The sequence below is a fragment of the Pedobacter rhodius genome, assembly GCF_027213645.1.
Taxonomy (GTDB): Bacteria; Bacteroidota; Bacteroidia; order Sphingobacteriales; family Sphingobacteriaceae; genus Pedobacter; species Pedobacter rhodius.
Genome location: NZ_JAPWGL010000001.1, coordinates 1211100 through 1268770 on the forward strand (window position 1 = coordinate 1211100; position 57671 = coordinate 1268770).

Annotated in this window: 60 protein-coding genes (2 of these 60 cut by a window edge); 35 read left to right on the forward strand and 25 right to left on the reverse strand. The window is 36.1% G+C overall.

Annotated elements, in window-relative coordinates; genetic code table 11:
* Positions 1 to 218, reverse strand: the beginning of a protein-coding gene (locus tag O0931_RS04980; protein ID WP_269414448.1) for a S9 family peptidase. It extends 2641 nt beyond the left edge of the window; the window shows 218 of its 2859 coding nt (coding positions 1-218); its start codon is at positions 216 to 218; its stop codon lies off the left edge, out of view.
* A gap of 172 nt (positions 219 to 390) precedes the next feature.
* A complete protein-coding gene (locus O0931_RS04985) occupies positions 391 to 2661 on the reverse strand; it encodes a glycosyltransferase (RefSeq protein WP_269414449.1) in 2271 nt (756 codons plus the stop codon).
* Positions 2662 to 2789: 128 nt separating this feature from the next.
* On the opposite strand from O0931_RS04985, the gene ku reads away from it, so the two are divergent.
* Complete coding sequence (gene ku / locus O0931_RS04990; protein WP_269414450.1) at positions 2790 to 3560, forward strand: non-homologous end joining protein Ku; 771 nt, start codon at positions 2790 to 2792, stop codon at positions 3558 to 3560.
* 362 nt (positions 3561 to 3922) lie between these two features.
* On the opposite strand, the gene O0931_RS04995 is transcribed toward ku, so the two are convergent.
* A complete protein-coding gene (locus O0931_RS04995) occupies positions 3923 to 5041 on the reverse strand; it encodes an alpha/beta hydrolase fold domain-containing protein (RefSeq protein ID WP_269414451.1) in 1119 nt (372 codons plus the stop codon).
* A gap of 139 nt (positions 5042 to 5180) precedes the next feature.
* Between O0931_RS04995 and O0931_RS05000 the strand changes: the two genes are divergently transcribed.
* Genes O0931_RS05000 through O0931_RS05010 form a run of 3 tightly spaced genes read left to right on the forward strand, consistent with a single transcriptional unit; the run spans position 5181 to position 6534 of the window.
* A complete protein-coding gene (locus tag O0931_RS05000; protein WP_269414452.1) occupies positions 5181 to 5546 on the forward strand; it encodes a SpoIIAA family protein in 366 nt (121 codons plus the stop codon).
* A 7-nt stretch (positions 5547 to 5553) separates the two neighbouring features.
* Entirely contained in the window at positions 5554 to 5706 is a 153-nt protein-coding gene (locus tag O0931_RS05005) for a hypothetical protein (RefSeq protein ID WP_269414453.1), read from the forward strand.
* Between the two features lie 21 nt (positions 5707 to 5727).
* On the forward strand, positions 5728 to 6534 hold the full coding sequence (locus tag O0931_RS05010; RefSeq protein ID WP_269414454.1) for a mechanosensitive ion channel family protein: 807 nt from the start codon (positions 5728 to 5730) through the stop codon (positions 6532 to 6534).
* Here O0931_RS05010 and O0931_RS05015 read toward each other — a convergent pair.
* Positions 6531 to 6908, reverse strand: coding sequence for a response regulator transcription factor (locus O0931_RS05015; RefSeq protein ID WP_269414455.1), 378 nt, complete (start codon positions 6906 to 6908; stop codon positions 6531 to 6533). The two genes, O0931_RS05010 and O0931_RS05015, sit on opposite strands and share 4 nt — an antisense overlap.
* Positions 6909 to 7041: 133 nt before the next feature.
* Here O0931_RS05015 and O0931_RS05020 point away from each other — a divergent pair, with 133 nt between their 5' ends.
* The 4 genes from O0931_RS05020 to O0931_RS05035 all read left to right on the forward strand — a co-directional run bounded on the left by O0931_RS05020 (position 7042) and on the right by O0931_RS05035 (position 10697).
* Positions 7042 to 9255, forward strand: a complete 2214-nt coding sequence (locus O0931_RS05020; RefSeq protein ID WP_269414456.1) for an ATP-binding protein — start codon at positions 7042 to 7044, stop codon at positions 9253 to 9255.
* A gap of 1 nt (position 9256) precedes the next feature.
* On the forward strand, positions 9257 to 9676 hold the full coding sequence (locus tag O0931_RS05025) for a response regulator (protein ID WP_269414457.1): 420 nt from the start codon (positions 9257 to 9259) through the stop codon (positions 9674 to 9676).
* 75 nt (positions 9677 to 9751) lie between these two features.
* The gene (locus tag O0931_RS05030) at positions 9752 to 10336 is read left to right on the forward strand and encodes a biliverdin-producing heme oxygenase (RefSeq protein ID WP_269414458.1); all 585 of its coding nucleotides are present in this window, start codon (positions 9752 to 9754) and stop codon (positions 10334 to 10336) included.
* Positions 10337 to 10517: 181 nt separating this feature from the next.
* Positions 10518 to 10697 carry a hypothetical protein gene (locus O0931_RS05035; RefSeq protein ID WP_010602585.1) on the forward strand — a complete coding sequence of 60 codons (180 nt, stop codon included), beginning with the start codon at positions 10518 to 10520 and terminating at the stop codon, positions 10695 to 10697.
* A 338-nt stretch (positions 10698 to 11035) separates the two neighbouring features.
* Here the strand turns inward: O0931_RS05035 and O0931_RS05040 are convergent, their stop codons facing one another.
* Positions 11036 to 12046, reverse strand: coding sequence for a LacI family DNA-binding transcriptional regulator (locus tag O0931_RS05040; RefSeq protein WP_269414459.1), 1011 nt, complete (start codon positions 12044 to 12046; stop codon positions 11036 to 11038).
* A gap of 298 nt (positions 12047 to 12344) precedes the next feature.
* Here O0931_RS05040 and O0931_RS05045 point away from each other — a divergent pair, with 298 nt between their 5' ends.
* The 8 genes from O0931_RS05045 (at position 12345) to O0931_RS05080 (ending at position 19007) form a co-directional block, all read left to right on the forward strand.
* Complete coding sequence (locus tag O0931_RS05045) at positions 12345 to 13439, forward strand: MBL fold metallo-hydrolase (protein ID WP_269414460.1); 1095 nt, start codon at positions 12345 to 12347, stop codon at positions 13437 to 13439.
* A 52-nt stretch (positions 13440 to 13491) separates the two neighbouring features.
* A complete protein-coding gene (locus tag O0931_RS05050; RefSeq protein ID WP_269414461.1) occupies positions 13492 to 13854 on the forward strand; it encodes a hypothetical protein in 363 nt (120 codons plus the stop codon).
* Positions 13855 to 13958: 104 nt separating this feature from the next.
* Positions 13959 to 14720, forward strand: coding sequence for a hypothetical protein (locus O0931_RS05055; RefSeq protein ID WP_269414462.1), 762 nt, complete (start codon positions 13959 to 13961; stop codon positions 14718 to 14720).
* 1 nt (position 14721) lies between these two features.
* A complete protein-coding gene (miaA, locus tag O0931_RS05060; protein WP_269414463.1) occupies positions 14722 to 15639 on the forward strand; it encodes a tRNA (adenosine(37)-N6)-dimethylallyltransferase MiaA in 918 nt (305 codons plus the stop codon).
* A gap of 129 nt (positions 15640 to 15768) precedes the next feature.
* Positions 15769 to 16266 (forward strand): hypothetical protein, encoded by a 498-nt coding sequence (locus O0931_RS05065; RefSeq protein WP_269414464.1) that lies wholly within the window; start codon positions 15769 to 15771, stop codon positions 16264 to 16266.
* 150 nt (positions 16267 to 16416) lie between these two features.
* Positions 16417 to 16962: a hypothetical protein gene (locus O0931_RS05070; RefSeq protein ID WP_269414465.1), complete on the forward strand. Its 546-nt coding sequence runs from the start codon at positions 16417 to 16419 to the stop codon at positions 16960 to 16962.
* 96 nt (positions 16963 to 17058) lie between these two features.
* Complete coding sequence (locus tag O0931_RS05075) at positions 17059 to 17586, forward strand: DUF3347 domain-containing protein (RefSeq protein WP_269414466.1); 528 nt, start codon at positions 17059 to 17061, stop codon at positions 17584 to 17586.
* 131 nt (positions 17587 to 17717) lie between these two features.
* Positions 17718 to 19007, forward strand: coding sequence for a citrate synthase (locus O0931_RS05080; RefSeq protein ID WP_269414467.1), 1290 nt, complete (start codon positions 17718 to 17720; stop codon positions 19005 to 19007).
* Between the two features lie 68 nt (positions 19008 to 19075).
* On the opposite strand, the gene O0931_RS05085 is transcribed toward O0931_RS05080, so the two are convergent.
* The 5 genes from O0931_RS05085 to O0931_RS05105 all read right to left on the reverse strand — a co-directional run bounded on the left by O0931_RS05085 (position 19076) and on the right by O0931_RS05105 (position 24223).
* Positions 19076 to 20197: a DUF3667 domain-containing protein gene (locus O0931_RS05085; RefSeq protein ID WP_269414468.1), complete on the reverse strand. Its 1122-nt coding sequence runs from the start codon at positions 20195 to 20197 to the stop codon at positions 19076 to 19078.
* A 6-nt stretch (positions 20198 to 20203) separates the two neighbouring features.
* Positions 20204 to 21583: a nucleoside permease gene (locus O0931_RS05090; protein ID WP_269414469.1), complete on the reverse strand. Its 1380-nt coding sequence runs from the start codon at positions 21581 to 21583 to the stop codon at positions 20204 to 20206.
* A gap of 177 nt (positions 21584 to 21760) precedes the next feature.
* Entirely contained in the window at positions 21761 to 22375 is a 615-nt protein-coding gene (locus tag O0931_RS05095) for a bifunctional nuclease family protein (RefSeq protein ID WP_269414470.1), read from the reverse strand.
* Positions 22376 to 22445: 70 nt separating this feature from the next.
* Positions 22446 to 23417: an electron transfer flavoprotein subunit alpha/FixB family protein gene (locus tag O0931_RS05100; protein ID WP_269414471.1), complete on the reverse strand. Its 972-nt coding sequence runs from the start codon at positions 23415 to 23417 to the stop codon at positions 22446 to 22448.
* Between the two features lie 68 nt (positions 23418 to 23485).
* Complete coding sequence (locus tag O0931_RS05105; protein ID WP_269414472.1) at positions 23486 to 24223, reverse strand: electron transfer flavoprotein subunit beta/FixA family protein; 738 nt, start codon at positions 24221 to 24223, stop codon at positions 23486 to 23488.
* A 61-nt stretch (positions 24224 to 24284) separates the two neighbouring features.
* Here O0931_RS05105 and O0931_RS05110 point away from each other — a divergent pair, with 61 nt between their 5' ends.
* Together O0931_RS05110 and chrA are read left to right on the forward strand one after the other, a co-directional pair.
* Positions 24285 to 24620 (forward strand): tetratricopeptide repeat protein, encoded by a 336-nt coding sequence (locus O0931_RS05110; protein ID WP_269414473.1) that lies wholly within the window; start codon positions 24285 to 24287, stop codon positions 24618 to 24620.
* Positions 24621 to 24722: 102 nt separating this feature from the next.
* Positions 24723 to 25940, forward strand: a complete 1218-nt coding sequence (gene chrA / locus O0931_RS05115) for a chromate efflux transporter (RefSeq protein WP_269414474.1) — start codon at positions 24723 to 24725, stop codon at positions 25938 to 25940.
* Positions 25941 to 26046: 106 nt separating this feature from the next.
* Here the strand turns inward: chrA and dnaB are convergent, their stop codons facing one another.
* A complete protein-coding gene (gene dnaB, locus O0931_RS05120) occupies positions 26047 to 27609 on the reverse strand; it encodes a replicative DNA helicase (protein ID WP_269414475.1) in 1563 nt (520 codons plus the stop codon).
* 197 nt (positions 27610 to 27806) lie between these two features.
* Between dnaB and rlmB the strand changes: the two genes are divergently transcribed.
* The gene (gene rlmB, locus O0931_RS05125; protein WP_269414476.1) at positions 27807 to 28574 is read left to right on the forward strand and encodes a 23S rRNA (guanosine(2251)-2'-O)-methyltransferase RlmB; all 768 of its coding nucleotides are present in this window, start codon (positions 27807 to 27809) and stop codon (positions 28572 to 28574) included.
* Positions 28575 to 28700: 126 nt separating this feature from the next.
* Here rlmB and O0931_RS05130 read toward each other — a convergent pair whose 3' ends face one another.
* Together O0931_RS05130 and O0931_RS05135 are read right to left on the reverse strand one after the other, a co-directional pair.
* Complete coding sequence (locus O0931_RS05130; protein WP_269414477.1) at positions 28701 to 29792, reverse strand: mannose-1-phosphate guanylyltransferase; 1092 nt, start codon at positions 29790 to 29792, stop codon at positions 28701 to 28703.
* A gap of 14 nt (positions 29793 to 29806) precedes the next feature.
* A complete protein-coding gene (locus O0931_RS05135; protein ID WP_269414478.1) occupies positions 29807 to 30775 on the reverse strand; it encodes a KpsF/GutQ family sugar-phosphate isomerase in 969 nt (322 codons plus the stop codon).
* Positions 30776 to 30866: 91 nt separating this feature from the next.
* Between O0931_RS05135 and recQ the strand changes: the two genes are divergently transcribed.
* The 3 genes from recQ to O0931_RS05150 all read left to right on the forward strand — a co-directional run bounded on the left by recQ (position 30867) and on the right by O0931_RS05150 (position 34702).
* Complete coding sequence (gene recQ, locus O0931_RS05140; protein WP_269414561.1) at positions 30867 to 33056, forward strand: DNA helicase RecQ; 2190 nt, start codon at positions 30867 to 30869, stop codon at positions 33054 to 33056.
* A 114-nt stretch (positions 33057 to 33170) separates the two neighbouring features.
* The gene (gene kdsA, locus O0931_RS05145) at positions 33171 to 33983 is read left to right on the forward strand and encodes a 3-deoxy-8-phosphooctulonate synthase (RefSeq protein ID WP_269414479.1); all 813 of its coding nucleotides are present in this window, start codon (positions 33171 to 33173) and stop codon (positions 33981 to 33983) included.
* Positions 33983 to 34702, forward strand: coding sequence for a YqjF family protein (locus O0931_RS05150; RefSeq protein WP_269414480.1), 720 nt, complete (start codon positions 33983 to 33985; stop codon positions 34700 to 34702). Before kdsA ends, O0931_RS05150 begins: the two co-directional genes overlap by 1 nt.
* A gap of 111 nt (positions 34703 to 34813) precedes the next feature.
* On the opposite strand, the gene O0931_RS05155 is transcribed toward O0931_RS05150, so the two are convergent.
* From O0931_RS05155 to O0931_RS05165, 3 genes are read right to left on the reverse strand one after another with little or no spacing between them, the layout of a single operon-like run.
* On the reverse strand, positions 34814 to 35230 hold the full coding sequence (locus O0931_RS05155) for a DUF6526 family protein (RefSeq protein WP_269414481.1): 417 nt from the start codon (positions 35228 to 35230) through the stop codon (positions 34814 to 34816).
* A gap of 1 nt (position 35231) precedes the next feature.
* Positions 35232 to 37118, reverse strand: a complete 1887-nt coding sequence (locus O0931_RS05160; protein ID WP_269414482.1) for an OmpA family protein — start codon at positions 37116 to 37118, stop codon at positions 35232 to 35234.
* Between the two features lie 38 nt (positions 37119 to 37156).
* Positions 37157 to 37780: a 7-carboxy-7-deazaguanine synthase QueE gene (locus O0931_RS05165; RefSeq protein WP_269414483.1), complete on the reverse strand. Its 624-nt coding sequence runs from the start codon at positions 37778 to 37780 to the stop codon at positions 37157 to 37159.
* A gap of 106 nt (positions 37781 to 37886) precedes the next feature.
* Between O0931_RS05165 and O0931_RS05170 the strand changes: the two genes are divergently transcribed.
* On the forward strand, positions 37887 to 38222 hold the full coding sequence (locus O0931_RS05170) for a Rieske (2Fe-2S) protein (protein ID WP_269414484.1): 336 nt from the start codon (positions 37887 to 37889) through the stop codon (positions 38220 to 38222).
* A 97-nt stretch (positions 38223 to 38319) separates the two neighbouring features.
* Here the strand turns inward: O0931_RS05170 and O0931_RS05175 are convergent, their stop codons facing one another.
* The 4 genes from O0931_RS05175 to lepA all read right to left on the reverse strand — a co-directional run bounded on the left by O0931_RS05175 (position 38320) and on the right by lepA (position 41915).
* Positions 38320 to 38748: a PIN domain-containing protein gene (locus O0931_RS05175; protein WP_269414485.1), complete on the reverse strand. Its 429-nt coding sequence runs from the start codon at positions 38746 to 38748 to the stop codon at positions 38320 to 38322.
* A 3-nt stretch (positions 38749 to 38751) separates the two neighbouring features.
* Positions 38752 to 39012, reverse strand: coding sequence for a DUF6364 family protein (locus O0931_RS05180; RefSeq protein ID WP_269414486.1), 261 nt, complete (start codon positions 39010 to 39012; stop codon positions 38752 to 38754).
* 146 nt (positions 39013 to 39158) lie between these two features.
* Entirely contained in the window at positions 39159 to 40040 is an 882-nt protein-coding gene (locus O0931_RS05185) for a bifunctional 5,10-methylenetetrahydrofolate dehydrogenase/5,10-methenyltetrahydrofolate cyclohydrolase (RefSeq protein ID WP_269414487.1), read from the reverse strand.
* Between the two features lie 87 nt (positions 40041 to 40127).
* Positions 40128 to 41915, reverse strand: coding sequence for a translation elongation factor 4 (gene lepA, locus O0931_RS05190; RefSeq protein ID WP_269414488.1), 1788 nt, complete (start codon positions 41913 to 41915; stop codon positions 40128 to 40130).
* Between the two features lie 305 nt (positions 41916 to 42220).
* Here lepA and O0931_RS05195 point away from each other — a divergent pair, with 305 nt between their 5' ends.
* Together O0931_RS05195 and O0931_RS05200 are read left to right on the forward strand one after the other, a co-directional pair.
* A complete protein-coding gene (locus O0931_RS05195; protein WP_269414489.1) occupies positions 42221 to 42847 on the forward strand; it encodes an ATP-binding cassette domain-containing protein in 627 nt (208 codons plus the stop codon).
* Positions 42848 to 43942, forward strand: a complete 1095-nt coding sequence (locus O0931_RS05200; protein WP_269414490.1) for a hypothetical protein — start codon at positions 42848 to 42850, stop codon at positions 43940 to 43942. It begins immediately after the preceding gene.
* Between the two features lie 95 nt (positions 43943 to 44037).
* On the opposite strand, the gene O0931_RS05205 is transcribed toward O0931_RS05200, so the two are convergent.
* Together O0931_RS05205 and O0931_RS05210 are read right to left on the reverse strand one after the other, a co-directional pair.
* Entirely contained in the window at positions 44038 to 45462 is a 1425-nt protein-coding gene (locus O0931_RS05205) for an MATE family efflux transporter (protein ID WP_269414491.1), read from the reverse strand.
* A 347-nt stretch (positions 45463 to 45809) separates the two neighbouring features.
* Positions 45810 to 46229, reverse strand: coding sequence for an acyl-CoA thioesterase (locus O0931_RS05210; RefSeq protein WP_269414492.1), 420 nt, complete (start codon positions 46227 to 46229; stop codon positions 45810 to 45812).
* A 112-nt stretch (positions 46230 to 46341) separates the two neighbouring features.
* On the opposite strand from O0931_RS05210, the gene O0931_RS05215 reads away from it, so the two are divergent.
* The 9 genes from O0931_RS05215 to O0931_RS05255 all read left to right on the forward strand — a co-directional run bounded on the left by O0931_RS05215 (position 46342) and on the right by O0931_RS05255 (position 55807).
* On the forward strand, positions 46342 to 46545 hold the full coding sequence (locus O0931_RS05215; RefSeq protein ID WP_269414493.1) for a hypothetical protein: 204 nt from the start codon (positions 46342 to 46344) through the stop codon (positions 46543 to 46545).
* Positions 46546 to 46552: 7 nt separating this feature from the next.
* The gene (locus O0931_RS05220) at positions 46553 to 46720 is read left to right on the forward strand and encodes a hypothetical protein (RefSeq protein ID WP_269414494.1); all 168 of its coding nucleotides are present in this window, start codon (positions 46553 to 46555) and stop codon (positions 46718 to 46720) included.
* Between the two features lie 80 nt (positions 46721 to 46800).
* Positions 46801 to 47031: a hypothetical protein gene (locus tag O0931_RS05225; protein WP_269414495.1), complete on the forward strand. Its 231-nt coding sequence runs from the start codon at positions 46801 to 46803 to the stop codon at positions 47029 to 47031.
* 329 nt (positions 47032 to 47360) lie between these two features.
* Positions 47361 to 47645, forward strand: a complete 285-nt coding sequence (gene rpsO / locus O0931_RS05230) for a 30S ribosomal protein S15 (RefSeq protein ID WP_025146265.1) — start codon at positions 47361 to 47363, stop codon at positions 47643 to 47645.
* Between the two features lie 176 nt (positions 47646 to 47821).
* On the forward strand, positions 47822 to 49957 hold the full coding sequence (pnp, locus tag O0931_RS05235) for a polyribonucleotide nucleotidyltransferase (protein WP_269414496.1): 2136 nt from the start codon (positions 47822 to 47824) through the stop codon (positions 49955 to 49957).
* A gap of 223 nt (positions 49958 to 50180) precedes the next feature.
* Positions 50181 to 50852 carry a ribulose-phosphate 3-epimerase gene (rpe, locus tag O0931_RS05240; RefSeq protein ID WP_269414497.1) on the forward strand — a complete coding sequence of 224 codons (672 nt, stop codon included), beginning with the start codon at positions 50181 to 50183 and terminating at the stop codon, positions 50850 to 50852.
* Positions 50853 to 50944: 92 nt separating this feature from the next.
* Positions 50945 to 53371: a TonB-dependent receptor gene (locus O0931_RS05245; RefSeq protein ID WP_269414498.1), complete on the forward strand. Its 2427-nt coding sequence runs from the start codon at positions 50945 to 50947 to the stop codon at positions 53369 to 53371.
* 321 nt (positions 53372 to 53692) lie between these two features.
* Complete coding sequence (gene serC / locus O0931_RS05250) at positions 53693 to 54766, forward strand: 3-phosphoserine/phosphohydroxythreonine transaminase (protein ID WP_269414499.1); 1074 nt, start codon at positions 53693 to 53695, stop codon at positions 54764 to 54766.
* 90 nt (positions 54767 to 54856) lie between these two features.
* Positions 54857 to 55807 carry a D-2-hydroxyacid dehydrogenase gene (locus O0931_RS05255; protein ID WP_269414500.1) on the forward strand — a complete coding sequence of 317 codons (951 nt, stop codon included), beginning with the start codon at positions 54857 to 54859 and terminating at the stop codon, positions 55805 to 55807.
* A 68-nt stretch (positions 55808 to 55875) separates the two neighbouring features.
* On the opposite strand, the gene O0931_RS05260 is transcribed toward O0931_RS05255, so the two are convergent.
* The 3 genes from O0931_RS05260 to O0931_RS05270 all read right to left on the reverse strand — a co-directional run bounded on the left by O0931_RS05260 (position 55876) and on the right by O0931_RS05270 (position 57474).
* Positions 55876 to 56022, reverse strand: coding sequence for a hypothetical protein (locus O0931_RS05260; protein ID WP_269414501.1), 147 nt, complete (start codon positions 56020 to 56022; stop codon positions 55876 to 55878).
* Positions 56003 to 56521: a hypothetical protein gene (locus tag O0931_RS05265; RefSeq protein ID WP_269414502.1), complete on the reverse strand. Its 519-nt coding sequence runs from the start codon at positions 56519 to 56521 to the stop codon at positions 56003 to 56005. The genes O0931_RS05260 and O0931_RS05265 overlap by 20 nt, the downstream gene beginning before the upstream one ends.
* A gap of 173 nt (positions 56522 to 56694) precedes the next feature.
* On the reverse strand, positions 56695 to 57474 hold the full coding sequence (locus tag O0931_RS05270; protein ID WP_269414503.1) for an SAM hydrolase/SAM-dependent halogenase family protein: 780 nt from the start codon (positions 57472 to 57474) through the stop codon (positions 56695 to 56697).
* A gap of 103 nt (positions 57475 to 57577) precedes the next feature.
* Between O0931_RS05270 and O0931_RS05275 the strand changes: the two genes are divergently transcribed.
* On the forward strand, positions 57578 to 57671 hold the 5' portion of the coding sequence (locus O0931_RS05275; RefSeq protein ID WP_269414504.1) for a PhoH family protein. 866 nt of this gene lie beyond the right edge of the window; only the first 94 of its 960 coding nucleotides appear in the window; its start codon is at positions 57578 to 57580; its stop codon lies off the right edge, out of view.

The window sequence follows — 57671 nt, forward strand, 5'->3', positions numbered from 1 at the left end:
GGTATGCTAATCTTTGAATTTGTTTTCAGGTTTGTGATGAATAATGTTGCATCACCTTCCTGCTGAAGTACACTATATAAAGCCAACTGACCGTTATTTGATAGTTGTTTGGTACCTATTGCTTCCCAGGAATCATAAACTTTATGATCTAAGGGTTTCTTCTGTGCATAGGCAACGCTGGCTATGAAAAACAGTAAAAATGTTAATCTTTTTTGCATTTTAGGAATGAATTAATTTGTTGGTTGAGATTCAATCCTTAAAAATTGTAAATTTTTAGCTGAATAGAAAGAATGTATGTCAAATATTACAGAATAATAACCTATTCGTTTAGTCTATAAAAAAAAAGGCCCGATTTCAAAAAATCGGGCCTTTAATATCAAAAATTAAAATTTAAGCAAATTTATCTTCCTGTACTAAGGGGGATGAAAGGGATTCGAATTCAATTTCTGCTGTATTTAAAACCGTTAGATGCGATATAAAATAGGCCAGCGTACTTTCAGCGCCCTGATTTCGGTTCACACTGTTAAACTGTAATCCATCTGCACAACCATGGGTTTCAAAATCGTAAAGTGGAATATGCAAACTGTTTTTTCCTAAAAACCATTCATAACTTATTTGCATCAGACTTAAGTACTTATCATCTTTAGTAATTTCAAATGTTTTGGAATATAATAAAACCATGGCCATAGTTTCTAAAGCCTGCTGATCGTAAATCGGGTTTTTACCGTGTTTTTTCATCCAGCCTGCATTTCCAACAGGGTTCAAATAACCATTTTCAAAAGAAAAACTATTTAAAAACTCGATGCTTTCCATTGCAATTCTATAAGATTCTTTATTACCGGTTACCTCATAATGGCATAAAAGGGCTAGCGGAAGAAGTGCATTATCATAAGTTAAAATATCCTCATACCAATGCCAATTGCCATCTTTATTAACCTTGTAAGCATCAGTTAATGATTTTGCAAGCTGATTTATTTCTTTAATTAAAAGTTCATCACCGTGATGCGCACGTAGGTAATGCGCTATACCAATAATTGTGTTAGCCATTGCCCGCAGGTATTTTAACGTTTTAAAATGCGGAACAGCGTTTGAGAAAAGTTCGCGGCCAAATTCCCGATAGGAATTGTTTGGTCCGGTATTAATCAGATAGCCGAGCGACCATATCGTCCTTCCGAAAGAATCTTCAGAACCAACCTCATCCAGATAGTTTCTGTTGAAACTTAAAAAGTTTCTGAAATTTCCGTCCTCGCGTTGCATGTATTGAATAAAACTCAGGTACACCGGCATCAACTTTAAAGCTTTCTGATTTTTATTCTGGTCGTAGGCCATTAAGGACAGAATTAACGCCCTGGCATTATCATCAATACAATAACCTTCTTTTAAATTGGGAATTCCAAATTTTGCATGCTGGATAATTCCGGTATCATCGGTTAAAAGGGCGATATGATTTAGGTTCAGTGCAGGCATGCTGTCTACATCGATAATTGGCGGAATCGTTCTGGCAGGTTTTTTTCCTTTAGCCAGGGCTTCCTGCAACGTAGCCATATAAATGTTGCCAATGGCCGGCCATCTTAAATTTAACCCGTATTGGTATGCATTATTTTTAAGTAGCTGGTATTTAACCTCATCATCAATTAATGTATTGATAATTTGAGCTAATTGTACATCATTCTTAAAATCGAACAATTTACCACGGTTATCTGCTAACAATTCCTGTGCATGCCAATATGGTGTAGATACAACTGCTGCACCGGCACCTACGGCGTAAGATAACGTACCACTCGTAATTTGTGCTTCATTAAGGTATGGTGTAATGTATAAATAACAGGCCGTTAAATATTGATGAAGTTCTTCTTCCGAGACAAATTTATTAACGAATGCAATATTTTGCTCTACGCCTAAATCTTTAGCCAGGGCTTTAAGGCTGTCGCGGTACTCTTCACCATTATGTTTTACAACGCCGGGGTGTGTATTGCCTAGAATAACATAAAGTACTTCAGGATGCTTTTCGACAACATCAGGTAAAGCCTTTATAACAGTTTCAAGCCCTTTATTACGGCTTATAAGCCCAAAGGTGAATAAAACTTTTCTGTTTTTAAATAAATCACTTTTCGAAACCGCATTATTGCTGATGGGTTCTAAATCCGGAACACCATGCTCAATTAGTTTAATCTGAACTGATGGAATCTGATAAATACTCGTTAAAAATAAAACTGCTTTTTTACTCATAACCACTATTTTGGAGGATTTTAAAGCAATTTCCTTAATAATGGTTTGCTGCATAAAATTTGGTTCTTTTAAAACCGTGTGCAATACGGTAATAAAAGGTTTCTGTAACCTGTTCAAAAGTGATAATAAAAAAATACCGCTATTACCACCATAAATGCCAAATTCATGTTCTATAATACAGGTATCTATGTTGCTTTTATTTATAAAGTCTGCGGCATCAATATAATCCTGTTGATTTTGCTGGCGTATAATAAACTTAACATCTTCTGGATAAGCGTGTTCATTCAAATCATCTGATTCGTTCATAGCAACAATAAAACTCTGCTCAGCATCATAAGATGAATTTAAGCTTAAAGCATTAACTAAATTCTGATTAAATGTAGCTAAACCGCATTCACGTGGAGGATAAGTTGATATATAAGCAATTTTCATATGTATTTCTGGAATTTATATAAAGAACAATGCAAAATTTAAATAGTTTGGTATTTGCAGCTGATTTACGGGAATAAAAACAATATGAAACCGGATATGTTAGCATCAATATAACTAAGATGTAGATTATGAGATCAATTTGGAAGGGCGCTATTGGCTTTGGTTTGGTAAATATTCCGGTAAAATTATTTTCAGGTGTACAAAACAGTACGCTCGATCTGGATATGCTTGATGAACGCGATCATGCTAAAATTAAGTTTTTGAGGGTAAATGAAAATACCCACAAAGAGGTACCCTATGAAAAAATTGTAAAAGGTTATTTATTGAAAGATAAATACATCATTCTGGACAAACACGATTTCGAAGAAGCAGCGCCCGAAAAAACAAAGATAATTGAACTCGAAAATTTTGTTAACCTTAAAGATATTAATCCGGTTTATTATGAAACTTCTTATTATACCGAACCCGAAAAGCAGGGTAGAAAAGCATATGCGCTGTTACTAAAAGCCTTGGAGAAATCGGGTAAGGCTGGTATAGGCAGATTTGTACTCAGAAATACAGAAAACCTATGTGTAATTCATCCAATGGATAATGTAATTGTGATTACGAAAATCAGGTTTCAACAGGAAATCAGAAGTCTTTCAGATATTACAAAGGTTGAAGGCATATCCATAACTAAAAAAGAAATGGACGTTGGCTTAGCTTTAATTAAACAATACAGTTCTGAATTTGATTTGAGCGCATTTAAAGATGATTATAGTAATGAGTTGCTTAAAATTATTAAAGCCAAATCGAAAGGAAAGCGGGCAACTGTTAAGAAGATGAAACCTCAAAAGGCAAGCAGTGATGATTTATATGACCAGTTAATGCAGAGTTTGGGTTCGAAAAAAGGTGCGTAGAGGTTTGCGGTTAAAGTTTAGGGCTTAGCGTTTAACGTTTAGCAAAACGAACAGGTAAGGAATAAGTTTGGAGTAAATTTTAATCACTCCAAACTTATCAAAATAAATCAATTTACTTTAAACATTGTGATGTAGGGCCTGTTGAAATGCTTAAAATTCATTTTTATACGTCCTTCAACTTTCCGACCGTTAACCGATCAAATCAAAGAAAAATCTTCATCTAGACAGATTTCTCGACTTCGTTGCACTTCGCTCGAAAGGAAGATACAATGGGTTTTATCTCCCTAACATTTTATCATTTATTGATATTGATTTAAAAAATAAATTAGGCCTAAGGATAACTTTTAGCTCGCTATATGATACTATTTAAAAGCTGCTTTTAACTGTTCAGCGGCATATGCCTGTGCTGCTTTAGCTTCCGGAACAACAATGGCCATTCCGAAAAATTCGTGCGTAACACCTTCATAATTTCTGCTGCTTACTTTTACACCTGCATCAGATAATTTATTGGCGAGCATTACACCATCATCGTGCAAAGGATCAATTTCGGCCGTAATTATCGTTGTAGCCGGCAAGCCTTTTAAATTTGCATTCACTAAAGATATTTTTGGGTTTTGGGCCTCAATCATAGTGGTCAGATATTTTTCTGTAAACCAGCCCATCATGGCCTTATTTAATGGCTTTGCATCCGCATACATTTTATAAGAATCAGTTTCCATATTTGCCTGCGCTATCGGATAAACCAATACTTGGTGAACCGGAATCATAATGTGCTTATCTCTTGCAGCAATCGAAACATTAGCAGCTAAATTACCGCCGGCACTTTCACCCACAACAGCAATTTTAGCCGGGTCTGCTTTTAAATCCGAAGCGTTTTTAATGGCCCATTCATACGCGGCAAATGCGTCGTTATGTGCGGTTGGAAATTTGTTTTCAGGTGCTAAGCGATAAGCTACAGAAATAACTACAGCGCCAACCTGCTCTGCCAGTCCCTGTGCAGAAGCGTTATAAACGTCTAAATTTGCAATAACAAAACCGCCTCCGTGGTAGTATACAATTAATGGAAACGGACCTTTTCCTTCTTTTGGGGTATATATACGTAAATGAATTTTTCCACCGGTAACATCAATATCTTTTCCCGTGGTATCAACCTTTGGCTGTGGGATGGTCATGTTATTTTCTTTAACCAAATCCATTACGGCATCTGTTGGTGTATGATTTTTACGTGCATCAACGGCACTCAAAGTCTCTAATGGTTTGTCTCCGTAGCTAACCAATTTTTCAATTACGGTCTGCATTTCAGGTTTAATGGTTTTCCCCCATTCCGGTGCAGGACCGGCAGGTTTTAATGCTGCTGTCGCTGTAGAGTCAGTAGTTGAAGAATCGTTATCAGTTGTTGTTTTTGTGCCGCTGTTACAGGCGGTAAAGCCCACCGCCAATAGGCAAAAAGTAATAGACAGTTTATAAAATTTGTTTTTCATAGGTTAATTTTTGTTCATGAAATAATGCTAGCATAACATTATCAATGAGATAACTGTTTTTATTGGTTTACAACTTTTTAGAATTCATTTAATTTTCAAACATCTTTAAGGATTACGTTGTTCTTATTTAAAAATAAATATGTTAACAGAAATAACAGGATTACCCGATTACGTATTTGGCGTTAGAGCTACAGGTGAAGTGGATAGCAATGATCTTAAAAATGTTTTGCTACCGGGGCTTAAAAGAACGGCAGATACATTTGGTGAAATCAGATATCTGTTGATTCTGGATACTGATGTTAAGAATTTCACCGCAGGTGCCTGGGTTCAGGATGCAAAAGCCGGGTTACAGAATTTTACCAAATGGAAAAAAATTGCAATTGTAACTTCAGAAAAAGGAGTAGAGTGGTTCACAGATATCTTTACAATAGCTACTCCGGGAAGTTCCAAAGGATTTAAGCCTGATGAAGTTGAACAAGCCAAAGCCTGGTTAATTGAAGAATAATTTAACAATGAAAGATTCTAAAACATCGGCAGAAAGTAGCAAGGCTACAGCTCCGAAAACTTCAAAAGCAAAAGGTGCTAATGAAAAAACAACATCAGCAAAAGATGCAAAAAAAGTCAATGTGAAAAAAGATGCCTCTGTAAAGCACAAAAAACCTTAATAAAGCGCTGTCATCCCGTTTATGAAATTTGATGCTACTAAAATTAACAGCTTTTATGATAAAATATATGATTGGATAATCGCGAAGGGCCCGTCTGTAATATTAGGCATTATTTTACTTTTTGCAGGCTTATGGCTGATAAAGCTGTTGTCGAAATGGCTTTCCAGCAGTATGCATAAAAGAAATGTCAATCCATCCCTAAGGCCATTTCTGACAAGCTTAATTGTAATTACGCTTAGGGTCTTGCTGGTATTAACTGTAATGCAGATTCTGGGTATAGAGTTAACATTTTTAACTGTTCTTATCGGCGGTATCGGTGTTGCAGCAGGTTTGGCTTTGTCTGGCACCTTGCAGAACTTTGCAAGCGGTGCATTAATTTTAATACTGAAGCCATTTGTTGTTGGCGATAACATCGTTGCGCAGGGCCAGGAAGGTACAGTGAGTTCTATTCAGATATTTTATACAATTGTTACCACCTTTGATAACAGAACGGTTGTTATTCCAAATAGCAAGTTATCGAATGAAGTTATTATTAACATAAGCAGACAGGGAAGCAGGCGTTTAGATGTGGAAATTAAGTTCAGTTATGGTATTGATTACGACAGGATTTCCGAAATTTTTAATAAAACAGTGGATGAATTTAAACATTGCCTGAAAACGCCGGAACGGAGAATAGGCGTTTCTGTATTAGAAGATAACGGATTTAAAGTGGTTTTGAATGTTTGGGTTAAAGCACATGGCTTTACGGATACAAAACTTTCCTTTCAAAAAGAATTGATGAAAAATTTAAAACAAGGAGGTATAAAGTTGCCTGGTATGGCAGATTAGTTTGATGAGTTTTTCAACAATGCATAAATTTTATCCATTAATTCATCAATATTAAATGGTTTGGCCATAAAATCGTCTGCAGCAATACCATCCATCATATAATTGGATGAATTATACCTTGCTGAAATCATTAATACAGGGATATGCGCGGTAAGGTTATTTTCTTTTAACTCTTTTAATAAAATTCTTCCATCAACATCAGGAAGCATGATATCCATTATAATAACATTGGGTTGAAAATCCTTAACGTGATTAATGAATTCGGCACCTTTGTTTAATCCGGCAACATTAAAAGCTTCGCTTTCTAGAATAAGTGTTATAACATCTAAAATTGCATGGTTATCCTCTATAACCAGAATATTTTTTTTTGCCAACTGACTGTTCTTTAAAATTTGAACAAATATATAATAAAAAATAAATCCCAAAACTAATTGCCAGTTAAAAAATACTCCTAAAAATTATTACACTTTGAGAATTGAAAAAATCTGATATTTTTGTAATAATTATATGAATAAATTTTCTGTTGACCTGACAAATTGTGATAAAGAACCTATTCATATTCCGGGCAAAATACAATCACACGGGTTTTTAATCGCAGTCGATATATCGACTTATAACATATCTTATATCAGTGAGAATGCGTTACATTTTTTAAATTTTTCTTCCAAAGATTTACTGGATAAGCCTTTAGCTGTCGTAAACAATTTAATAAAAACGCAAGCTGTAGAATTTGATATTGAGGACTTATTGAAACTCGGGATTATCAGAAGAAGTTTTGATGCCATTTCGCCTTATCCCATCGAAATCAATGAACGCCCGTTTTACCTGATAATTTCACGATCGCAAAATGAATGGCTTCTTGAATTTGAACCGGTTACCTTGCAATACGATATTCAGAGTTCAATAGGACGATCGGCATCGGCCATGTTACAAGGCAGGACTGTTGCTACACTATTAAAGGGTGCTGCCGCTGAAGTTAAAAAACTTATAAATTATGATAGAATTATGATTTATAAATTTTTAGATGACGGGCACGGCGAAGTGGTTGCGGAAGAAAAAGAAGCTGATTTAGAGCCTTTTTTTGGTTTGCATTATCCCGCATCAGATATTCCAAAGCAGGCAAGAGAACTATATAAATTAAATTTAAACAGATTAATAGCAGATGTAAATACGGAAGATTCGCCGATAATTACATTTAAAGAAAACCAACCTTTAGATTTAACGAACGCGGGTTTGAGGGCAGTGTCGCCAATACACATCCAGTACTTGAAAAATATGGGCGTTCACTCCAGTTTTAGTATTTCATTAATTTCGCGCGGTGAGTTATGGGGATTAATTGCCTGCCATAACTATAGCCCGAAATTTATTGATTATAAAGCACGTGAAGGTTCTAAATTAATCGGACAAATTCTTTCATCAGCATTAGAATACCGCCAGAACGAAGAAGATTCTGAAATCGTAAAGCAATTTAAAGATACAGCCGGCATTCTGGCTGAACATTTAAGTCGCGATAAATATTTAGTTGATGCATTAACCGGCCATAAAAAAAATATTCTGGACGTAACTAAGGCAACTGGTGTAGCTTTAATATTTGAAAATGAATTACATACAATTGGCAGTGTTCCTTCAAATGATGAAATAAATGCTTTGGCAGAATGGCTGGGATCGTCAAATGATGAATCTGTTTATTATACGCATAGATTATCAGAGATATTTCATCCCGCGAAAAAATATAAAGACATTGCTTCTGGTATTTTATCATGCTCGTTAAGCAAAGAGCTGAATGAAATGATAATCTGGTTTAAGCCAGAACAAATCTCAACAGTAAAGTGGGCCGGTAATCCGGATAAGCCGGTAACACCATCAGAGAATGGCCTGTTGAGTTTATCACCAAGAAAATCATTCGAAATCTGGTCGCAGGTTGTAAGTAATACTTCTGAAAAATGGTTGCCCGAGGAAATAACTTCGGTGTTACGCATTCGTGAAATTATTATTACTGATGTTAACAAAAAAGCAAACGAAATCAGGTTGCTGAATGAGAAATTACAGGCAGCTTACGAAGAGCTTGATACGTTTAGCTACACCATTTCCCATGATTTAAGAACGCCACTAACATCTATAAAAACCTACGCGGAGCTAATGCTAAAAAATAAAAGCATTGATGAGCATGGTAAAAAGATGTTGGGTAGGATTTTAACAGGCGCGGATAAAATGAATTTTCTGATCAAAGAAATTCTCAATTTAGCAAGGGTTGGTCGTTCTGAGATAAATCTTGAAACAGTTGATATGCAATCTTTATTAAAAGAAATAATTGCAGAAGTATGGACCGCTTATAAAGCAGACAAGGTCGAGCTGGTTTTAGGACGATTGCCAGATTTAAAGGGAGATAAAACACTGATAGGACAGGTGTTTACGAACTTGTTAACCAATAGTGTAAAGTACTCTTCAATGGTTGATAAACCCAAAATTGAAGTTTCTGCGTATATAGATGCAGGAGAAATTATATACTATGTTAAAGATAATGGTATAGGAATTGATAACCGTTATTATGACAGGGTTTTTGAGCTTTTTAAGCGCATGGACAATGTTAAAGACATTGATGGAACAGGAGTAGGGTTGGCTATTGTAAAACGTGTAGTTGAAAAACACCATGGAAGGGTTTGGTTTGAAAGCAAATTAAATGCAGGCTCTACTTTTTACCTAGCCTTTAAAAACAAATAAAATGAAAACGCCGGATATATTTTACGTTGAGGATGATATAGACTATGCATTTTTTATGCAAAGTGCCGTACAGGAAGTTAAAGATACTTTAAATTTAACAATTGTTGAAGATGGAACTGAGGCTTTAGTAAGGTTACAAAACTTTGCGGAAAGCAAAACCAAGCCTAAACTAATTTTGTTAGATTTAAATTTACCAGGTTTATCTGGTTTAGATTTACTGAAATTTATAAAAGAAATTCCTTACCTGAAAACCATTCCTGTTATTTTGTTTTCGACTTCTGATAATCCGGACGACGTAAAAGCAGCTATCGAATTTGGCGCAAATGCTTATTTAACGAAACCGAATGGTTATGATAACCTGGTAAAATGTGTGCATTCGGTACACGATTTTTGGTTTAACCACCACCTTCGGTTAAATTAACTTTAAATATAGTACATGAGATTCGGGTTGAAAAATCCGAATCTTTTGTTTTTAACAACTTTTTAGATAAAAATAATGATTGCCAATTTATTGAGAACCGAAACTGCCGATAAACATAAAGAATTAGAGACTTTAATGTTTGTAAATGAAATTATGAACAATTCTCTGCGCATTACCGAATATAAAAAACTACTTACGGTTAACTACCTTATTCATCAAAAACTAGAAAACAAATTAGCCAATATGCTGGATACCGATGTTGCAGAAAAGTTGCAAATGAACACCAGATTTAAACTGGCTGCTTTGGAAAAAGATTTGGATTACTGGAAAATAGATCCATTTACATTACCAGGCTTAGACTTTGAATTATTTTTACCCGAAAAAAATAATGCTGCAGTTTTGGGCGCTTTATATGTATTAGAAGGGGCTACACTAGGTGGAAATGTAATTAAAAAACATATTCTGGCAAATCCTGATTTCATTAATCATCAGGATGGTTTAAATTATTATGGGGTTTATGGAACAGAATTAGGTGCTAAATGGAAAACTTTTGTTGCGGTATTAAATGAAAGCGTTACAGAAGCAGATTACGGGCTTTGTATTAATAGCGCGAATCAAACCTTTAATAACTTAATAAACTTGTCTAAACAGTATTGTTAAACAGCGACTATAAAATATAAAAATGAAAAAAAATACTTCTGTAATGGTGCGAAGGCATTTTTTACATCATAAAATGTGCAAAACTTCTTTCAAATTAATATTTGCTTTCTCTTGTTAATTCAAGGTAAATACGTATAATTGAAAAAATAAATTTTTTAAACCTTAAAAACATCAATTAGCGATGGAAAAATTCTCAAAAGTTAAAGCTGCTGTTGCTGCTATTGAAGCAGATGTAGAAAAATTTTATAATGCTGGCAATGCAGCTGCTGGTACTCGTGTGCGTAAAGCTATGCAAGATCTTAAAGTTTTGGCACAAGAAATCCGTGCAGAAGTAACTGACAAGAAAAACTCTGGAAAATAATATTTCGCGAGTAAGAACAAAAAGGGTTTCGGTATGCCGGAGCCCTTTTTGCGTTTTTAGCTTTGAAGTTTTAAAGGCGTGTTTGAGGAAAATTCCGAAAGCTTAATCGATAAGGTTCAATAGTCTTAGTTTTTTAAATTTAGGAAGCTTAAGCCCGTTAGAACCTCATAAGCCGAAACAAATCTACTTTGCTAAGTTAATTATTTTTGAAAAATCATGTTTTACAGGCGCCCAGCACAGACCCGTCGTAACGAGACCGTATCCCGGATCAATTTACTTTGAACACCCGGAAGTTTAATCGAAGAAAAATTATTTATGCAAAGGCCTGAATAAACCATTTACTTTTCATTAATAATCAGATCAGATTCAACTATCGTATTGTAAAAAGCCTGATTTTCAGGATTTGGGCTATTTATCAAATCCAGGAGGATATTTGCTGCTTTTTGTCCCTGCAGATATGGATTTTGTTCAACAGATGCAATTGGTGAATAATCCAGGTGTTCCATTATGGGTAAGTTGGCATAGCTCACAATGTCAATTGATTCTGCCAGATTCGTCTTTTTTAAATACCTGATTAAAAATAACGCTACATAATCATTAAAAGTTACGATAGCCGTTGGTTTTCTTTTATGATTTATCAATTGTTTTGCGGCATCGATAGTGCCTTCTTCAGTTAAATCACAATTTATAACCAGGGACGGATCGAATTTTAACCTGTTAAAGTTGATCGCCTGCATATAGCCATCTTTTCTTTCACCACTGGCAAATAACGTTGTAGGGCCGTTAATTAATCCAATTGTCCGATGGCCTTTTTTTAGTAGAAAGTTTACCGCTTTAATGGTTGCGTTTTCAAGAGAACATGCAACATAATGTACATTTTTAAAAGGCGGAATCCGGTCAAAAAACACGACAGGGATGTTAAATGCCCTTAATTTTTCAAAATGGTCAAAATTGGATGTGTCTTTGGTAATTGAAACCAACAATCCATCGACCCGTTGATTTTTCATTTTATCAACCAAACGAACTTCCTTATCAAATTCATCATGAGACTGGGCAAAAATTACCGTATAATTTTTCTTTAGTGCTTCATCTTCTATTGCAGAAATAGCAATGGAAAAAAAATGTTCTGATAATTCAGGCAAAATCACGCCTATGGTGTAAGTCTTGCCTTTTTGAAACAGGATCGCAGCGTTATTAGGTTCGTAGTTTAAAGATTTGGCAAGCTGTTTAATTTTTTCACGCGTAACAGCACCAATGCTCGGATGGTCATGCAAACCTCGTGATACGCTTGACGGCGAAAGGTTTAAAATTTTAGCGATTTCTTTAATAGTTGTAGGCTTCGATTGCATTGGTTTGCTAAACGATATATTTTGTTGTAATAATACAAAAAAACAAGAATTGTTCGCAGCACTTTCTATTAAAGTTTTGGATGAAGGGCCTGTCTGTCAAAAATAATTTTCTGCAAAATAAGGTTATCTAAATAAGATGTTTGTCAGCAACAACTGCAAATCAGCGTAGTAATGATGTAAACCAAAATACAGGCGACTTTAAAAAAATCAGCTTTTAAAACAAATTACTTTCATATCAGATTTGCTTTTAGAAAAGCTTTTTCTTAAAAATTCGTCTTACATTAGCATCAAAAAAGTGATGATTCCTATCTACATATTTCTGCTTCTATTTATATTGTTTTTTATCATTATAAACCTGCCGGTTTTTGGGAGGCTGCCAAAGGGTAAAAGATTAAATTTAATCCGTCATTTATCAAACTATCGGGATGGCGCATTGCAAAACTTATCTGTAACCCCGATGCAGCCGGAGGGTGTCAGCTTCTTCGATATTTTTAAAGCTTATTTTTTTGGAAAACATCCGAATAAAATGCCGCTTAAACCTTTAAGTTTTCTGAAACCCGATTTAAATGATAAACCTCAAAGCGATTTACCTGAAATAATATGGTTTGGGCATTCGTCTTATCTGATAAAAATCGATGATAAGCGTATTTTGGTTGATCCGGTTTTTAGTAAAAGACCATCACCATTTTCTTTTATAGGCAGTAAAGCTTTTCCGGGAACAGATTTTGTTAAAGCTGAAGAATTTTTAAATATTGATGTATTGGTAATCACGCATGACCATTATGATCATTTAGATTACCAGAGTATTTTAAAAATCGCTCCTCATACCAAAAAAATTGTTACCTCGATAGGGGTTGGGGCACACTTAGAAAGATGGGGTGTTGCAATAGAAAAGGTAAATGAACTTTGCTGGAATGCAACAGCAGAACTTTTTAATGCTGTAAAATTTACTGCCGTGCCTGCCCGGCATTTTACAGGTCGAAAATTTAAAAGAAATCAAACCCTTTGGTCGGCCTTTGTATTGGAAACCGCTGATTACAAAATATTTTTAGGAGGTGATTCCGGTTATGATGCGCATTTTGAAAAGATAGGAAATGACCACGGACCTTTTGATATTGCTTTATTAGAATGTGGACAGTATAATGAGTTTTGGCCTTACATTCATATGTTTCCTGAACAAACTGTTCAGGCTGCACTCGATTTAAAAACTAAAATTTTAATGCCCGTACACTGGGGAAAGTTTAGCCTGGCCATGCACCCATGGAACGAACCGATAGAAAGAATAACTGCTGAAGCTGCAAAAAAGAATGTACAGGTTATCACACCAAGACTCGGTGAAACGGTTATTTTAAATAAAGATTTCCCCAGTCGAAAATGGTGGCTTGATGAATAAACCTAAACAATAAATCGCCACCTGTGTTTAGTCTTTATACTTAATAATAATTATGAAAACTGACCTAGTAGAAATTTTTCAAACCATTAGAGCTAGCTTGCAGCCTTATGCAACCCGGGGATATACTGTTCATGAAAATTCTGAAACAGGATATGATTTATACAGCGAAAAAAATATAGAAGTTGATGGTAAAAATATAACCGAAAGATTTTTTGCCGGTATTTATATTAGTGGCAATGAAGTTGAAGTTAACCTTAATACAACTGATATTGATACTGCTAATCAAAATCTAAGTGATTTAGGTAGCGATAAATCAGGCTTAAAAATTACCGAACTTGATCATAATAAGTTAAAGGAAGTTGAAACCCTAATAGAAATTATCCATACTAACTTTAAAGAAAAGGAATGGATTTAATCCAATATCATTTTGAAAAACTAACTTTGTAAAGTAGAATAACAAATATTCTTAACTAAAATTTGCAAACCAGGATTTCAAATTCCAGATCAACGGATAATAAGATGTGGCAAAACCATTTTCTGACTGCGCTGGCAGAACAGGGAATGGTTTTTGAATATAAAGCTGGTTTTTATCATACGGTGTCGTTTATTGCGTATAACCTAACCATCAATTTAGTTAGCCTGGACAATAATTTTTCACCCGACGTATTGATTGAGCTTCAGGAAGCTTCAATAAATCAGGGTAAAAAACTTATTCATTTGTGGGAAGATGTCTGGATATCCAAATCGGAGCAGGTTTTGTTCAGGTTGAAATCCTTGCTGAATAAAAATGAAAGGATTCATGGAAGAAAAACTAAAATCAGAAAGATTACCAAACCTGAAGCTGATGTGTTTTTAAATGAAAATCATTTGCAAGGTTCCGTTACAGCACGGTATAAATTTGGATTATTTATTTCAGAAGAATTAGTCGCAGTAGCTACTTTTTCAGCGCTTCGCAGAATGAATTATACGGAAGACTATAAATCTATAGAATTAATACGTTTCGCGGTGAAAGGCGGCTTCTCTATAACAGGTGGTTTAAGTAAGTTAATTAACAATCTGAAAGAACAGTTAAGTCCAAACGACATGATGACTTATGCCGATAGGGATTGGTCGGGCGGTGAAGCTTATTTAAAACTTGGTTTTGATAAAGTTGACGTTTTAAACCCACAATATTTTCTTTTAGATAATAATCTTAACAGAAAGATAGACAGGACTTGTTTAAAAAACAATGCTGTACACGTGTATAATACGGGAAGTTTAAAATTTATTCTGAAGTTTTAATATGTCCGATAAACCGCTTTTGATTATTTTAGGCGCAACGGCTTCCGGTAAAACGAAACTTGCCGTGCAAGTTGCTGATGCGCTTAATGCCGAAATTATCAGTGCGGATAGCCGACAGGTATTCAGAAAAATGGATATCGGTACAGGAAAAGATTTAGCAGAATACAATATAAACGGGAAAACTATTCCCCATCATTTAATTAACATTCTCGAACCCGGCGAAAGGTATCATGTAGATGCATTTAAAAATGATTTTTATAATGCTTACCAGTCAATAACCGATAAAGATAAATTTTCAATCCTCTGTGGCGGCACAGGAATGTACATACATAGCCTGTTACAAAATCAACGCTACACAGCTGTTCCTGTGCATTCCGGTTTGCGCACAGCCCTTGATTCTTTAACTAAAGAAGAATTGATAAACCGGTTGAAAGACTATCCGGAAGAATTGTCCAGACACGTGGATTTTAATGCAAAGAAAAGGTTAATCAGGGCGATAGAAATTGCAGAATACCTCAGCTGCAATGAGCTAGCAGACGTTGACAGACCAAAAATTAATTCCCTGGTTTTTGGTTTAAAAAACAAAGTTGAACAAACAAGATATAATATCCTTAGCCGACTAGAATACAGATTGGGGGACGGTATGATTGAAGAAGTTGAGGATTTATTAAATAAAGGGGTAAGTAAGGAAATCTTAACTTTTTATGGGCTGGAATATAAATTTATCGTGGCTTATTTATCGGGCGATTTAAATTATGACGAGCTTAAATTAAAATTAGGCATTGCCATCTGCCAGTACGCCAAACGACAAAATACATTTTTCAGAAAGATGGAAAAGGACGGTGTAATAATTAACTGGCTGGATGCTTCCGAACCACTTGATAGTTTAAAGCAACAGATTTTAGAAAAAGTTTTTTAATGGTAAAACCCGTTTTTGTTAGTTATCTATGACATAAATGTCTATTAAAAATACTCAAAAAAGCTCTTTTTGGCACAAGGTTTGTAATTGTGGAGGTATTAAAGTTTAACTCAAAAATAATATCTTAAAATGAAAACAATTACTAAAATCATGGCTACCTCAGCAGCTGCAGTAGCTTTATTTTTTTCTACAAATGTACAAGCTCAAAAATTAGGTGTTGGTGTTACTGCTGGTATCCCAACAAGTGATGCCTACAGTGTTGCACTTGGTGCAGATTTACGTTATCAATTTGATATCGATAAACAATTATCAATTCCGGTAACAGCAGGGTACACCAATTTATCTGTGAAAGATGAATTTGGTGGTGGCAGTTTTGGTTATATTCCAGTTAAAGTTGGTGCCAAATATTTCTTCAATACATCAGGTTCGGGTGTTTATGGTTTAGCTGAACTTGGTGCAGGTTTCGGAACTAAAGACGGAAGCGGAACATCATTTGTATATTCTCCTGCCATCGGTTATGCCTGGAGTAACGGATTAGATTTAGGTGTTAAATACGAAGGCTTATCGCAAAATGGCGGAAGCACAGGTTTCTTTGGTTTGCGTTTAGCGTATGGTTTCTCTCTATAATTGAAATAGAAGATGATTTAAAGCCTCCGAAATTCGGGGGCTTTTTTTATTTTCAGAAATTTCAAAAAAAATAATTTTTAGAAATCTGTTTTCTCTTAAAGTTCGTATGTATAATCAAACCTTAATTAAATAACTTAAATACATCCAAAAATGAAAACAATTACTAAAATTTTTGCGGTCGCTTCAGCCTTAGCGATTTTTGCAACATCAAATCTTAAAGCGCAAACCATGAGTACAACTACAATGTCTACCAATAGCGGTATGGCTTTTAAAGTAGGCATTGGTGCACAATACGGCTTTTTTCCGGAGAAATCTGAAATGGACTACGGTTATGGTGCTGATTTAAGATTACAATATGATTTAAGCCCGGCTGTAGCAATTACCGCATCTGGTGGTTACACTAAACTCAAATGGAAAGGAAGTCCTTTAAATTTTGAATTTATTCCATTAGTTGGTGGTGTTAAAGCATTTGTAATCGACAGAATGTTTTTAACAGGCGGCGCAGGTACAGGTTTAGCACTTAAAGATGGTGCCAATATGAACTTTATTTACACAGGCGGATTAGGTTACGAATGGAACAATGGTCTTGAAATTGGTGCCAAATACGAAGGTTATGTAAACAATAGCTCATCTGATTTATATTTTATGAAAACCGGTCAGTTTGCTTTGAGACTTGGCTATAATTTCAAATTATAATTAAAACATCATATAATGGAAGCCTCCGAAATTTTCGGGGGCTTTTTTTATTTATTTACTATTTTAATTGCTAATTTGAGCCCAAAACCAAATACAATGAAACGAATATTCAGTATCGCCATATTAACAGCACTTATGTCATGTAATCAGGCGGAGCAAAAATCTGCTGAAACTAAAGATTCCATACCGGTAGATTCGGCCACGAAAAGCGCTGTTGTAATTAAAGATCAAAAGAAATCAGAAATTTTTAATCAATATGAAGATTTAAAGAATGCTTTAGTCATATCAGATGCTTCAAAAGCTCAAAAATCTGCCGTAAAATTGCAACATAGCCTGGCTGGTTTCGAGGGATGTGAAAGCACGGCCAGTATTGCGCAGAAGATAAGTGAAACCAGTAATATTGAAATTCAAAGAAAAGATTTCACTTCTTTAAGTATGGATTTAATCGCTTTTATCAAATCAGGAGAAATAGAAAAGGGAACAATTTATGTTCAACATTGCCCGATGGCAAATAAAGGCGACGGAGGTGACTGGTTGTCGACCGAAAAGGATATTAAAAATCCATACTATGGAAAAGAAATGTTAACCTGCGGCCGGGTGGTAGAGGAGATTAAAGGAAAATAAGTTGCTTCAATGCTGTGTTAATCATGATTGTTACGTGGTACTGACTAATAATTCATATTAATTTAACAGATTTGCTATGCACGTATATTAATTTTACATAAATTAGAAAGCTATAAATACAACACAATAATATGTCAGATATTGCAGAGATTAAAGTTGATGGTAAGACAATAGAATTACCGGTAATTACAGGAACAGAAGAGGAAAAAGCTATTGATATTTCTAAATTAAGGGATTTAACCGGTTTTGTAACTTTAGATACAGGTTTTAAAAATACAGGCTCAACAAAAAGTAAAATCACATTTTTAGATGGTGAAAAAGGTATTTTAAAATACAGGGGTTATTCTATTGAAGAGCTCGCTGAAAAGTCTAGTTTCCTCGAAGTTTCCTATCTTATTGTTTATGGAGAATTACCAACAAAGGAACAACTTAATGATTTTCAGGCTGAAATCAGCAAGCACACGCTGATTCATGAAGATATGAAGAAATTCTTCGATGGTTACCCGTCAAGATCTCATCCTATGGGTCAGTTGGGTTCCTTAATTTTCTCTTTATCAACATTTTATCCGGAATGTTTAAAACCAAATCAAACGGCTGAAGAACAAAATTTAACCATCATAAAATTGTTGGCTAAGCTACCAACGATTGTTTCTTTTATTTATAAAAAATCTCTTGGCCATCCGCTTATCTACCCGAAAAATAAATATGATTATGTAACCAATTTCCTTTGGATGACTTTTGGTCAGCGTACTGAAGATTATGATGTTAATCCGATTGTTGTTAGCGCAATGAATAAACTGCTTATTCTGCATGCAGATCACGAGCAGAATTGTTCAGCATCAACTGTTCGCATTGTTGGTTCTTCCGATTGTAATTTATATGCATCCATTGCCGCAGGTATTGCAGCACTTTGGGGGCCGCTTCATGGTGGTGCAAACCAAGCTGTTATCGACATGCTTGAATTAATTAAGGCTGATGGAGGTGATACCGAAAAATGGATAAACAAGGCGAAAGATAAAAATGATTCGTTTCGCATGATGGGTTTTGGACACCGGGTTTATAAAAACTTTGATCCACGTGCTAAAATCATTAAAAAAGCTTGTGATGATATTTTAGAAAACTTAGGTATTGATGATCCGATTTTGGAAATTGCCAAGAAGCTTGAAGAGGCCGCTTTAACAGATCAATATTTCATTGACAGAAAATTATATCCAAACGTAGATTTCTATTCCGGAATTATCTATCGTGCCTTAGGTTTCCCATCAGAAATGTTTACGGTATTATTCGCTTTAGGCCGTTTACCGGGATGGATTGCACAATGGAAAGAAATGCACGAAAATAAAGAACCAATCGGACGTCCTCGTCAGATTTATGTAGGTGAAACAGATAGGGCCTTTGTTGAACTAAAAGACAGGAAATAGTTCATTATCAAATAATTATACAAAAAAAGCTTCCGAATTTTCGGAAGCTTTTTTTGTAACTGTATTTTTTAAGTAGCTACGTAATAAATTAGATTTAACATCACCATTTCAGTTAACTTAAAAGCAATCGCGTAAAGGATGAAAATCATAATCATTTTACCGATTACTTTTTTACGCTGGTAGAATATTTTTAATGCATTAAACATATACCAGCAAATCCATACGATAATAGCAAGTCCAATTATATCAGATATTATAGAATCTTCACCAAATATATACTTCATGAGTGGTTTTGTAAAGATAGATACAATAAAATAGGCGGTCATCCCATGTATGGTAAATATCAAATGGTCTAGATAATAGATGTGATTTCTGCGAAAGTTGAGCATAATAAACCATGCAAGTAAAGGCATTAATAAAAAGAATTGTTTAGGGCGGTTATGCTCTAAGGTTTCCTGAATAACCTCAGATTTCTCCCCGATTGTTATGGAGCGTTTTTTTACCATTCGCTCAAACCAATTATCTCTTTGAATTACAGGCAACGTTTTCTGACGATGTAAATAAGCATCATAGGTAGAATCGTTCCGCTCATCGTGAATGACACTAAATTTCTTGATGACTTTGGTTAAAGAGTCCGATTTTTTTGACTGATTTTCTTTTTTCAAATTTGCCAAAACGATATCTTGTTCTTTAAAACTTAGTCGTTTAAATGTTGCTTTATCCAGATCTTCTATAATACCTTGTTTTACCTTATTAACGATGCCTGGCGCATTGCCTTTAATACCTGCTGATTCAAGCTTTTTATCTACACTATCTAATACGGCCTTTTGTTCAACCTGAGTTTTAGGGTTGGTCTGTTCGTCCTCTTTAGAAATGTGTTCGGGAGAATAAGCCACTAAAAAGTAAACAATTGAAACGAAAATATACATGCTTACCGGGTTGATGTATCTTGCTCTTTTGCCTGCTAAATAATCAAGGGTGACCTGCCCGGGTTTAGTTAGGAGTGGCGTTAGGGTCTGAAAAAACTTATTGTCAAAATGAAAATAATGGGCGATACTATGACTGATAAAACCCCAGAAACTTTCTTTTAATTCTAAGTTAGGCTGACCACAATTACTGCAGTAATGGGTTTCCACATTAGCGCCGCAGTTTAAGCAATTATGTTCTTTTCTATATTTACCGGTAGACATGATTAATTATAAATGTTTAATAGCTTCTACTTCTGCACGGGTATGTTTATGCTTGAAAGTAACAACAAAAATTATCGCAATAACCAAAACATAAATGGTAAACGAAAGCCATATGTTGTGCCAGTCTTTTACATCTAAAGACCTGCTTAAATCTCCGTTTTGCAGTACGCTAATGCCTTTGTCTTTTAAAAACTTGAGCAAATGAACATTGTCAGCATCACTTTTAACATATTTAGATAGTGCATTTACGTTGCTGTAATAAGTAGTAAAATATTTATTAATCATCCAGCCTGATATTAAACTTCCAAACACAGCTCCAAAGCCATTGGTCATCATCATAAACAGGCCCTGGGCAGATGAACGTATTTTTGGTGTAGTAGAAGTTTCTACGAATAAAGAGCCTGATATGTTAAAGAAATCGAAAGCCATTCCATATACAATACAAGACATGATAATCATCCATAAATTTGCTGAGGGATCGCCAAAGGCAAACAAGCCAAAGCGTAATACCCACGCAAACATGGCAATTACGATTACCCATTTAATACCGAAACGCCTTAAAAAAAATGGAATTGCCAGTATAAATAGTGTTTCTGATATTTGAGATATCGATAATATTATTGTAGAATATCTGATTACGAATGAATCTGCAAAAACAGGGAAAAGCTTAAATTCATCTAAAAAAACATCTCCATAAGCATTTGTTAATTGTAAAGCGGCACCCAGGAACATCGAAAAAATAAAAAATAATGCCATTTTATAATCCGCAAAAAGTTTAAAAGATTCGAGGCCAAGCTTTTGTATAAAAGTTTTTTTCTCACTTATTAAATTTAAAGGCTTGCATGCGGGAAGCGCAAAAGAATATATTCCTAAAAACAAAGCACTGATGCCTGCAATATAAAATTGGTTGGCACTTGCTTTATTGCCGGTTAAATTGGTAATCCACATGGCGACGATAAAACCCACCGTACCCCAAACACGAATCGGAGGAAAACTTTTTACAACATCAAAATTTCCGTTTTTTAAGGTCGTATAGCTTATTGAATTACTCAGTGCAATTGTGGGCATGTAAAAACACATAGCGACCAGCATAACCCAAAAGAAACTATGTGGATTTTCAACCTGAGGAAGATAAAACATCGTTGCTGCGTAAAGGATATGTAAAATGGCATACAGCTTTTCTGCATTGATCCATTTATCAGCGAGTATACCTGTTATTGTAGGCATAAAAAGCGATGCAATGCCCATAGTAGAAAAAATTATTCCAAAATTTGCACCATCCCATTGTTTGGTTCCAAACCAATAATTTGCAATAGTAATCAGCCATGCTGCCCATACAAAAAATTGCATAAAGCTCATCACAGTTAAGCGAAACTTAACATTCATAATAATAGTTTAGTTTGATTTTGAAAGTAAGAGTTGAATATAGAACTATTTAAAGCATAATTCAAAAAATGAATCCAAATTATTTAATCACAATTTGGATTATGGTAAATTTAATTTATAACGGATTTTTTTTTCTAAAACCTTAACTGAGGTAGATTCGAAGAAAAAACACCGTTTTTAGGATTTACCTCTTTTATTAAGTTCATCTCTTAAGCGGGCGGCTTTTTCATAAGCTTCATCAGCAATGGCTTCCTGTAATTTTTGCTGAAGTTCTTCTAGTGTTAAATCTCCAAACCCTTGCTGGCCTGTTGCAATTGGAATGGTATCTGCGTCTGGTTCTTTTGTCAGACTGTCCATGTTTTCGAGAAACAGAAAATCATTTCCTTCAATTACAATACCTGCTGAGGCTAAAATAAATTCGTAAGTGTAAATCAATGCATCAAACCGTACAGCCAAAGCAATCGCATCAGATGTTCTTGCATCTATTTCATGATTATTTTTACCATCGCTGCAAATTAACTTTGCATAAAAAACACCATCTACAAGGTTATAAATAATAATTTCCTGAACATTAATATGAAATGTTTCGGCCATGGATTTGAATAAATCATGCGTTAATGGCCTGCTGGGTGTCATTTTTTCTATTTCAATGGCAATTGCCTGCGCTTCAAAAGCACCTATAATAATCGGTAATCGCCTGCGTCCGTTTACTTCACCTAAAACCAGGGCATAAGCGCCGGATTGCGTTTGACTGTAAGATAAACCTACAATGTCTAATTTTACTTTTTTCATATTTGCAGATGTCATATTGAGCTTGTCGAAACACTTAAATTTGTCTTTCGACAAGCTCAGGATGACATAATTATCCTTTATGTGCCTTTAAAGCTTCAATTAATTTTGGAACCACTTCAAATGCATCACCAACAATTCCATAATCGGCAACTTTAAAGAAAGGTGCTTCAGGATCTTTGTTAATGACTACAATAACTTTAGATGAACTAACGCCTGCTAAATGTTGAATGGCACCGGAAATACCAATCGCGATATATAAATTCGGGCTAATGGCGATACCGGTTTGGCCAACGTGTTCTGAATGTGGTCTCCAATCGGCATCACTTACCGGTTTTGAACAAGCAGTAGCCGCACCTAATAAACCAGCCAATTCTTCAATCATGCCCCAATTTTCAGGACCTTTTAAGCCTCTTCCTGCTGAAACAACTAATTCTGCATCTGGTAAAGAAATTTTATCCGTAGCACGAACGATATCTTTAATTACGGTACCTAAATCTGATTGTTTAACGTCTGCCGAGAAATTCTCTATGGCTACATCAGTTGCATTTTCCTTAACGCCAAAAGCATTCGGATTTAAAGCAATAATCTTGTTGGGTGAGGTTAATTGTGTGATAGCAAATGCTTTACCTGAAAATGCGGTTTTCTTAACTTCGAATTTACCACCATCAATTTTTGGTAATTCTACAGCACCATCTGCCAAACCGGCTTTTAATTTTACTGCAATACGTGGCGCTAAACCTTTTCCGGAGAACGAATTTGAAAGCACCACAATATCTGCCGATTCCTTTTCAGCAGCTGATGCAATAACACTGGCATATGCCTGGTTAACAAATGTTTTAAGTTGATCTACACTAACATTTAACACTTTTGAAGCGCCGTATTTACCTAATTCCTTAAGCTCGCCGTCAGCTACATCACCAATTGAAATAGCGGTTAAATTAGTTGATTGCTGGTCGGCAATCGCTTTGGCATAAGATACCGCTTCGAAAACCGATTTCTTAAATTTACCTTCAGCCTGTTCTACATATACTAATACTGACATATATTTATTTCTTTATCCCTTACAGGATTTGTTATAACTGTTTAATGATTTGATAGATGAATTTCAGTTTATATTACTTTAGCTTCGCTATGTAAAAGATTAATCAACTCCTCAGTTTCCTCTGCCGGAACTAATTTAACCGCACCGCGAGGTGCAGGTGTTTCATATTTAGCAACTTTTGTTACTTCTTCAATTGAAACGGCATCTACAACAGCTAAAGGTTTGGTTCGTGCAGACATAATGCCGCGCATATTAGGAATTTTTGGTTCTGCAACCCCTTCAGCGCAACTTGCTATAAATTTACCGGAAACCGTTACCACTTCTTTTCCGCCTTCAATTTCTCTTTCAATTGTTGCAGTTGCTCCATCAAAATCTAATTTCTTAATGATTGAGATAGAAGGAATATCCAGAAACTCGCCAACCATTGCTGCAACCTGGTTACCATTATAGTCTATAGATTCGCGTCCGGTTAAGATAATGTCGAAATCTTTGTCTTTCGCATATTCAGCAATTTGTTTTGAAACAAAATAAGCATCTCTGGGTGCCGCATTTACCCTAACAGCATCGTCTGCACCAATAGCAAGGGCTTTTCTGATGGTTGGGTCGTTGCCCGCTTCGCCAACATTAATTACAGTTACAGTTCCTTTTCCGCCTTCTGTCAGTTCAATTGCCCTTGATAAAGCAATTTCATCGTAAGGGTTAACAATATATTGTACACCTGCGGTATTGAATTCGGTATTATCGTTGGTAAAAGTTATTTTTGTCGTTGTGTCGGGCACGTTACTGATACAAACTAATATTTTCATATAATTACGTTTTATATATAAGGTCTTTCTGCAAATTTAATTAAAAAAGCAAGGAATTAAAATGTCATCTACCCGTTTAAGTAAGTTATTAGAATTTTTAGAAAGTGATCCGAATGATCCCTTTATACTATATGCCTTAGCCACAGAGTATAACGCTCAAAATGATAAAGAAAAAGCTTATTCTTTTTACCTTCAGTTAACGGATAAACATCCGGATTATGTAGGCACTTATTATCATTTAGGGAAATTATATGAAAAAGACGAACAAAAAGAGAAAGCAATCGAAATTTATCAAAAGGGTATGGTGATGGCGAGAAACAAGCGGGATATGCATGCTTTGTCTGAACTTCAGGGTGCTTATAATTCTGCTGCCGGGTTAGATTATGAAGACGATTAAACCCCAAAACCCTTAAAGTAGTTTTCAGTCGGCAGTTTTCAGTTGACAATTTAGCAACTATACAATTTTATCAGTTAATCAATAATAACAATCTACCTCTAAATGCATACAAAACCGCTTTTGGTTAGAAAGCAATGGCTTTTTCTCAGAAATGTGATTTTTTTTACGTTTACTTCTTTTGGAGGTGCGCAAGCGCATTTAGCTTTGTTGTTGAAGTATTTTGTTCATAACACCAAATTTATTACAGAAGAAGAACTTTTAGAATTAAATGCCCTAGCACAGGTTTTACCCGGTCCGGCATCTACGCAAACCCTGGTTGGCATCGCCTGGAAAGTTGGTCGGCTCAGGCTGGCAATAATTACATTTTTAATCTGGATTTTACCAACAGCCGCCGTCATGACTTTTGCTGCGATTAGTTATGCAATGTTGGATCAAAAACAAAAGTTTAATGACATCCTGGAATACATTCAGCCGATTACACTGGGTATTGTTGCTTATGGTGCCTGGCAATTGGGGAAAAAAGTCTTGAAATCAGAGATATCATTTTTTTTAGCAATCGGTGCCGCTGTAGCTACATTCGTATTAAGAAATGCTTATGTATTTCCTTTGGCCATTTTAATAGGCGGAATGATATCTTCTGCAATTGAAACGCCAAAGGAAGAAGCCGATTTACGGGTAAAACTGTTTTCAAACATTAACCCAAGAAAAATGAGTTATTTTCTGGGTGCTCTACTATTGTTTGCCTTAGTAGGTACCATCATTAACAGAACTTCACCATTTAGTTTGCCAATTCGTTTACTGGAAAATTTTTATCGTAACGGAATTTTAGTTTTTGGTGGCGGCCAGGTTCTTGTCCCGTTAATGTTTACCGAATTTGTGCAAATGAAACACTACCTGCAGGTGCCGGAATTTTTATCTGGTTTTGCTATTCAACAAGCTTTACCTGGTCCTACATTCTCATTTACCAGTTTTCTTGGTGCCATAAGTATGAAAAACTTTGGTTATGGTACATGGGGTCAAATATTTGGAGGCTTGATTGGTGTAATTGGGATTAATTTACCAGGATTAATTTTAGTGCTTTTTATTGTTCCCTTTTGGGACGATTTAAAGAAAATATCAAGAATACGACACAGCCTTTCAGGAATTAATGCGGTAAGCGTTGGCTTTATAATCGCAGCCTTTATCCTTTTAATTATCCCAATGGGTTTTAACTGGCTTTTTATCGGTATAATGATGGTTACATTTCTTTTGCTTAATTATACAAAATTAAGTCCACCGCTTATCATTTTAGCGGGAATTTTAATCGGATACCTTTTTTGATGGAAGATGTATGATGGGAAATGTGTGACGGGAAATGGAAAGGTATCAAAGTCGTAGTCAATTCTAACTCTTGCACCATCCATATATCATTTCACATCTTACATAATTAAAAAGGTGGGTCTTCATCATTGTAGTCATCCATTTTAGATGGACGGATAATCACATTACTTTGTTTCTCAAAATCCTGAGATGGGTACATTCCGGCAGATGGATCAGCTGCAAATGAGGTAGGAGCGGTAAAATCTTCCTCCAAATCTGTAAACTTAACAAATTTACCAACGAACCTGAGCGGAACAATCCCGGTTTCACCATTACGGTGTTTTGCAATAATTACCTCGCCAATACCGGCTTGTGAGCGGCCTTGCTCATCTTCGGTAATACCATAATATTCAGGACGATAAAGGAACAATACCATATCCGCATCCTGCTCAATCGAACCCGATTCACGCAAATCGGATAACATTGGCCGTTTACCTTGTAAACCAGGTCGGCTCTCCACCGCACGACTTAACTGCGACAGTGCCAGAACCGGAACATCTAGCTCTTTAGCAACCGATTTTAATGCCCTTGAAATACTACCAATTTCCTGCTCACGGTTACCGCCACCTTTTCCATTTTCGCCTTTACCATGCATGAGCTGAAGGTAATCGACAATAACCAGTTGAATATCATATTGAGATTTAAGTCTTCTGCATTTTGCCCTGAATTCAAAAATATTCAGTGCCGGCGTATCATCAATCAGAAGCGGCGCTTCAGTTAAACGGCCAATTTTACTGTGTAATTGCTGCCATTCCCATTCCTGTAAATTTCCTTTTCTGATTTTCTCCTGTTCAATTTCAGCTTCGCCGGATATTAAACGATTCACCAGTTGGACAGAAGACATCTCTAAAGAGAAAACAACTGTAGGTTTCTGGAAATCTACTGTTGCATTTCTTGCACAGGTTAAAACGAATGCGGTTTTACCCATTGCCGGACGAGCAGCAATAATAACCAAATCCTGTTTTTGCCAGCCGCCTGTAATCCGGTCTAAGCCGGTAAAACCCGTCGGAACACCAGTTAAACCATCGGTTTTAGTTCTTAATTCTTCCAGCGTAGCTAAAGATTGTTTGATGATATCATCCATCTTCTGCGTATCCCTGCGAAGGTTATTTTGAGCAATATCGAATAAACCTTTCTCTGCATGATCCAATAAATCGAAGATGTCAGTTGTATCTTCGTAAGCATTGGTAATAATGTCGGTAGAAATTCTGATTAATTCCCGTTGTATGTATTTTTGTGAGATGATACGGGCATGGTACTCAATATTGGCCGCAGAAGCTACACGATTTGTCAGGTTAGTAATGTAGTAAGCGCCGCCGACCATTTCTAATGTGCCTTGCTGACGTAACTCAGAAGTTACCGTTAATATATCAACAGGTTTTGATTTTTCGAACAGCATATGAATGGCTGCAAAAATCTTCTGGTGTGACTCCTGATAGAAAATTTCGGGTTTTAATATATCGATAACAGCAGATAGGGCATCTTTTTCCAGCATCAGTGCACCTAAAACAGCTTCCTCCAGATCTAATGCCTGAGGTGGCAACTTACCCATTGAACTTACAGTATTTGTCAATCTTGCTTTCCGGGATATAATGTTGCCTTTTCCGCCTTGTTCGTTTTCGATACTCATAATACAAAAGTAGTTAAAAGTTGGGCCGATTGTTTTAACAAGTTTTAAGTTGTTGTTAACAAATTGAACCAGAAATAATTTAAAATTTCAGGCTTTTAAGAAATCTTAAAAATTTTTAAACAATTAAATGTTAATAAGAGCAATATACATTAGCGGCTAAACATTTATTTGAATACTTTTGCCTTACAATTTTTGACATGGATAATTTTAGAAGACCACAACGCGTAAAAGAAAATAATGAATTTGTATTTGGCATCAGAGCGGTTATCGAAGCGATAAAAGCAGGAAGAGATATCGAAACAATTTATGTGCAAAGAGGCTTGGGTGGCGATTTATTTCTGGAATTAAAAGCTTTACTGGCGGGTACGTTAATTCCTTTAAATTCAGTTCCGGTTGAGAAACTGAACCGAATGTCTCAAAAAAACCATCAGGGTGTTATCGCTGTAATTTCACCAATAACCTATCAAAATATTGAAGATATTATTCCTGCAGTTTTTGAAAAGGGAGAGGTGCCATTGATTTTAGTTTTAGACAGTGTTACGGACGTCCGGAATATGGGTGCAATTGCACGTACTGCTGCTTGTGTGGGTGTACACGCGATTGTGGTTCCATTAAAAAATGCGGCACAGATTAACGCAGACGCGATAAAAACATCAGCAGGTGCGCTTTTTAACATTCCAATTTGCAGACATTCAAACCTTAACAAAACTTGTCTTTTTCTTCAGGAAAGCGGCTTGCAAATCGTTGCCTGTACAGAAAAAACCAATGACTTTATTTATGCGCCGGATTATACAATGCCAACTGCAATTGTTATGGGTTCAGAAGATGAAGGTATTTCAAATGAACTTTTAAGGGTTGCTGATCATCTGGCAAAAATCCCGATGGCCGGTAAAATTGAGTCGCTTAATGTATCGGTTGCCGCAGGTGTTATTTTGTATGAAGCCATCAGGCAGAGAGCAGTTTAATGAGTAGGTAAGATGTAAAATGGGAGATGGGTAATGTATGATGTAAAATGGAATATGGAAAATGTATGATGGGAGATGTCGAGAACTATGCTACATCATCCATCATACATCTCACATTATCCATTATTATATGAACTTGTTTCCAAATCTTGATTTTACCTCGGCAACAAATTCCTTAACCCTTTGTTCTTCGTCGCGGGGACAAATTAAAAGCATATTGTTATTTTCGACCACGATAAAATCATGTAAACCGTTTAAAATAACCAACTTATCTTTGGGTACATTAACCATACAATTAGATGAATCGAACATAATCACTTGTTCAGATGGGATAACGGCATTACCAACGTAATCCTTTTCAGTCATTTCATAGATAGAAGCCCAGGTTCCTAAATCAGACCAACCAAAATCAGCAGGTAAAACATATACGTTATTTGCTTTCTCCATTATTCCGAAATCGATTGAAATATTCGTACATTGGAAATAGGCATTGTTTATAAAAGCCTTTTCACGATTGGTATTTAAATCGTTTTTGCCGGAATTGAATATTTCATACATATCTGGCAAATGCTTCTGAAAAGCTTTCAAAATTGCCTTTGCCGACCAGATAAAAATACCTGCATTCCACAAGAAGTCGCCACTTTGAATGAATGACTTTGCAAGCTCTAAATTTGGTTTTTCGGTGAATGTTTTAACCTTATGTAAATCTTTGTCGGTATTAAGTACATGATCGGTGTGCTGGATATAGCCATAGCCGGTATCCGGACGATTAGGTTTAATACCCAGGGTTACCAGGCAATCATTTTCAGAAGCAGCTTTTAAAGCTTGCTCGATTGAAGTATTAAATCCTGGTAAATCTGCTATCGTATGGTCAGACGGTGCAACAACAATTGTAGCATCAGGATTTAGTTCAGTAATTTTCATGCAACCATAAGCAATACAAGGAGCGGTGTTTCTTAAAAGCGGCTCTGCTAATATTTGATTATCTGTTATATCAGGAATTTGATTTTTAATCAAATCTGAATAAATCTCATTTGTAACTATAAAAATATTCTCCGGCGGGCATATGGAAAGAAAACGTTCGTAAGTACTTTGTATTAATGTTTTACCAACGCCAAAGAAATCTATAAATTGTTTAGGATGTTCTGTACGGCTAACCGGCCAAAAGCGGCTTCCAACGCCGCCGGCCATAATTAAAGCATAAAAGTCTTTATTCATTTTTAAATTTAAATTTACACAATACCTTCATTTAAAAGATCGTGTAAGTGGATGATGCCAAAATAGGTATTTTTGTCTAAAACCAATAGTTGTGTTATGTTATTTTTTCTAATCAAGTCAAGTGCGTCAACAGCAAGCGCATTACGTTGAATACTTTTAGGCGATTTGCCCATAATATCTTCAGCCTTTAAAGCTGCAATGTTAGCATTATTTTCCAACATCCTTCTAATGTCTCCGTCGGTAACTACACCTAAAACTTCATTTTTATTATCAATAACAGCAACGGCACCCAAACGGTTTTTACTGATTTCGATTAAGACTTCTTTTACAGAAGCAGATGGACTTATGGAAGGTTTTTCGTTGGATAAAGCCAGGTCGCCGGCTTTTAAATAAAGTTTTTTACCCAGGGAACCTCCCGGATGATATTTTGCGAAATCACGCTCATTAAATTCCCGGCTTTCCAGTAAGCATATGGCCAAAGCATCGCCCAGGGCAAGCTGAGCTGTTGTACTGGTTGTAGGCGCCAGATTATGCGGGCAGGCTTCCTTCTCAACTGAAGTGTTTAATATTAAGTCTGCCTGCTGGCCCAAAAAGGAATTTGTTTCTCCGACCATGGCGACCAATTTATTTCCTGCAGTTTTTAGTAATGGAATAAGCACTTTAATTTCCGGTGTATTACCGCTTTTTGACAGGCAGATGATAACATCATTAACCTGTATCATACCCAAATCACCGTGAATGGCATCTGCTGCATGCATAAATATCGCAGGTGTGCCTGTTGAATTAAATGTTGCAACAATCTTTTGTGCAATGATAGCACTTTTCCCGATTCCTGTTACAATGACGCGACCATTGCACTGTAAAATGGTTGATACCGCGCTTTCAAAATCAGCATTAAGGTTTTTTGCAACATTTAAAATTGCTGCTGCCTCAAGCTCTAATGTGCTTATAGCGGAATGAATAATTGATTTTTTACTTTTCAAAGAGAAAAAAATTGTTTGTTAATACTTGAATTTGTTGTAAAATTATGTTATTTTGGATAGAAAAATAGCATCGCATATTTTATTACACAAAATGGACGTGAAAAAGTCGTTATTTGATAACCTGCAAAATTTCTTCGGGTTTGATAATTTCAAAGGTGATCAGGAGTCGATCATTACAAATATTTTAGAAGGCAATAATACTTTCGTTATTATGCCAACGGGTGGAGGGAAGTCTATTTGCTATCAATTACCCGCTTTAATGAGTGAAGGGACAGCAATTGTTATTTCTCCATTGATTGCTTTAATGAAAAACCAGGTGGACCAATTAAGGGCATTTGGTGGAAATGACAGCATTGCTCATTTTCTTAATTCATCCCTGAATAAATCGGAAATTACTCAAGTTAAATCTGATCTTTTAAGTGGACAGACGAAGTTATTATACGTTGCGCCCGAATCCCTGGCAAAGCAAGATAACATTGAGTTTCTGAATCTTATAAAAATTTCTTTTGTTGCTGTTGATGAGGCACACTGTATTTCGGAATGGGGACACGATTTCAGACCGGAATACCGCAAGATAAAACAAGTTATCGCTGGTTTAGGAAATAACATTCCTATTATTGCTTTAACGGCCACTGCAACGCCAAAGGTTCAGCAGGATATTATGAAGAACCTTGGTATGACCGAGGCTACTTTGTTTAAATCATCCTTTAACAGGCCAAATTTATTTTATGAAATCCGCCCGAAAAGGGATATTAAGAAAGAAATTATAAAGTACATCAAATCTAATCCTGGAAAATCAGGGATTATTTACTGCCTGAGTCGTAAAAAGGTGGAAGAGGTTGCAGAGGCATTGAACTTAAATGGCATCAGTGCGCTGCCTTATCATGCAGGTTTGGAACCAAAAATCAGGGCCGAAACACAGGATAAATTTTTAATGGAAGATGCCGAGGTGATTGTTGCGACAATTGCATTTGGTATGGGCATTGACAAACCCGATGTTCGTTTCGTTATCCATCATGATGTACCAAAAAGCATGGAGGGCTACTATCAGGAAACCGGCAGGGCCGGCAGAGATGGGGGTGAAGGTGTTTGTATTGCTTTTTATTCGCAAAAAGATGTAGATAAGCTGGCTAAGTTTATGAAGGATAAACCGGTTTCAGAACGTGAAATTGGTACGCAGATATTAAAAGAAGTGATTGATTACGCAGAATCAGGTGTTTGTCGCCGTAAGCAGATTCTGCACTATTTCGGAGAAAACTTCAATGAAACAGGTTGCAATTGCATGTGTGATAATTGCAAGAAACCTAAAAAACAATTTGATGCTGAAGTACAATTATCAACTTTGTTGAAGTTTATCGAAAAAACAGAAGAAAAATTTGATGATGCCCATTTATTAAATGTGTTTCTTGGTCTGGAAACAGCCCAAACCATTGCTTACGAACATAGCAAAGTTCCTGAATTTGGAATTGGTAAAGAAGAAGGAGAATTACTCTGGAAATCAGTTATCCGACAGGCTGTTTTAAATAATTATTTATTTAAGGATATTGATAATTATGGCTTGCTGAAATTAACGAAGCAGGGCAGGGATTTTATTGTTAATCCATACAGCTTGAAGTTTATATTAAATGAGCCGATTGGAGATGGGGTAGAAGATGACGAAGATGACGCGAAACATGGTACCGGTGCTTTAGACACACATTTACTTCAGTTGCTGAAAGATTTACGTAAAAAGATCGCCAAGCAAAAAAGTGTTCCGCCATTTGTAGTATTCCAGGATCCTTCTTTAGAGGAAATGTGTACGCATTATCCGATTACCATGGAAGAACTTCGTCAGATTTCTGGTGTGGGTTCGGGCAAGGCAATGAAATTCGGAACCCCATTTATCGAGCTGATTAAAAAATATGTTGAGGATAACGACATCGAGCGCCCGATTGACTTGATTATCAAAACGCAGGCCAACAAATCGCAGATGAAAGTTTCCATCATTCAAAATATCGACAGGCAAATTGGTTTAGAAGATATTGCAGATTCGAAGGGCATTACTTACGAAGAGATTTTAAAAGAGGTAGAGTCGATTGTGAACTCCGGAACAAAGCTGAATCTAAATTATTTCATCGATGAAGTAATTGATGATGATAGACAAGATGAGGTTTTCGATTATTTCAGAGCTGCCGAAAGTGATTCTATCGATGATGCCCTGAACGAACTTGGCGAAACCGATTATACCCGCGAGGAAATCCAATTGATGAGAATTAAATTTATGTCAGAACTAGGAAACTAGGGTTTGATGTAAGATGGTAAATGGAAGATGGATAATGGGTTTAACAACTCGCATTATCGGGTTCCATTTACCATCATCCGTTATCCATCATCCATTTTACATAACCCATTTTACATGCTTAACTATTTAGATAAAATTAAAAATACAGAATCGGGAAATTTCTTTTTAATGGCTGGTCCATGCGCAATTGAGGGTGAAGATATTGCCATGCGTATCGCCGAAAAGATTATCACGATTACAGATAAACTTCAAATTCCATATATTTTCAAAGGTTCTTATCGTAAGGCAAACAGAAGCAAAGGCAGTTCTTTTACCGGAATTGGTGATGAAAAAGCATTACGGATTCTGGAACGTGTTGGTCGTGAATTCGGTGTACCAACAGTAACTGATATTCATGAAAGCGGAGAAGCTGCAATGGCCGCTGCTTATGTGGATGTATTACAAATTCCGGCTTTCCTTTGTCGCCAGACTGATTTATTAATCGCAGCAGCTGAAACCGGTAAAGTGGTTAACGTGAAAAAAGGTCAGTTTTTATCGGCCGGTTCTATGAAATTTGCCGTTGAAAAAATTAAAGAGGCCGGCAACGATAAAGTAATCCTAACGGACAGGGGAAATACGTTTGGTTACCAGGATTTAATTGTTGATTATCGCGGTTTGCCTGAAATGCAAAGTTTTGGTGTTCCGGTAGTGATGGATTGTACCCATTCCCTGCAACAGCCTAATCAGAGCAGCGGTGTAACCGGTGGTAAACCTGAATTGATCTCAACCATTGCAAAAGCTGCAATAGCCGTTGGCGCCGATGGTTTATTCATTGAAACCCATCCAGACCCTGCGAATGCAAAATCGGATGGCGCCAATATGTTGCACCTGGATTTATTGGAAGAAACGTTAGTGAAGTTAATACGTATTAGACAGGCGATTATATAATGGCTTTAGATAATGGGGTTTTTCTTACGGCAGAATGGCGCAAGCTCGCATTGGCACAATATGCGGTAAGTAAAGAAATACTTTTAAAATACCTTCCTCCCAATACCGAATTAGATGATTGGCAAGGGAAATATTATGTAAGCTTAGTCGGTTTCATGTTTATGAATGTGAAATTAAGAGGTTTTAATATTCCATTTCACAGGAATTTTGAAGAAGTTAATTTAAGGTTTTATGTAAAATACAATGAAAATGGCATATGGAAAAGAGGCGCTGTTTTTATCAGTGAAATTGTACCATTACCAGCAATAACTTTTGTTGCGAATACGGTTTATAAAGAAAATTACCAAACACGACCAATGAAACATGTTTGGATAGAGCAGGCACATCACCTTAAGGTAGATTACCTTTGGAAGAAAAAAAAATGGCACAAATTTTCTGTTATAGCATCATCAAAAGCGGAAGAAATTCCGTTTGGGAGTGAGGAAGAATTCATCACTGAACATTATTGGGGCTATACCAAAATCGGACCAAATAGAACATCTGAATATGGTGTAGAACACCCTCGCTGGAAAGTTTATCCAATTAAAGATTATAAAATTGAAGTTGATTTTGATGTTAACTATGGAAGTGATTTTGCTTTTTTAAATAATACTAAGCCAGATTCGATAATACTTGCAGAGGGGTCTGAAATAAGGGTGTTGAAAGGGAAAAAGTTTTAGGTAGATGCTTTCTTTAATTAAAACAAGACACAGTAACGCTGTCAGCCTGATTTTATCGAAGGCCTATAATAAATGTACTTCGACAGTTTCAGCATTGACAAAACCTGCTAATTATATCCTGTGATAATCGCTCCGCCAGTTTTTAACCGCTTTTTTAATTTCATCCGGAGATAAATTCTCTGCAATGGTTTTATCAACCAAAGCAACAAACTCTTCATCACTTGCGAAACGTAATGCTAAGGTCTGGCCCATTCTCAAATCAGTTGGGAAAGCTTTTCCGGTTAAGATGAAATAACGTAATTTCTCTTCAGCACGTGCTGCCCTGTCTTGCGCCTTTAATGCAAACATCCTCGCCATTACTGCTACAATTCCAATCAGAAAGAATGCCAATACAATTAATCCTGTAATTATGGTTGGAATAGCAACATAAGAATAGATGGCCAAGCCTAATCCCAATACCGTAACCGGGATGGTAAAGAAATGGAAAAGCGGATAATACCTTTTATGGTTTGTGTACTGTTGAGACATATTATATTTTAGTGATTATGAATGAGGTTCTGCGGTTATTTTTTCGGCCGGTTTCGGTTTTATTATCTGCGATTGGCTTACTTGCACCAAAGCCTTTAAAGGTAAGTCTTTTTACGTCAATATCGTTTTTTAACAGGTATTCATAAACGGCATTTGCTCTGTTGAAAGATAATTTTTCATTTAGCTTAGCATCGCCCACATTATCTGTATGACCTTGAATTTCGATGTTTACACTTAAATTTTGATTTAGGAAATCGATTAATAAATCTAATTCTCTAATTGATGCCGGCAACAAATTGTATTTATTGGTATCGAAAAAAATATTTCTAAGGGTTACATTCCCACCTTGCTTAATTTTTTCGATATAAACTTCAATTTGATAAGGCTTGTTAATATCGCCGGCCTTTAATTCAAAATTCTCTGAATAAAATAAATATCCTTCAGCATTAACATTGAAGAGGTAATCACTACCTATAGGCATTACCGCTAAAAATTGCCCGGTTTCAGGATCAGTATAGTCGTCGAAAACAGTTTTATTTGATTTTAAATCAATAACCTGAACGTTACTTTCTATGGTTTTCCTGGTATCCTTATCTCGAACGATTCCTTTTACATATGATACTTTAAATGGTTTTGCTGTTTCTGGTATTCCGAAACTATAAATGTCTTGTCCGCCGAAGCCATCTTTTAAATTAGAAGAAAACATTCCGAGATTTCCATCAGCGCTAACAATTAAACCACTTTCATCATCAAATGAATTTATAGGATAGCCTATATTAACCGGTTTTTGAAATTTGCCGGCATCATCCATTTGGCTGTAGAAAATATCCTTATTGCCGAAGCCTGGCCAGCCGTCGGAAGAAAAGTATAGTGTTTTTCCGTCAGCGTGAAGAAACGGTGTATTTTCGTCGTAAACTGTATTTATTTCAGGACCCAGATTTGTCGCCGGTCCCCATTTTGCATCATCGGTAATGGTGCTTTTCCAAATATCATAACCACCAAAACCGCCCGGACGATTACTAATAAAATATAATGTCCTACCGTCAGGGCTAATTGCAGGCTGCGATTCCCAGTATTCAGAATTGACAGGCTTGCCAACATTGTACGGCTCACCCCAATCTTTTCCCTCCCGGTGCGAAACGTAAATGTCGCAGCGGCCTAATCCATCGGGCCGATTACAGCCGGTGAAAAAAAGATATTTTCCATCGGGAGAAATGGTTTGTGCACCCTCATTATATTTGGTTGTATTAATTTTGGCAGATAGTGGTGTAGCTAGATTCCAAGAATTGTTTTTAAACTGAGCGGTCCAGAAATCTTCATTTCCGTTTACCTGACGTGTAAAAACTAAGGTTTCACCGTCAGCGGTTAATGCAGGAAAATATTCAGCACTGTTTGTATTTACGCCGTTTCCGAGATTGGTTGGTTTGTACTTTACAGGTTTTTTTATACCAAGCGAAGCGAAATCACAATCAAGCAAATATTTTTTCGCCCGCTTTGCACGGTCAGATGAACTATCTAATGACAAGAATTCATTAAAATGTTGCTTGGCGCTGTCATATTCCTGTGTTGCAAATTCCATTTCTGACAAGCCGTAAATAACTTCAGGTGACACATTTTTGTTGATAAGAATTGCTTTCCGATAAGCCGTTTTCGAATCGGCATATTTTTTCTCAGCCTTATACACGCCGGCAAGTAACAGGTACGCATTTTGAAATAACGGGTCGGCCTCAACAGCACTTTCTAGAGCCTGCTCAGCGGATACATAATCTAATTTTTGAATATATGGGCCTGCTTTTTCGAAAAAGGTTTGTGCTTTTCTATTTAAAGAACCTTGAGCATAACAAAAACTGCCTGATATGCTAAGGAATAAGAGAAGCCAGTATTTCATTACATTAACATTTGTTTAGCAAAGCTAATGTAATCTATTTACGGAATATTTAAAAATTTGTGCGTTTGTAATGAAATCTCCCATTTTGGGTTGGCCATAACGTACTCAATTATCATTGGTGTAATTTCCTTTGATTTTGACCATTCTGGTTGAAGATATAATTTGCAGGCAGGTGATACCATTGCAGCGTACTCTTCCGCCCATTTAAAATCACTTTTATTGAACACAATAACTTTTAATTCGTGTGCAAAAGGCGTGATATCTGGTCTTGGCGCTTTAAATTTCTTTGGTGATAAACAAATCCAATCCCAGTTTCCGGAAAGGGGATAAGCGCCAGAGGTTTCTATAAAAGTTAAAATTCCCCTGTCTTTAAGTTTGTTGGTTAAATAATCGAGGTTATAAATTAAAGGTTCACCGCCTGTTATAACGACGGCTTTACCGGGAAATTTATCTGCATTTTCTACAATAACATCTGCAGGTGTTAACGGGTGCATTTCTGCATCCCAGCTTTCTTTAACGTCGCACCAATGGCAACCTACATCACAGCCGCCCAAGCGAATAAAATAAGCTGCTTTTCCGGTGTTAAATCCTTCACCTTGTATTGTGTAGAATTCTTCCATTAAAGGAAGCAATGTGCCATCTTCTGGTATATCTTGTTTCATTTTTGAGGATGCAAATATCTTAAAAAAATATGGTGTAGCAGTTCCACTTTCAAAAATTAATGCAAAGATGAAATAACACTGATATTTAAATCCTTATTTTAGCGGTATGAAGTGGTTTAAGGCACTAAATAAAGTTCAAATACCAGCCCATGCTTCAATTAAAACAATTGAAGTAAACGGGAAACAGCTTTGCATCATCAATCATGAGGATAAAATTATCGCTACACAATCGTATTGTCCACATGCCGGTGGCCATCTTTCCGGCGGATGGTGTAAAAACGGTCATCTGATTTGTCCGGTACACCGCTATGCCTACAATTTAGAAACCGGAAGAGGAGCAGATGGGCAGGGCGATTACATTAATATTTACCCAACTGAACTGCGGGACGATGGATTGTATGTTGGTTTTGAAGAAAGCTGGTGGAGCAAGCTTTGGAGCTGAAAGCGCAAAGGATAAGGCGTAATGAATAAGGATTTCGGAGCCTATATTGTTTATCCTTATATTTTCATCTCAGCGATCATCTTTATTCTTTGTTCATTCATCCTTTCTCTTTAATCAAATGCTTCTTGAAAAACGCCTGACAATTCAAAACCTCCATATCAGCGAAATAAAAATCTTCTACATCTTCTGTGATGATGCATTTACAATCAACAGTTTCAGCAGCGTAATATTCTAAACCATCTTCAAAATCATGAATTGATTTATTCGATAAAGTATCAAAAACGTTCTTTGGTGAATTTCCGGCAATTTTAATGTGCTGACAAAGTAAATCTATTTTTTGTTTTGCCAATTGAGCTTTATGTTTTTTTTCTGCAAAGTAAAAAGCGATGGCTAAACAAAGCGGCGAGGTATATATTTCAAATTTTGGATGAGATGCCAGGCTTAGAATTCTCGAAGAATAAGGAAATAAAGGGTATTCCTTATTCAAAACAGAAACGAGCACATTGGCATCCAGAAATATCTTCATTAATTACTTTTTAGAAGAAAAGAATTCATCTTTAGATGTTTTACGAGATTTTTTTGGCGTTTTTTTATATTCTACTTCACCTTCAGCAACCATGCTTACCCAATCAGAAATAGGGTAATCTTCTAAAGATTTGTAATTGCTTGCTGTAACCTGAGTTAGTAAATGCTCAATTAAACGCGATAAACTGATGTTATTATCAGCAGCGAATTTTTTAGCCTTAGCTACCACATCCTGATTAAAACTTAAAGTTAGTTTCGCATCCATAACATTCTATTTATAAACAAATATAATTATTTTACGTATAATTAAAAATGTCTATACGTAAAAAAGCAACTCAAACCATTGAATTGCTTTTCATAATTTTATTGCGGTAGGTTTTACTTTTAGTCTTTAAGCTTTTCTCTTTCTGCTTAAAGATAAATTTCTTTCCTTGCTGATGCCAACGTATTTTTCAATAAACCGACAATCGTCATTAAACCAACACCACCCGGAACTGGCGTAATGTAAGATGCTTTTGGCGCTACGTTTTCAAAATCTACATCACCATAAAGTTTGAAACCAGATTTAGTTTCGGCAGAAGTTTCGCGGTTAATACCAACATCAATAATTATTGCACCTGGTTTAACCATATCGGCCGTAATGAAGTTCTTTTTACCAATCGCAGCGATGATAATATCTGCCTGTAAAACCTGTTCTTTTAAATCTTTTGTACGAGAGTGTGTAAGCGTTACCGTACAATTGCCCGGGTTTGCGTTACGGCCCATCAAAATACTCATCGGACTGCCAACAATATTACTCCTGCCAACCACAACACAATGCATACCAGTAGTGTCAATATTGTATTCTTGCAGCATCAATAAAATTCCGTAAGGCGTTGCAGGGATGAAACAAGGCAGATTACGCATCATTCTGCCCAAGTTAACAGGATGAAAGCCATCTACATCTTTACGGTAATCAATCGTTTCAGTAACTTTTTCAGGGTCGATATGCTTTGGTAAAGGTAATTGAACAATTAATCCATCAACATCAGCATCTTGATTAATTTCTTCAATTTTTGCTAAAAGTTCAGCTTCAGTAACCGAATTATCGTACCTGTGAAGTGAAGATTTAAAACCTACCTTTTCACAGTTTTTCATCTTACTGGCAACATAAGTTTCGCTGCCACCATCGTTACCGACTAAAATGGCAACCAAGTGGGGTTTGCGACCACTTTTACTTAAAAATTCTGCAGCCTCTTCAGCAATCTGAACTTTAACTTTTTCTGATACGTATTTACCGTCTAATAATTTCATTTCCTAAGTATCAAGTATCAAGTATTAAGTATCAAGCTTGGCAAACGTCTTGCTACTTGATACTCATATCTCGTTACTAATAATCTATTAATCCAATTTCAAAACTGCCATAAACGCTGTTTGCGGAATCTCTACATTTCCAACCTGGCGCATACGTTTTTTACCTTTTTTCTGCTTTTCCAATAACTTACGTTTACGGGAAATATCGCCACCGTAACATTTAGCCGTAACATCTTTACGTAAAGCACTAAGCGTTTCGCGGGCAATAACTTTAGCACCTATAGATGCCTGTATTTTAATTTCGAACTGCTGACGAGGGATTAACTCTCTCAATTTTTCGCAGATTTTCTTTCCGAAATCGTAAGCATTACTGCGGTGAATTAATGAAGATAAAGCATCAACAGGCTCATCATTTAATAACATATCCAAACGAACCAAATCCGACTTACGATAACCTGTTTGGTGATAATCAAAAGAGGCATAGCCTTTAGAAATCGTTTTCAGTTTATCATAAAAATCGAATACAATTTCGCCCATTGGCATTTCGAACACCAATTCAACTCTGTCAGATGTGAGGTAGGATTGATTGACAATAATTCCACGTTTTTGGATACAAAGCGACATCACAGGACCAACAAATTCGGCCTTAGTGATGATGTTTGCCTTAATATACGGCTCTTCTACAGAATCCAATTTACTTGGGTCAGGCAAATCTGATGGATTATTTACAATAATTTCATCACCTTTTGTAGTGTGCGCGATGTATGATACGTTTGGAACCGTCGTAATTACGGTCATATCGAATTCACGCTCCAAACGTTCCTGGATAATTTCCATATGCAGCATGCCCAAGAATCCGCAACGGAAACCAAAGCCCAAAGCTGCTGAACTTTCTGGTTCGAAAACAATAGACGCATCATTCAATTGCAACTTGTGCATTGCTTCGCGAAGTTCTTCAAACTCGTCGGTATCAACAGGATAAATACCTGCGAAAACCATTGGTTTTACTTCCTCAAATCCTTGAATTGCATCTAATGATGGCCTTGCAGTAGTGGTAATCGTATCACCAACTTTTACTTCTCTGGCTTCTTTAATTCCAGAGATAATATAGCCCACATCACCGGTTTTAACTACGCTACGTGGTGCCATATCAAGTTTCAAAATACCCACCTCATCAGCTAAGTATTCTTTCCCTGTATTGATGAATTTTACTTTATCACCTTTTTTAATTTCGCCGTTAACAACCTTGTAATAAGCAATAATACCTCTGAATGAATTAAAAACAGAGTCGAAAATTAAGGCTTGTAATGGTGCATCTGGGTCGCCAACAGGTGCAGGAACACGGTCCACAATGGCCTGAATAATATCAGGAATACCCATACCTGTTTTGCCTGATGCAGGAATAATATCTTCGCGTTTACAGCCGATTAAATCAATAATCTGGTCTTTCACTTCCTCGGGCATCGCCCCCGGCAAATCCATTTTATTTAAAATTGGGATAATTTCAAGGTCGTGTTCCAAAGCTAAATATAAGTTCGAAATCGTTTGAGCCTGAATCCCTTGCGATGCATCAACAATAAGCAAGGCACCCTCGCAAGCCGCTATAGAACGCGAAACTTCATAAGAAAAATCTACGTGTCCGGGTGTATCAATTAAGTTAAAATTGTACTCAATATCCCCAACTTTGTAGTTCATTTGTATGGCATGACTTTTAATTGTAATGCCCCTCTCGCGCTCCAAATCCATGTTGTCGAGTAATTGCGCCTGCGCTTCACGCTGCGAAATCGTCGCTGTATATTCTAATAACCTATCGGCCAGCGTGCTCTTACCATGGTCGATATGTGCAATAATGCAAAAATTACGTATATGCTTCATATTTGCGCAAAGATATAGTTTTTAATGGAAAATGTAGGATGGAAAAACAGAATGGTAAATTGCTGAATTTTGATGATTTTAAAAGCAAAGCCTGTATTTTTCGGTTACCTCAGCCTTACTTTTCTCCTTTTTTTGAGTATTATCAGAAGATTAAAATTTGCACTAAAAAAGTATGCCGTTCCAATCAGGTTTATGTATTTTAATGTTGTAATTCGTCGAAAGGTTTCCTTTCATCAGCCTATGCTATTAGTAGAGTAACAATACAACAATTAAACCATCTAATACTCATCCAAACAAAACTGAACTTGTTAAGCTTAACTAACATCAATAAAAAATACGGTAGCCACGAAGTGCTGAACATTAGTGAATGGAGGATTGATAATGGAATACATTGGTTAAAAGGTGGCAATGGAACGGGTAAATCGACCTTATTTCGAATCATTTCTGGACAAATACCTTTCGATGGCGAAGTAGAGTTGAACGGCATAAATCTGAAAAAAGAACCAATTAAATTTCGCTCGAAAATCAGTTTCGCTGAAGCTGAACCTCAATATCCTTTATTTATTACAGGAAATGAACTGATAGATTTTTATACTGAAACCCGCAATACTCAAAGAAAACAAGCTGATGAACTTGCTGATTACTTTGAAATGTCTGCCTTTCTGTATAATAAAATTGGTATTTATTCCAGCGGGATGCTGAAAAAACTTTCTTTGATTTGCGCATTCATTGGAAACCCGGATTTATACATTTTGGATGAACCACTAATTACAATTGATATCGCTTCAGCAGATAAACTATATTGCTTGATTAGAGAAATGGCTGTTCAGGGAAAATCATTTCTCTTATCTTCTCATCAAGAAGTTAGCAGCGATAAACTGAAATTAGATACCGTACTCCAAATCATTGATAAACAAATTGTTCAACTTTAAATGCTGAAGTTATTAATTAATAGTTTAGCGAAAGAATTCTATCAGCAACACGCTGGATTTTTTCTGGTTGGGATTTATATTTTATTCGGCGTGGTAGAACCATCGCAATTAATCGGCTATCAAAAAGCTTTGCTTTTGGCAGGTATTTCTTCGCCGATTGGTTTGGCAATTGTATTTATCTCGTGGCTTTTGTATTCATTAAAAGCATATTTCTTCATCAAACAGAAGCTTTTACAAGCTAAGTATGATTTCGTAAGTGAAACAACGGCTTTAAATATTGATACTCAATTGAAATTATGGCTAAGATTATATTTAGTAATACTTGCCCCAATTTTAATCTATGTTTTTCTATTAATCGGCTTAAGTTTCATCTATCATCTTTATTTAAGTATCGTAAGCATTTTAATAATTTTTCCGGCTTTGATTTATGGTTTATCATGGCGAACCTATCAATCGTTAACTTTTGGCTTTCTTAAACAGGAAAGGCAAATCATAAATTTTGGTTTTAAATTCAAGAAGCCTTTCTTTTCCTGGCCGTTATTTCATTTGTTTAACGAGCAACCTTTAATGTTGCTGATGTGCAAATTATTATCACTCGTTTTCTTCAAAGGAATGTTGTGGATGTTTGCTGACATAGGAAATGGTATTCGGGTTTTATTGGTTGCAATGTTAGCATCAATTTTATGCCATGCAACACTGGTTTTCACTTTGTTGAAATTCGATACAGAATATCTTAACTTCAGTAAAAGTCTTGAAATATCGGTGTACAAAAGACTTCTAAATTGGCTGTTGGTTTTTATAATTATTTTAGTTCCAGAATGGATATTTCTGATATCGGCATCTCATTTTGATTTATATTCGATTGCAAATGGTTTTGTATTCGGACTATCGGGATTAATATTTCTCCTAACCTTATCATATATAGTAAAGTTGAATATGGATAATTACCTAAAATGGCTGTTATTCTTTTTCTTTGCTTCGATGTGGGCAATTCTTGGGCACTATTACCTTTTATTCTGCTTGGCCTTATTAGTTACCTGCACATTATATTATGTGATGATGTTTAACAAAACCGACTTAAAAGGGATAGAATAATAAAGTCGTCATGGCGAGGGCACGAAGCAATCTTCCACTCTCGTTAAGCTAGCTATAGCATTAAGATTGCTTCGTGCCTCGCGATGACGGAAAAATTAAACCATTGTTTTCTTCCATTTACCTTTTTTAAATAAGATAAATGCTGCAACGGCGATACCAGCTTCGGCAGTTGGAATGGCGATGAAAACCCCAGTCGGTCCCATTTCTAAATATTTAGCGAGGAGATAAGCCAGTGGAATTTGGAATAGCCAAAAGGCAAAAATATTAATCTTAGTTGGTGTCCAGGTATCGCCTGCGCCATTAAATGCACTGCTGAAAACCATTGCTGCACCATAAATTACAAAACCAACACTCAATATTTTTAGGGCACGACTTGCAATCTCAATTACTTTTATATCAGAAGTGAAGAATGAGGCAAATAAATGCCCGCAGGTCAAAAACACCACGCTAACAACAGCCATGAAAATGATGATGTATTTTAAGGTTTGATAAACGGATTGCTCAGCTCTATCCACATGGCCTGCGCCTAAATTTTGCCCCACTAATGTTGCCGCTGCATTGCTTAATCCCCAGGCTGGCAATAAAAAGAACATCATTAATCTAAGTGCGGTTTGATAACCAGCAGAGCCCTCATCGCCACCGGTAGTGGCAACCAACTCCGCTAAAAATACCCAGCTACAACTTGCAATTACAAATTGAAAAATAGCAGGGGCAGCAATTTTTACAATAGCTTTGATTTGTTCGAAATCCGGAATAAAATGGTTCAGCCGAATTTTTAATGCATTTTTTCCATTGAATAAATTATAAACCTGGTACGTAACACCTAATCCGCGGCCAATGGTAGTTGCTATCGCCGCACCTGTTAAGCCAAACGCCGGTATTGGTCCGAAACCATTAATTAAAACAGGGCAGAGAATAATATTCGCTAGGTTAGCTATCCACAAACTTCTCATTGCAATTGCTGCATTGCCAGCACCTCTGAAAATACCGTTAATTAAAAATAACAGGACGATAATGATACTTCCACCCATCATAATACGAACGAAATTGGTACCATGTTCTGCGGTTTCGGTTGAGGCGCCCATTAATAGAAGAATGTCTTTTGCATAAATTAATCCGGCAATGCTGATAATAATATTTACCGCAACTGCAATCACAATGGTTTGCATACCAGCTTTTGCTGCAGCTTCCGGGTTTTTCTCGCCAATTCTTCGTGCCACGACTGCCGTCGCTGCCATGCTTAACCCAACGGCTAATGAATAAATAATAGTTAAAACTGATTCTGTTAAACCTACTGTTTGTATTGCATTACTACTGTTCTTTAAGTGACCAACAAAGTATAAATCGACTAATGCGAAAACCGATTCCATCGCCATCTCCAACATCATTGGAATGGCTAACAGAATAATTGCCCGTTTGATGCTTATTGAAGTTAAATCTACTTCGTGACCTTTTAAAGATTGCACAAGTACATCAAAAAAAGAAGATAGTTTGCCCTGTGTCTTTACTGACTGTGACATATATAAATGTATAATATAATGAATAAACCAATAGATAGGCAGCAAAGCTACACATATCTGAAACTGAAATGGGAGGGAATCCTTGGTTGCTTAGAACCTCAAACGGATTGCAGATACTATCATGGTTCTGTTCTTTTTGATAAGGCAAAGATAAATAAATTTTCTAATTGTCAAATTTTGATGACTGATTTTTGAAGTGTTGATTAATTTGAAACAATTAATAGATAATATAATAGCTGGTCAGTCATTTCAACTGGAGCGAAGCGCAATAGAGAAATCTTTGAACATCGCTATTGCGTTTATTCCGAAGATTTCTCGGCTTTGCTCGAAATGACGACTTACCAATATTATATACTATACGCCTTTATCATTTCTTCAGTCACCTTTGTGCCGCGGCTGGTATTTAAATCAATCAATACGTAATCAAAAGTCCCATCAGAGGCTACTTTTCCGGTTTTTTTATTGATGATTTCAAACTGCACTGAGCAGCCTTTATCATGCATGGTCAAAATACCTGTGCGTATTAACATCAAATCATTCATTAAAAGCGGGCGCTTGAAATTAATATCGACATGACTAACGACCCAGCCTAAACCTTGCTTGGTGAAATGCTCCCAGGGCATTCCATAGAATTTTTCCATTTGCTCGTAACGGGCTGCCAATACATAATCCAGGTATTTGCTGTTATGTACATGGTTGAACATGTCTATATCATCGGGACGTACACGTAATTCACTTTCGAAAATGCTAAATTGATTCTTTTCCAAGGGTAGATGTTTTTTGCAAAAGTATTAATTAAGCTTGAATGTAAAGTATTACCGGCAAAATGCAATAATTAATGTATTGTATTACTGACTATTTTTGTATTTTTGATATTAGATGGGAAAGCTTAAGTTATATGACATTACAATTCCACGCGAAACCATAGTTGAGGAACGTGAGGATGTTTATTTGAGCCGTACCCCCGAGCAGCGTTTTTTTAGTGTTCTACAGCTTAATTACATTTCGGTTACTATGAACGGTGGTAAGCCATTAAAATTTCCAAAAGGTAAAGGGCTTGTAATCTGCAAGCCTACCATATAATTGCTTTATGTCTTTTGATAAAGAAAATCCTGAAATGCTTTTGTTATTGAAAACATTTGAGCAGTTTAATGTTAATTATCTAATTGTTGGCGGTTTTGCTGTTAACCGATATGGTTATAATCGTACTACAGGTGATTTAGATATTTATCTTAAGGATACTAAAGATAACAGATAAAATCTGATTTATGCCCTTGATAAAATGGGGCTATGGCAGATATGATATGTTATTAGATGTGCCTATAATTGCTGATTATTGTGAAGTTTTTGATGGATGATGGCATGTATGCTGATTTAATGACTGATATTCCTGGATTGGATAAACACAAGTTTGATGACTATTTTCAGATGGCTACTGTTGATGAAATTAATGTTATTAAAGTAAGGTTTCTGCATTATAATCATCTTTTGGATAACAAGCGGGCCACCAATAGGCCTAAAGATCAGCTCGATGTTTTAGAATTGGAGCGCATTAACAAAAGAAATTAAGTTTCTTGCCTGTATTAAGTTTTCTAAACCTGACCTTGCCGAAATTCTTTTAAAATTACAGCTTTTAACGTATTGTTCTGAGAGACGAAGAATCCGCAACCTATGAAACAACTCCTCGTACCTCGGAATGACAGAGTTTTTAAAAGATTGTGGCGAGGGCGGGAGTGTGGTAGCAATTAAAACCGAACCTTGCTTTTTTAGAACTGAGCTTTCAGGTCAATTTAATAATTCAGCAATTAAACAATTCACCACGCTTTGTTAATATGTAAAAATACTTTATCTTTGCGCCACAATTAATTAATTTTTATTGCTTTAATATTATTCAAGAAATGTATTTAAGTCCAGAAAAGAAAGCCGAAATCTTTAAACAACACGGCGAAGTAGAAACCAACACGGGTTCTGCTGAAGGTCAAGTAGCGTTATTTACATACCGTATTGCGCACTTAACAGAACACTTAAAGAAAAATCGTAAAGATTTCTCTACGCAGTTGTCACTTCAAAAATTGGTAGGTAAACGTCGCGGTATCTTGGCTTACCTATACAAAAAAGATATTGAGCGCTATCGTGCTATCATCAAAGCTTTATCGCTTCGTGATATCATTAAACAAAAATAAGCGAATTTTATCAGCGAAAGCCATTCTTCAGGGAATGGCTTTTTACATTTCCTGTTAATATTTTAACGGGATTTATTATAGATAGGCTATTTAAACCTTATCTTCGTTTGCAAAAACAAAAACATATATAAACAACGGTGTGTAGAAAGAGGAAAACACACCATAATTCTATTTAAATGAATGTAATAAAAAAATCGTTCGATTTGGGCGATGGCAGAATTGTAGAAATTGAAACTGGTAAATTGGCTAAACAAGCTGATGGTTCGGTTGTGGTAAAAATGGGCGATACGATGTTGTTAGCAACGGTTGTATCTACTGTTGGCGCTAAACCAGGTACTGATTTTTTACCTTTATCGGTTGATTATCAGGAAAAATATGCGGCTACTGGTCGTATTCCAGGTGGCTTTTTACGTCGTGAGGCAAGATTATCTGACTATGAGGTTTTGATCTCTCGTTTGGTTGATAGGGCTTTACGTCCAATGTTCCCAAGCGATTACCACTCTGATACGCAGGTGATGATTTCATTGATCTCTGCTGATAAAAATATCATGCCTGATTGCTTAGCTGGTTTAGCAGCATCGGCTGCATTATCAGTTTCTGATATTCCTTTTAACGGTCCGATTTCTGAAGTACGTGTTGCAAAAATTGATGGTAAATTGGTAATCAACCCATTAGCAAGCGATTTAGAACGTGCTACTTTAGAGTTTATGGTTGCTGGTTCGGCTAACGACATAGGTATGGTTGAAGGCGAGTGCGACGAAATTCAGGAAGATGAAATGGTTGAAGCTTTAAAATTTGCACATGATGCAATTAAAGTTCAATGTGCTGTTCAGGTTGAATTAACTGAAGCCACAGGTAAAACTGTAAAACGCGAATATAGCCACGAAGACCATGATGCTGATTTAAAAGCTAAAGTTTATGCCGATACTTACGATAAAGTTTATGCTGTAGCGAAAGCTGGTGGCAATAAAGATGTTCGTAAAGAAGGTTTTACAGCAATCATTAACGAATTCTTCGAAGCAATGCCTGAAGATACCGCAGATTTAACTAAAGCAATGGCTAAACATTATTACCATGATGTTCAGTACGATGCAATCAGAAATCTGTTATTAGATGAAGGTATTCGTTTAGATGGCCGTAAGACTAATGAAATTCGTCCAATCTGGAGTGAAGTTGGTTATTTACCTGCTGCTCACGGTTCAGCTGTGTTTACACGTGGCGAAACGCAATCACTAACTTCAGTTACTTTAGGTAGCAAAGATGATGAGCAAATGATTGATGGTGCTTTCTTCAACGGTTACAACAAATTCTTATTGCACTATAATTTCCCTGGTTTCTCAACCGGAGAGGTTAGGCCAAATAGAGGTGCTGGACGTCGTGAAATTGGTCACGGTGCTTTAGCGCAACGTTCATTGAAAAAAGTATTGCCACAAGGTGAGTCAAATCCTTATACAATTCGTATCGTTTCTGATATTTTAGAATCTAACGGTTCATCATCAATGGCGACTGTTTGTGCTGGTACTTTAGCACTTATGGATGCAGGTATTAAAATCAAATCGCCGGTTTCAGGTATCGCAATGGGTTTAATTACCGATGAGAAAACCGGTAAATACGCAATCCTTTCTGATATTTTAGGTGATGAAGACCATTTAGGTGATATGGACTTTAAAGTAACCGGTACTGAACATGGTATTGTTGCATGTCAAATGGACTTAAAAATCAATGGTTTATCATACGAAGTTTTAACAAAAGCTTTATTACAGGCTAAAGAAGGTCGTTTACACATCTTAAACGAGATGAAGAAAACCATCAGCTCGCCTAATGAAGATTACAAACCACATGCACCACGTATTGTGTCTTTAACTATTGATAAAGAATTTATCGGTGCCATTATCGGCCCTGGAGGTAAAATTATCCAGGAAATGCAACGAGAAACTGGCGCATCAATCTCTATCGAAGAAGTTGATGGTAAAGGTATCGTTGAAGTTTTCGCTGATAATAAAGCTGCTATCGATGCTGCAGTTACCCGTATCCGTAACATCGTAGCTAAACCAGAAATTGGTGAAGTTTACCAGGGTAAGGTAAAATCAATTATGCCATTCGGTGCATTTGTTGAAGTTATGCCGGGTAAAGATGGTTTATTACACATCTCTGAAATTTCATGGGAACGTTTAGAAACAATGGACGGTGTATTGAAAGAGGGTGATAAAATCGAGGTTAAATTATTAGATATCGATAAACAAGGTAAAATGAAACTTTCCCGTAAAGTTTTATTACCAAGACCAGAAAAACCAGCTGCGCCAAAAGCGTAAGTAAAGCCGGGGCGGAAGTCCGAAGTCGGTAGATATTAAAGATTAGCCCTTTCAGTGTAAAACTGAAAGGGCTTTTTTATTGATTACTATTTTGTTTAATGAGGATTTTGTAACTTGCCGTATTACTAAAATTGTATAACCAACTCGTCATTACAGGGTAGGAAGCAATCTTTATCGAAAAATAGATTGTTTCATGCTTTTCAATGACGACAAAATAAATTAGATGAAATACATTATTGCTCCATCCATACTTTCTGCCGATTTCGGCAATCTGCAACGCGATATTGAAATGATTAATCAAAGTGAGGCCGACTGGTTTCATGTTGATGTGATGGATGGTGTTTTTGTACCTAATATTTCCTTTGGTTTTCCGGTGATGGCTGCTGTAAAAAAGCACGCTGACAAACCTCTGGATGTCCATTTAATGATAGTTGAACCAGATAAATTTATTCCTGAATTTGCGAAGGCAGGTGCCGATAGAATTACGGTTCACTATGAGGCTTGTACGCATTTACACAGAACGATTCAGTTAATTAAAGCGTCGGGATGTAAAGCTGGACTTGCTTTAAATCCCCATACACCGGTTACTTTATTGCAAGATGTAATTCAGGATTTAGATTTGGTTTTGATTATGTCTGTTAATCCGGGTTTCGGCGGACAGCAATTTATTCACAATACCTATAAGAAGATACAAGATTTAAAACGCTTAATTCAAGGTGTTAATGAAGACTTAATTATTGAAGTTGATGGTGGTGTAGGTCTACAAAATATTGCTACATTAGTAGCAGCAGGTGCTAATGCTTTTGTGGCTGGAAATGCAATTTTCGCAACAGATAATCCAAGAGAAACGATTTCTAAAATGAAAGGCTTGATAACTGGCAATATTTATATTTAATTGTTTTATTGCTATATTTTTTCGATAATAGGGCGTATAGAGTCATAATTGTCTTGATACTTGATACTTAATACTTTTCTCGATACTAACCAATGCTCAAACTCCGGCTACTCCTTACCCTTTTAATCGCTGGTTGCAGTTTTGCTTTAGCGCAGCCCTTGGTTAGGATTTCGGGAATAGTTTACAGCGACGAAAAGTTGCCTTTAGCACAGGTAACGGTAAGCGTTTTAGGTCAGGCCTTATCTACTGTGACTGATGATTTTGGGGTTTATACCATCTATTCAAAATCGAGAACTTTTAGCATTAAATATTCGTTACTGGGTTATCAGCCACAAACTTTAAAATTTAACGAACGCTCCGGCGCCCGGATTACACAACAGGTAAACTTGGTCGCTAATGTTAATGAGTTAGATCAGGTAAATATCACGAATAAGCAAAACCAGTTAAGTAATACAACCACAATTAATATTGCAGATATTGCCTCCATGCCACTGGTATCCGGCAATTTCGAAACTATGCTTAAAAGTTTGCCAGGCGTTTCAACCAATAATGAATTAAGTGCTCAATACAGTGTTCGTGGAGGCAATTTCGATGAAAATTTAATTTACATTAACGACGTTGAAATCAACAGACCAGTTTTAATCCGCAATGGACAACAGGAGGGTTTGAGTTTTATAAATTCGGAATTGGTTAGCAAAGCCAAGTTTTCTGCCGGAGGTTTCGAGGCAAAATATGGCGATAAACTTTCATCGGTTTTAGATATTCGATATGATAAGCCTGACAGCAACCAAACCATTTTAAGTACGAGCTTCTTAAATACATCTTTAACTGTTAAAAGTAATTTTAAAAAGAGTTTTCTGCTCGCCGGTTTGCGGTATAAGAATAATTCAAGCGTACTGATTAAGCAAGATGAAAAGGGGAGTTATAACCCTAATTTTGCTGACGCACAGCTGATGTATCAATATGATTTTTCTTCAAAATTTAATATTAGTGTATTAGGAAATTTAAATCTTGGGCAGTTTAAATTGGTGCCAACAAATCGAGAAACTCAATTTGGCACTTTAAGCACTACTTTACGCTTGAATGTTGATTACACTGGCCAGGAGATTGATGATTACCAAACTTTAGGAACAGCTGTAACAGCAACTTATTCTCCGAAACCTAATCTGGTTATTAAGTTCATAAACAGTTACTTCAATACAATTGAAAGAGAGCGTTTCGATATTGACGGCAGTTATGTTTTTGATGAAGTTGACAATACTTTTTCGGTAGAAAATTTTGGTCCGGTTACTAAAAACAGAGGAATTGGGAGTTATTATAATTACGGTCGGAATAGCTTAAATACGCAGGTATTTGCCTCAGAAATAAAGGTTGACCAAAACTTCAATAATCATGTTTTTTCCTGGGGGTTAAAGTTTGATAAATCTAAATACGACGACCGTTTAAATGAGTACAATTACACCGATTCTGCGGGGTATATTTTGCCAAATAACACAAAAAACATTGTGTTGCAAAATTTAATCAATACGGAGAATAATATTGATATTAAAAATTACAGCGCTTATGTTCAGGATAGTTATTCACTTTCAGATTATGCAGAACTTCAGCTTGGCACTCGTGCAACTTATAGTTCTTTGAGTAGACAATTACTGATTAGTCCGAGAATGTTAATTGCCTACCGACCAAATTCCAATAATAAGATTTTAAGGTTTACGGCTGGCGTTTACAAGCAGCCACCCTCATACCGAACCATAAGAGATTTTACCGGCAATTTGAATATTAACCAAAAAGCGCAAAGCTCTTACAACACCTCCATAGGTTATGATTACGCTTTTGATGCGTTTGGAACCCGGTTGAAGTTTACATCTGAGGCTTATTTTAAATATTCGGACAAGTTAATTCCTTACAAGATTGATAACCTGCGGATTAAATATTTAGCAAATGAAGTTTCCAAAGGTTATGCCTACGGTGCTGATTTTAGCATTGGTGGTGAGTTCGTAAAAGATTTGGTTTCGTATTTCAGGATGTCGGTTATGCATGCCAATGAGAATATTATCGGTGACAGTTATGTTCAAAATGGCGAAACGATTTACCCTGGTTATTTAAAGCGTCCGACTGATCAAAGGGTTAATTTTTCTGTGTTTTTCCAAGACAGGTTATTGAATAGTCCGACCTATAAAGTACACTTAAATGCATTATATGGTTCCCGTTTACCAATCGGACCATCACAAACGCCTAAATATTTGGATAAATTCTATGTGCCATCTTACAAACGGATAGATATTGGTTTCTCGAAAGATTTTCTCGACGACGCTGCCTTACATAAACCTAAGTTTTTGGAGAAGAACTTCAATTCTGTAATTCTGTTTTTCGAAGTTTTTAATATGTTAAATATTGATAACACGGTTTCGTATTTATGGCTGAAAGACGTTGATAATGTACAGTATGCAATTCCGAATTATTTAACGGGAAGACAGTTTAATTTGAAGTTAATCGTCAAGTTGAAGAATAAATCGTGATTAAACCTGGATTTAAGAATTATAGGATTTCAAGATCTTATAAATAAAAAGCAAACAACGAAACAGATTATTCATTCCTCGGAATAAAAGAGATTTGAAAAAGATTTCAGCATATGGCGTGACTGCTGAATTTGAAAGTAGCATAAAAATCTGTGTTTATCTTCCTGCCTCTGTTGCTAATTAATCTCATTACAAAAACTGTAATAAAAACATCTTTTTTGCCTTAATTTTTAACAAAATTTAATTTTTTATGATACGATTTTATAGGCATAACTGCTTTAAAAATTTTACATTTACGGCCATAAAACATTATATAATAAGATGAAGCATAATTTTGGCGCAGGCCCTTGTATTTTACCTCAAGAAGTGTTTAAACAAGCTGCACAGGCAGTTTTAGATTTTAACGATGGATTATCGATTTTAGAAATTTCGCACAGAACAACCGAATTTGAGGCAGTTGTTGCTGAAGCTGATAAGTTGGTAAAAGAGTTACTAAATGTGCCATCGGGTTATTCCGTTTTATTTTTACAAGGCGGTGCAAGTTTACAGTTTGCAATGGTTCCAATGAATTTATTAGCCGATGGACAAACCGCAAGTTATTTAGATTCTGGTGTTTGGGCATCAAAAGCTTTAAAAGAAGCTAAATTTGTAGGCAATGTAAATGTTGTTGCATCTTCGAAAGATTCAAACTATACATTTATACCGAAAGATTTCAATATCCCTGCTGATAGTGCATATTTCCATTATACTTCGAACAATACAATTTACGGAACAGAGCTTTTCGAAGTTCCGGAAACGAGCGTTCCTGTAGTTTGCGATATGTCTTCGGATATTATGAGCCGTGTAATTGATGTTTCAAAATTCGATTTGATTTATGCCGGTGCGCAGAAAAATATAGGTCCAGCAGGATTAACCATCGTTATTGTTAAAGATGAGGTTTTAGGTAAAACTGATCGGAAAATTCCATCTATGCTGAACTATCAGTCTCATATCGATAACGGTTCCATGTACAACACGCCTCCGGTTTTCTCCATTTATGTGGCTTTATTAAATCTTCGTTGGTTAAAATCTAAAGGTGGTGTTGCTGAAATTGAGAAAGAAAACAAACAAAAAGCTGAGGCACTTTATAGAGAAATAGACCGTAATCCTCTATTTAAAGGCACCTGTGCAGTTGAAGACCGGTCCAGAATGAATGTTTGTTTTGTAATGGAAAATACTGAGTTGGAAAAACCATTTCTGAAATTTGCAGAAGAGCAAGGTATTGTGGGTATTAAAGGACACCGAAGTGTTGGTGGTTTTCGTGCATCAATGTATAATGCGCTGCCAATAACAAGCGTACATGCATTGATCGATGCAATGCAATCTTTCGAAGAAAAACAGGCAAAGGCAAATTAATTTAAATTTTAACAGGTAATTGATTTGCATTTAAATACCCGTCTACCGTCTGGCAGGTGTGTAATCAATTTAATCAGTGAAATCACAAGTATGATTAAAATATTAGCAAACGATGGGATAGACCCTATCGGAAAAGAATTATTAGAAAAAGCGGGTTTCCAGGTTGATACAGAAACGATTCCGCAAGACCAGTTAGCTGAAGCTCTAAAAAGCTATGACGCAATTACGGTTCGTAGCGCAACAAAAGTTAGAAAAGAACTTATCGATGCTGTACCAAATATTAAATTAATTGGTAGGGGTGGCGTTGGTATGGATAATATTGATGTTGAATACGCTCGAAACCAGGGTGTTGCAGTGGTAAATACGCCAGCTGCCTCCTCCTTATCAGTGGCAGAATTAGTTTTCGCTCACTTGTTTACAGGCATCCGGTTTTTGCAAGACGCTAACCGTAAAATGCCTGTTGAGGGCGCTACTCAATTTAACAACCTTAAAAAAGCTTATGCAAAAGGAACTGAATTAAGTGGTAAAACTATTGGTATTATTGGCTTTGGTCGTATTGGTCGTGCAACGGCAAAAGTAGCTTTAGGCTTAGGCATGAAAGTTTTGGCTTACGATTTATATCCTTCAGAATCTGAAATTACTTTAGAATTTCAAGGTGGTCAATCGGTAAGTATTCCAATTAAAACCGTTTCTTTAGATGAAGTAATTGCAGGTAGTGATTTCCTCAGTTTGCATACGCCTTTTGCGGATAAGCCAATTTTAGGTGCCGAAGAATTCGCTAAAATGAAAAATGGCGTTGGTTTGGTAAATTGTTCACGTGGCGGAACGATTGATGAACCAGCTTTAATTGAAGCGCTGGATTCGGGAAAATTAGCTTTCGCTGGTTTAGATGTTTTTGATAATGAGCCTACACCGTTAGCAGCAATTTTAACTCATCCAAAAATTTCGTTAACACCGCATATCGGTGCATCAACTAACGAAGCGCAAGAACGTATCGGTACGGAATTAGCGACTTTAATTATTGAGCATTTTAAGAAGTAATAAAATATTTGCATTCTGAGCTTGTCGAAGAACAATCGTGTTTCGACAGGCTCAACATAACATCCTCATTAATCCAAAGCTTTCGTTAACACCCAGTAGCGATAACCTAATATCGCTTTCTGAACAACTGTCAACTTATTAGGGTCTTTTTTATATAAACTTGGTAAAATCATATTGTTGATTTTAACCAGAAATTTAAATAGTGCCTTTTTCATATTTCTTTAGCTTTTTATTGAAGAAATAAAATCCGCCGGCCATTACTAAAAGCAAAAAGGTGATGATATAAAAAGATAAACCTCCGTTATTCTTTTTTGATAAATCGCTTTTTAATTCTTCGTTTTGGTCTTGCAGTTTTTTAATGGTTCGCATATAACCCTCTAGCCGTTCTTGCGAATTATCTGCAACGGCCACTTTTTGTTGGTTTTGCAAGTCTTTATAGTCCATTAAAACTTTCAGCTCTTTAAATATATTGTTATCTGTTAGCACAACCTGACGGAGAATTTCATTGGAATTTTTAATGTCTTTTTTGGTTTGCCAACCAAATATTCCGGTTCGTTGATTCAGGCTTTCATCATACTGACCGAACTTAGCACTTCGCTCTGTTAACAGTGAATTAACTTTAACACGTTGTGCCGCATAAGCGATTGTATCTTGCTGAGCAAAAGTTTGAAAACTCAGGAATAGGATGTAGAGTAGATATAAATATTTGTTCATGGGATATAAACGTGAAAAGGGTGGAAGTTGTTTGGACTTAGTTCAATGGTTCATTTGTCATTGGTTCAATGGTTTGCAAAGCGGCTATACTGCTCAAATCATTGGTATAATCTCAATTTTATATCAGGCATCTTGCCAAATGAACAACTGAACTAATGAACCATTGAACAAGGTTAAGGATGAAACTCTACCCTTACGATATCGCCAAGGTGCAAACCTAGTAAACCACTTGCTTTACCTTTATTAATTGCAATCTCAAGGTGGTTACTAATTCCAAACAAGCAAAGCTTTTCGCCCTCTTGAACTTCATTGTAATGCCAGCTTAGTTGTGTAATGGTTTCACTTTTTCTGAAGTACAAAGTAAAGTCGCGGTTTTTTTGAATTTTTGTAAAAAGATCTTTCGTAATATTGGTAATTACATTGCAGAAAGTATCAATATAAACTACACTTCCCCGAATGATATCTCGCTCAATAACAGGGTGTAATAGCATCTTTTGCTCAATCTCCGCTACAGGTAAACCAATGTCTTTTAATTTACCACCTTTAGCCAGATGTGTAGCAGCTTTTACAAAAATATCAACCAGCGGGAAGTGAAGATATTTTAAATCCTGCATAATATTCAATTCCACCACGTCATCAGGAACATCATCAAAAAGCAAAGAAAAAATACCGTTATCGGCACCAACGAAATAGTGGTCGCGGTGTTTAACAGCAATGTATTTAGTGTTTTCGCTGTACACAGAATCTATACCGATTAAATGCACCGTATTCTTTGGGAAGTACGGATAAGCATTTTTTAGAACGAATGCAGCGTAAGAAATGTTAAACGATGGAACATCATGGGTAATATCAACTAAATTAACATTAGGCATAAGACTCAACAAACTACCTTTAAGGGCACTCTGGTAAAAATCTTTTGAACCTAAATCTGTTGTTAAAGTAATTATCCCCATTAAAAATTCATTATTATTGCTTATTCTTGTGTACAGGCATAAGCGTCTGCAAATATTCAAATTTTAATTAATATACCCCGATAACTTTTTAAAATACTACAGTTTGAACGAATTAAAATTAACTCTGGATACCGTAAATCCTGCTCACTTTTGGGGGGCGAATAACGAGAATTACGAAATGATTAAAGGTGCTTTCG

What these genes read in the sequence shown, in the direction of transcription:
- O0931_RS05255 (WP_269414500.1), top strand. Translation starts at nt 54,857, where the DNA reads ATGATTAAAATATTAGCAAACGATGGGATAGACCCTATCGGAAAAGAA.
- O0931_RS05150 (WP_269414480.1), top strand. Translation starts at nt 33,983, where the DNA reads ATGGCTTTAGATAATGGGGTTTTTCTTACGGCAGAATGGCGCAAGCTC.
- O0931_RS04995 (WP_269414451.1), bottom strand. Translation starts at nt 5,041, where the DNA reads ATGAAAAACAAATTTTATAAACTGTCTATTACTTTTTGCCTATTGGCG.
- O0931_RS05075 (WP_269414466.1), top strand. Translation starts at nt 17,059, where the DNA reads ATGAAACGAATATTCAGTATCGCCATATTAACAGCACTTATGTCATGT.
- O0931_RS05025 (WP_269414457.1), top strand. Translation starts at nt 9,257, where the DNA reads ATGAAAACGCCGGATATATTTTACGTTGAGGATGATATAGACTATGCA.
- O0931_RS05045 (WP_269414460.1), top strand. Translation starts at nt 12,345, where the DNA reads ATGATTCCTATCTACATATTTCTGCTTCTATTTATATTGTTTTTTATC.
- O0931_RS05265 (WP_269414502.1), bottom strand. Translation starts at nt 56,521, where the DNA reads ATGAACAAATATTTATATCTACTCTACATCCTATTCCTGAGTTTTCAA.
- O0931_RS05175 (WP_269414485.1), bottom strand. Translation starts at nt 38,748, where the DNA reads ATGAAGATATTTCTGGATGCCAATGTGCTCGTTTCTGTTTTGAATAAG.
- O0931_RS05165 (WP_269414483.1), bottom strand. Translation starts at nt 37,780, where the DNA reads ATGAAACAAGATATACCAGAAGATGGCACATTGCTTCCTTTAATGGAA.
- O0931_RS05035 (WP_010602585.1), top strand. Translation starts at nt 10,518, where the DNA reads ATGGAAAAATTCTCAAAAGTTAAAGCTGCTGTTGCTGCTATTGAAGCA.
- O0931_RS05030 (WP_269414458.1), top strand. Translation starts at nt 9,752, where the DNA reads ATGATTGCCAATTTATTGAGAACCGAAACTGCCGATAAACATAAAGAA.
- ku (WP_269414450.1), top strand. Translation starts at nt 2,790, where the DNA reads ATGAGATCAATTTGGAAGGGCGCTATTGGCTTTGGTTTGGTAAATATT.
- rpsO (WP_025146265.1), top strand. Translation starts at nt 47,361, where the DNA reads ATGTATTTAAGTCCAGAAAAGAAAGCCGAAATCTTTAAACAACACGGC.
- O0931_RS05005 (WP_269414453.1), top strand. Translation starts at nt 5,554, where the DNA reads ATGAAAGATTCTAAAACATCGGCAGAAAGTAGCAAGGCTACAGCTCCG.
- chrA (WP_269414474.1), top strand. Translation starts at nt 24,723, where the DNA reads ATGCATACAAAACCGCTTTTGGTTAGAAAGCAATGGCTTTTTCTCAGA.
- O0931_RS05205 (WP_269414491.1), bottom strand. Translation starts at nt 45,462, where the DNA reads ATGTCACAGTCAGTAAAGACACAGGGCAAACTATCTTCTTTTTTTGAT.
- O0931_RS05180 (WP_269414486.1), bottom strand. Translation starts at nt 39,012, where the DNA reads ATGGATGCGAAACTAACTTTAAGTTTTAATCAGGATGTGGTAGCTAAG.
- O0931_RS05220 (WP_269414494.1), top strand. Translation starts at nt 46,553, where the DNA reads ATGTCTTTTGATAAAGAAAATCCTGAAATGCTTTTGTTATTGAAAACA.
- O0931_RS05000 (WP_269414452.1), top strand. Translation starts at nt 5,181, where the DNA reads ATGTTAACAGAAATAACAGGATTACCCGATTACGTATTTGGCGTTAGA.
- O0931_RS05105 (WP_269414472.1), bottom strand. Translation starts at nt 24,223, where the DNA reads ATGAAAATATTAGTTTGTATCAGTAACGTGCCCGACACAACGACAAAA.
- O0931_RS05215 (WP_269414493.1), top strand. Translation starts at nt 46,342, where the DNA reads ATGGGAAAGCTTAAGTTATATGACATTACAATTCCACGCGAAACCATA.
- O0931_RS05065 (WP_269414464.1), top strand. Translation starts at nt 15,769, where the DNA reads ATGAAAACAATTACTAAAATCATGGCTACCTCAGCAGCTGCAGTAGCT.
- O0931_RS05170 (WP_269414484.1), top strand. Translation starts at nt 37,887, where the DNA reads ATGAAGTGGTTTAAGGCACTAAATAAAGTTCAAATACCAGCCCATGCT.
- O0931_RS05110 (WP_269414473.1), top strand. Translation starts at nt 24,285, where the DNA reads ATGTCATCTACCCGTTTAAGTAAGTTATTAGAATTTTTAGAAAGTGAT.
- O0931_RS05270 (WP_269414503.1), bottom strand. Translation starts at nt 57,474, where the DNA reads ATGGGGATAATTACTTTAACAACAGATTTAGGTTCAAAAGATTTTTAC.
- miaA (WP_269414463.1), top strand. Translation starts at nt 14,722, where the DNA reads ATGTCCGATAAACCGCTTTTGATTATTTTAGGCGCAACGGCTTCCGGT.
- kdsA (WP_269414479.1), top strand. Translation starts at nt 33,171, where the DNA reads ATGCTTAACTATTTAGATAAAATTAAAAATACAGAATCGGGAAATTTC.
- pnp (WP_269414496.1), top strand. Translation starts at nt 47,822, where the DNA reads ATGAATGTAATAAAAAAATCGTTCGATTTGGGCGATGGCAGAATTGTA.
- O0931_RS05160 (WP_269414482.1), bottom strand. Translation starts at nt 37,118, where the DNA reads ATGAAATACTGGCTTCTCTTATTCCTTAGCATATCAGGCAGTTTTTGT.
- O0931_RS05185 (WP_269414487.1), bottom strand. Translation starts at nt 40,040, where the DNA reads ATGAAATTATTAGACGGTAAATACGTATCAGAAAAAGTTAAAGTTCAG.
- O0931_RS05070 (WP_269414465.1), top strand. Translation starts at nt 16,417, where the DNA reads ATGAAAACAATTACTAAAATTTTTGCGGTCGCTTCAGCCTTAGCGATT.
- serC (WP_269414499.1), top strand. Translation starts at nt 53,693, where the DNA reads ATGAAGCATAATTTTGGCGCAGGCCCTTGTATTTTACCTCAAGAAGTG.
- O0931_RS05010 (WP_269414454.1), top strand. Translation starts at nt 5,728, where the DNA reads ATGAAATTTGATGCTACTAAAATTAACAGCTTTTATGATAAAATATAT.
- O0931_RS05055 (WP_269414462.1), top strand. Translation starts at nt 13,959, where the DNA reads ATGTGGCAAAACCATTTTCTGACTGCGCTGGCAGAACAGGGAATGGTT.
- O0931_RS05085 (WP_269414468.1), bottom strand. Translation starts at nt 20,197, where the DNA reads ATGTCTACCGGTAAATATAGAAAAGAACATAATTGCTTAAACTGCGGC.
- O0931_RS05200 (WP_269414490.1), top strand. Translation starts at nt 42,848, where the DNA reads ATGCTGAAGTTATTAATTAATAGTTTAGCGAAAGAATTCTATCAGCAA.
- O0931_RS05260 (WP_269414501.1), bottom strand. Translation starts at nt 56,022, where the DNA reads ATGAAAAAGGCACTATTTAAATTTCTGGTTAAAATCAACAATATGATT.
- rlmB (WP_269414476.1), top strand. Translation starts at nt 27,807, where the DNA reads ATGGATAATTTTAGAAGACCACAACGCGTAAAAGAAAATAATGAATTT.
- O0931_RS05095 (WP_269414470.1), bottom strand. Translation starts at nt 22,375, where the DNA reads ATGAAAAAAGTAAAATTAGACATTGTAGGTTTATCTTACAGTCAAACG.
- O0931_RS05100 (WP_269414471.1), bottom strand. Translation starts at nt 23,417, where the DNA reads ATGTCAGTATTAGTATATGTAGAACAGGCTGAAGGTAAATTTAAGAAA.
- O0931_RS05155 (WP_269414481.1), bottom strand. Translation starts at nt 35,230, where the DNA reads ATGTCTCAACAGTACACAAACCATAAAAGGTATTATCCGCTTTTCCAT.
- O0931_RS05050 (WP_269414461.1), top strand. Translation starts at nt 13,492, where the DNA reads ATGAAAACTGACCTAGTAGAAATTTTTCAAACCATTAGAGCTAGCTTG.
- O0931_RS05130 (WP_269414477.1), bottom strand. Translation starts at nt 29,792, where the DNA reads ATGAATAAAGACTTTTATGCTTTAATTATGGCCGGCGGCGTTGGAAGC.
- lepA (WP_269414488.1), bottom strand. Translation starts at nt 41,915, where the DNA reads ATGAAGCATATACGTAATTTTTGCATTATTGCACATATCGACCATGGT.
- recQ (WP_269414561.1), top strand. Translation starts at nt 30,867, where the DNA reads ATGGACGTGAAAAAGTCGTTATTTGATAACCTGCAAAATTTCTTCGGG.
- O0931_RS05080 (WP_269414467.1), top strand. Translation starts at nt 17,718, where the DNA reads ATGTCAGATATTGCAGAGATTAAAGTTGATGGTAAGACAATAGAATTA.
- dnaB (WP_269414475.1), bottom strand. Translation starts at nt 27,609, where the DNA reads ATGAGTATCGAAAACGAACAAGGCGGAAAAGGCAACATTATATCCCGG.
- O0931_RS05040 (WP_269414459.1), bottom strand. Translation starts at nt 12,046, where the DNA reads ATGCAATCGAAGCCTACAACTATTAAAGAAATCGCTAAAATTTTAAAC.
- rpe (WP_269414497.1), top strand. Translation starts at nt 50,181, where the DNA reads ATGAAATACATTATTGCTCCATCCATACTTTCTGCCGATTTCGGCAAT.
- O0931_RS05245 (WP_269414498.1), top strand. Translation starts at nt 50,945, where the DNA reads ATGCTCAAACTCCGGCTACTCCTTACCCTTTTAATCGCTGGTTGCAGT.
- O0931_RS05020 (WP_269414456.1), top strand. Translation starts at nt 7,042, where the DNA reads ATGAATAAATTTTCTGTTGACCTGACAAATTGTGATAAAGAACCTATT.
- O0931_RS04985 (WP_269414449.1), bottom strand. Translation starts at nt 2,661, where the DNA reads ATGAAAATTGCTTATATATCAACTTATCCTCCACGTGAATGCGGTTTA.
- O0931_RS05090 (WP_269414469.1), bottom strand. Translation starts at nt 21,583, where the DNA reads ATGAATGTTAAGTTTCGCTTAACTGTGATGAGCTTTATGCAATTTTTT.